54 protein-coding genes and 1 tRNA gene (1 of these 55 cut by a window edge) are annotated in these 56,563 nt (G+C 71.5%); 36 read left to right on the top strand and 19 right to left on the bottom strand.

What is annotated here, in order from left to right:
* From ABD120_RS33365 to ABD120_RS33280, 18 genes are all read left to right on the top strand, one after another.
* On the top strand, positions 1–81 hold the 3' portion of the coding sequence (locus tag ABD120_RS33365; protein ID WP_343954257.1) for a hypothetical protein. Its footprint begins 102 nt before the window's first position; 81 of the gene's 183 nt are visible here — the last part of the coding sequence; its start codon lies beyond the left edge, outside the window; it ends in the stop codon at positions 79–81.
* Positions 78–638 carry a hypothetical protein gene (locus tag ABD120_RS33360; protein ID WP_343954256.1) on the top strand — a complete coding sequence of 187 codons (561 nt, stop codon included), beginning with the start codon at positions 78–80 and terminating at the stop codon, positions 636–638. Before ABD120_RS33365 ends, ABD120_RS33360 begins: the two co-directional genes overlap by 4 nt.
* 3 nt (positions 639–641) lie before the next feature.
* Entirely contained in the window at positions 642–896 is a 255-nt protein-coding gene (locus ABD120_RS33355) for a hypothetical protein (RefSeq protein ID WP_343954255.1), read from the top strand.
* Positions 896–1,141: a hypothetical protein gene (locus ABD120_RS33350; protein WP_343954254.1), complete on the top strand. Its 246-nt coding sequence runs from the start codon at positions 896–898 to the stop codon at positions 1,139–1,141. The genes ABD120_RS33355 and ABD120_RS33350 overlap by 1 nt, the downstream gene beginning before the upstream one ends.
* A gap of 389 nt (positions 1,142–1,530) precedes the next feature.
* Entirely contained in the window at positions 1,531–2,694 is a 1,164-nt protein-coding gene (locus ABD120_RS33345) for a hypothetical protein (RefSeq protein ID WP_343954253.1), read from the top strand.
* On the top strand, positions 2,691–3,155 hold the full coding sequence (locus ABD120_RS33340; protein WP_343954252.1) for a hypothetical protein: 465 nt from the start codon (positions 2,691–2,693) through the stop codon (positions 3,153–3,155). The genes ABD120_RS33345 and ABD120_RS33340 overlap by 4 nt, the downstream gene beginning before the upstream one ends.
* The gene (locus ABD120_RS33335; RefSeq protein ID WP_343954251.1) at positions 3,152–3,541 is read left to right on the top strand and encodes a hypothetical protein; all 390 of its coding nucleotides are present in this window, start codon (positions 3,152–3,154) and stop codon (positions 3,539–3,541) included. The genes ABD120_RS33340 and ABD120_RS33335 overlap by 4 nt, the downstream gene beginning before the upstream one ends.
* Positions 3,542–3,548: 7 nt before the next feature.
* Positions 3,549–5,609 (top strand): ATP-binding protein, encoded by a 2,061-nt coding sequence (locus ABD120_RS33330; RefSeq protein WP_343954250.1) that lies wholly within the window; start codon positions 3,549–3,551, stop codon positions 5,607–5,609.
* Between the two features lie 324 nt (positions 5,610–5,933).
* Complete coding sequence (locus ABD120_RS33325; protein ID WP_343954249.1) at positions 5,934–6,230, top strand: hypothetical protein; 297 nt, start codon at positions 5,934–5,936, stop codon at positions 6,228–6,230.
* A 48-nt stretch (positions 6,231–6,278) separates the two neighbouring features.
* Positions 6,279–6,896: a hypothetical protein gene (locus tag ABD120_RS33320; RefSeq protein ID WP_343954248.1), complete on the top strand. Its 618-nt coding sequence runs from the start codon at positions 6,279–6,281 to the stop codon at positions 6,894–6,896.
* A gap of 47 nt (positions 6,897–6,943) precedes the next feature.
* On the top strand, positions 6,944–7,225 hold the full coding sequence (locus ABD120_RS33315) for a hypothetical protein (protein WP_343954247.1): 282 nt from the start codon (positions 6,944–6,946) through the stop codon (positions 7,223–7,225).
* Positions 7,226–7,265: 40 nt separating this feature from the next.
* Positions 7,266–7,748 carry a hypothetical protein gene (locus ABD120_RS33310; RefSeq protein ID WP_343954246.1) on the top strand — a complete coding sequence of 161 codons (483 nt, stop codon included), beginning with the start codon at positions 7,266–7,268 and terminating at the stop codon, positions 7,746–7,748.
* Positions 7,749–8,095: 347 nt separating this feature from the next.
* Positions 8,096–8,806: a hypothetical protein gene (locus ABD120_RS33305; RefSeq protein WP_343954245.1), complete on the top strand. Its 711-nt coding sequence runs from the start codon at positions 8,096–8,098 to the stop codon at positions 8,804–8,806.
* Positions 8,803–9,924 carry a DNA cytosine methyltransferase gene (locus ABD120_RS33300; RefSeq protein WP_343954243.1) on the top strand — a complete coding sequence of 374 codons (1,122 nt, stop codon included), beginning with the start codon at positions 8,803–8,805 and terminating at the stop codon, positions 9,922–9,924. Before ABD120_RS33305 ends, ABD120_RS33300 begins: the two co-directional genes overlap by 4 nt.
* Positions 9,921–10,841, top strand: a complete 921-nt coding sequence (locus tag ABD120_RS33295; RefSeq protein WP_343954241.1) for a bifunctional DNA primase/polymerase — start codon at positions 9,921–9,923, stop codon at positions 10,839–10,841. Before ABD120_RS33300 ends, ABD120_RS33295 begins: the two co-directional genes overlap by 4 nt.
* On the top strand, positions 10,838–12,412 hold the full coding sequence (locus ABD120_RS33290; protein WP_343954240.1) for a hypothetical protein: 1,575 nt from the start codon (positions 10,838–10,840) through the stop codon (positions 12,410–12,412). The genes ABD120_RS33295 and ABD120_RS33290 overlap by 4 nt, the downstream gene beginning before the upstream one ends.
* Before the next feature lie 315 nt (positions 12,413–12,727).
* On the top strand, positions 12,728–12,985 hold the full coding sequence (locus ABD120_RS33285; RefSeq protein ID WP_343954239.1) for a helix-turn-helix domain-containing protein: 258 nt from the start codon (positions 12,728–12,730) through the stop codon (positions 12,983–12,985).
* Positions 12,986–14,365, top strand: coding sequence for a tyrosine-type recombinase/integrase (locus tag ABD120_RS33280; protein WP_343954238.1), 1,380 nt, complete (start codon positions 12,986–12,988; stop codon positions 14,363–14,365). It abuts the gene before it with no gap.
* 196 nt (positions 14,366–14,561) lie between these two features.
* On the opposite strand, the gene ABD120_RS33275 is transcribed toward ABD120_RS33280, so the two are convergent.
* Positions 14,562–14,633, bottom strand: a tRNA-Arg gene (locus tag ABD120_RS33275).
* A 115-nt stretch (positions 14,634–14,748) separates the two neighbouring features.
* Here ABD120_RS33275 and ABD120_RS33270 point away from each other — a divergent pair.
* Positions 14,749–15,138: a response regulator transcription factor gene (locus ABD120_RS33270; protein WP_343954237.1), complete on the top strand. Its 390-nt coding sequence runs from the start codon at positions 14,749–14,751 to the stop codon at positions 15,136–15,138.
* 24 nt (positions 15,139–15,162) lie between these two features.
* Here ABD120_RS33270 and ABD120_RS33265 read toward each other — a convergent pair whose 3' ends face one another.
* A complete protein-coding gene (locus ABD120_RS33265) occupies positions 15,163–17,907 on the bottom strand; it encodes an ATP-binding protein (protein ID WP_343954236.1) in 2,745 nt (914 codons plus the stop codon).
* 148 nt (positions 17,908–18,055) lie between these two features.
* Here ABD120_RS33265 and ABD120_RS33260 point away from each other — a divergent pair, with 148 nt between their 5' ends.
* Positions 18,056–18,475, top strand: coding sequence for a nuclear transport factor 2 family protein (locus tag ABD120_RS33260; RefSeq protein ID WP_343954235.1), 420 nt, complete (start codon positions 18,056–18,058; stop codon positions 18,473–18,475).
* On the opposite strand, the gene ABD120_RS33255 is transcribed toward ABD120_RS33260, so the two are convergent.
* Positions 18,476–19,051, bottom strand: coding sequence for a helix-turn-helix domain-containing protein (locus ABD120_RS33255; RefSeq protein ID WP_343954234.1), 576 nt, complete (start codon positions 19,049–19,051; stop codon positions 18,476–18,478).
* Positions 19,052–19,141: 90 nt separating this feature from the next.
* Between ABD120_RS33255 and ABD120_RS33250 the strand changes: the two genes are divergently transcribed.
* Positions 19,142–20,338 (top strand): MFS transporter, encoded by a 1,197-nt coding sequence (locus ABD120_RS33250; RefSeq protein ID WP_343954233.1) that lies wholly within the window; start codon positions 19,142–19,144, stop codon positions 20,336–20,338.
* Positions 20,339–20,515: 177 nt separating this feature from the next.
* On the opposite strand, the gene ABD120_RS33245 is transcribed toward ABD120_RS33250, so the two are convergent.
* Both ABD120_RS33245 and ABD120_RS33240 read right to left on the bottom strand, forming a co-directional pair.
* Positions 20,516–21,856 carry an MFS transporter gene (locus ABD120_RS33245; protein WP_343954232.1) on the bottom strand — a complete coding sequence of 447 codons (1,341 nt, stop codon included), beginning with the start codon at positions 21,854–21,856 and terminating at the stop codon, positions 20,516–20,518.
* Between the two features lie 143 nt (positions 21,857–21,999).
* A complete protein-coding gene (locus tag ABD120_RS33240; protein WP_343954231.1) occupies positions 22,000–22,758 on the bottom strand; it encodes an SDR family NAD(P)-dependent oxidoreductase in 759 nt (252 codons plus the stop codon).
* A 70-nt stretch (positions 22,759–22,828) separates the two neighbouring features.
* Here ABD120_RS33240 and ABD120_RS33235 point away from each other — a divergent pair, with 70 nt between their 5' ends.
* Positions 22,829–23,290, top strand: coding sequence for a MarR family winged helix-turn-helix transcriptional regulator (locus tag ABD120_RS33235; protein ID WP_343954230.1), 462 nt, complete (start codon positions 22,829–22,831; stop codon positions 23,288–23,290).
* On the opposite strand, the gene ABD120_RS33230 is transcribed toward ABD120_RS33235, so the two are convergent.
* From ABD120_RS33230 to ABD120_RS33205, 6 genes are all read right to left on the bottom strand, one after another.
* On the bottom strand, positions 23,291–24,487 hold the full coding sequence (locus tag ABD120_RS33230; RefSeq protein WP_343954229.1) for a hypothetical protein: 1,197 nt from the start codon (positions 24,485–24,487) through the stop codon (positions 23,291–23,293).
* A 9-nt stretch (positions 24,488–24,496) separates the two neighbouring features.
* Positions 24,497–24,877: a RidA family protein gene (locus ABD120_RS33225; protein WP_343954228.1), complete on the bottom strand. Its 381-nt coding sequence runs from the start codon at positions 24,875–24,877 to the stop codon at positions 24,497–24,499.
* A 10-nt stretch (positions 24,878–24,887) separates the two neighbouring features.
* A complete protein-coding gene (locus ABD120_RS33220) occupies positions 24,888–25,946 on the bottom strand; it encodes an alanine racemase (protein WP_343954227.1) in 1,059 nt (352 codons plus the stop codon).
* A gap of 148 nt (positions 25,947–26,094) precedes the next feature.
* Positions 26,095–27,627 (bottom strand): N-acyl-D-amino-acid deacylase family protein, encoded by a 1,533-nt coding sequence (locus ABD120_RS33215; RefSeq protein ID WP_343954226.1) that lies wholly within the window; start codon positions 27,625–27,627, stop codon positions 26,095–26,097.
* Positions 27,628–27,658: 31 nt separating this feature from the next.
* Positions 27,659–30,580, bottom strand: a complete 2,922-nt coding sequence (locus ABD120_RS33210; protein WP_343954224.1) for a DUF4153 domain-containing protein — start codon at positions 30,578–30,580, stop codon at positions 27,659–27,661.
* The gene (locus ABD120_RS33205) at positions 30,577–31,251 is read right to left on the bottom strand and encodes a response regulator transcription factor (protein ID WP_343954223.1); all 675 of its coding nucleotides are present in this window, start codon (positions 31,249–31,251) and stop codon (positions 30,577–30,579) included. Before ABD120_RS33205 ends, ABD120_RS33210 begins: the two co-directional genes overlap by 4 nt.
* Positions 31,252–31,324: 73 nt before the next feature.
* Between ABD120_RS33205 and ABD120_RS33200 the strand changes: the two genes are divergently transcribed.
* The 3 genes from ABD120_RS33200 (at position 31,325) to ABD120_RS33190 (ending at position 34,817) form a co-directional block, all read left to right on the top strand.
* Entirely contained in the window at positions 31,325–32,167 is an 843-nt protein-coding gene (locus tag ABD120_RS33200) for an arylamine N-acetyltransferase family protein (protein ID WP_343954222.1), read from the top strand.
* Positions 32,168–32,351: 184 nt separating this feature from the next.
* Positions 32,352–34,520, top strand: a complete 2,169-nt coding sequence (locus ABD120_RS33195; protein WP_343954221.1) for a protein kinase domain-containing protein — start codon at positions 32,352–32,354, stop codon at positions 34,518–34,520.
* A gap of 105 nt (positions 34,521–34,625) precedes the next feature.
* Positions 34,626–34,817 carry a hypothetical protein gene (locus ABD120_RS33190; RefSeq protein ID WP_343954220.1) on the top strand — a complete coding sequence of 64 codons (192 nt, stop codon included), beginning with the start codon at positions 34,626–34,628 and terminating at the stop codon, positions 34,815–34,817.
* Positions 34,818–34,822: 5 nt separating this feature from the next.
* Here ABD120_RS33190 and ABD120_RS33185 read toward each other — a convergent pair whose 3' ends face one another.
* Together ABD120_RS33185 and ABD120_RS33180 are read right to left on the bottom strand one after the other, a co-directional pair.
* A complete protein-coding gene (locus ABD120_RS33185; RefSeq protein ID WP_343954219.1) occupies positions 34,823–35,143 on the bottom strand; it encodes a DUF3817 domain-containing protein in 321 nt (106 codons plus the stop codon).
* A gap of 8 nt (positions 35,144–35,151) precedes the next feature.
* A complete protein-coding gene (locus tag ABD120_RS33180; protein ID WP_343954218.1) occupies positions 35,152–35,934 on the bottom strand; it encodes an SURF1 family protein in 783 nt (260 codons plus the stop codon).
* Positions 35,935–36,030: 96 nt separating this feature from the next.
* Between ABD120_RS33180 and ABD120_RS33175 the strand changes: the two genes are divergently transcribed.
* A complete protein-coding gene (locus tag ABD120_RS33175) occupies positions 36,031–36,198 on the top strand; it encodes a hypothetical protein (protein WP_343954217.1) in 168 nt (55 codons plus the stop codon).
* A gap of 178 nt (positions 36,199–36,376) precedes the next feature.
* On the top strand, positions 36,377–37,831 hold the full coding sequence (locus ABD120_RS33170) for a flavin-containing monooxygenase (RefSeq protein ID WP_343954216.1): 1,455 nt from the start codon (positions 36,377–36,379) through the stop codon (positions 37,829–37,831).
* Positions 37,832–37,846: 15 nt separating this feature from the next.
* Here the strand turns inward: ABD120_RS33170 and ABD120_RS33165 are convergent, their stop codons facing one another.
* Positions 37,847–39,694, bottom strand: a complete 1,848-nt coding sequence (locus ABD120_RS33165) for a gamma-glutamyltransferase family protein (RefSeq protein WP_343954215.1) — start codon at positions 39,692–39,694, stop codon at positions 37,847–37,849.
* A gap of 95 nt (positions 39,695–39,789) precedes the next feature.
* Here ABD120_RS33165 and ABD120_RS33160 point away from each other — a divergent pair, with 95 nt between their 5' ends.
* From ABD120_RS33160 to ABD120_RS33150, 3 genes are all read left to right on the top strand, one after another.
* Complete coding sequence (locus tag ABD120_RS33160; protein WP_343954214.1) at positions 39,790–40,893, top strand: sensor histidine kinase; 1,104 nt, start codon at positions 39,790–39,792, stop codon at positions 40,891–40,893.
* Positions 40,890–41,537, top strand: a complete 648-nt coding sequence (locus ABD120_RS33155) for a response regulator (protein ID WP_343954213.1) — start codon at positions 40,890–40,892, stop codon at positions 41,535–41,537. The genes ABD120_RS33160 and ABD120_RS33155 overlap by 4 nt, the downstream gene beginning before the upstream one ends.
* Before the next feature lie 111 nt (positions 41,538–41,648).
* Entirely contained in the window at positions 41,649–43,037 is a 1,389-nt protein-coding gene (locus ABD120_RS33150) for a tetratricopeptide repeat protein (protein ID WP_343954212.1), read from the top strand.
* A 12-nt stretch (positions 43,038–43,049) separates the two neighbouring features.
* On the opposite strand, the gene ABD120_RS33145 is transcribed toward ABD120_RS33150, so the two are convergent.
* Positions 43,050–44,282 (bottom strand): serine hydrolase domain-containing protein, encoded by a 1,233-nt coding sequence (locus ABD120_RS33145; RefSeq protein ID WP_343954211.1) that lies wholly within the window; start codon positions 44,280–44,282, stop codon positions 43,050–43,052.
* Positions 44,283–44,330: 48 nt separating this feature from the next.
* Positions 44,331–44,690, bottom strand: coding sequence for a DUF1048 domain-containing protein (locus ABD120_RS33140; RefSeq protein ID WP_343954210.1), 360 nt, complete (start codon positions 44,688–44,690; stop codon positions 44,331–44,333).
* Positions 44,691–44,965: 275 nt separating this feature from the next.
* Between ABD120_RS33140 and ABD120_RS33135 the strand changes: the two genes are divergently transcribed.
* Positions 44,966–45,694, top strand: a complete 729-nt coding sequence (locus ABD120_RS33135; protein ID WP_343954209.1) for a GbsR/MarR family transcriptional regulator — start codon at positions 44,966–44,968, stop codon at positions 45,692–45,694.
* Between the two features lie 193 nt (positions 45,695–45,887).
* Here the strand turns inward: ABD120_RS33135 and ald are convergent, their stop codons facing one another.
* Positions 45,888–47,006 carry an alanine dehydrogenase gene (ald, locus tag ABD120_RS33130; RefSeq protein WP_343954208.1) on the bottom strand — a complete coding sequence of 373 codons (1,119 nt, stop codon included), beginning with the start codon at positions 47,004–47,006 and terminating at the stop codon, positions 45,888–45,890.
* A 28-nt stretch (positions 47,007–47,034) separates the two neighbouring features.
* On the bottom strand, positions 47,035–48,417 hold the full coding sequence (locus ABD120_RS33125; protein ID WP_343954207.1) for an aspartate aminotransferase family protein: 1,383 nt from the start codon (positions 48,415–48,417) through the stop codon (positions 47,035–47,037).
* Positions 48,418–48,637: 220 nt separating this feature from the next.
* On the opposite strand from ABD120_RS33125, the gene ABD120_RS33120 reads away from it, so the two are divergent.
* Entirely contained in the window at positions 48,638–49,993 is a 1,356-nt protein-coding gene (locus tag ABD120_RS33120) for a M20/M25/M40 family metallo-hydrolase (RefSeq protein WP_343954205.1), read from the top strand.
* Positions 49,994–50,023: 30 nt separating this feature from the next.
* On the opposite strand, the gene ABD120_RS33115 is transcribed toward ABD120_RS33120, so the two are convergent.
* Complete coding sequence (locus ABD120_RS33115; protein WP_343954204.1) at positions 50,024–50,968, bottom strand: LysR family transcriptional regulator; 945 nt, start codon at positions 50,966–50,968, stop codon at positions 50,024–50,026.
* A gap of 103 nt (positions 50,969–51,071) precedes the next feature.
* On the opposite strand from ABD120_RS33115, the gene dnaE reads away from it, so the two are divergent.
* The 4 genes from dnaE to ABD120_RS33095 form a co-directional block, all read left to right on the top strand.
* Positions 51,072–54,614 carry a DNA polymerase III subunit alpha gene (gene dnaE, locus ABD120_RS33110; RefSeq protein WP_343954203.1) on the top strand — a complete coding sequence of 1,181 codons (3,543 nt, stop codon included), beginning with the start codon at positions 51,072–51,074 and terminating at the stop codon, positions 54,612–54,614.
* Positions 54,611–55,054, top strand: a complete 444-nt coding sequence (locus tag ABD120_RS33105; RefSeq protein WP_343954202.1) for a DUF6300 family protein — start codon at positions 54,611–54,613, stop codon at positions 55,052–55,054. The genes dnaE and ABD120_RS33105 overlap by 4 nt, the downstream gene beginning before the upstream one ends.
* Before the next feature lie 53 nt (positions 55,055–55,107).
* The gene (locus ABD120_RS33100) at positions 55,108–55,671 is read left to right on the top strand and encodes an ATP-binding cassette domain-containing protein (RefSeq protein ID WP_343954201.1); all 564 of its coding nucleotides are present in this window, start codon (positions 55,108–55,110) and stop codon (positions 55,669–55,671) included.
* A partial coding sequence (locus ABD120_RS33095; RefSeq protein WP_343954200.1) for a YhgE/Pip domain-containing protein occupies positions 55,668–56,563 on the top strand: 896 nt, incomplete at its 3' end. The genes ABD120_RS33100 and ABD120_RS33095, both read left to right, overlap by 4 nt.

Raw genomic sequence — 56,563 nt, 5'->3', positions numbered from 1 at the left:
CGCACGTGGGCGACGTGCCCGTCGAACTGGTGCGAACGGCGCGGCTGCCCGACGTGCTGGAACCGGGGGTGCCCGCTGTGACCGCCTCCCTCCTGGCGCCCGAACGCTATCCGCACCTGCGCGGCTTCGCTGCCGGGCTCCCGTTCGACGGGGTGGGTGTCGAGTTCCTGCCGTCGCTGCCGACCCGTCGTCACGGTCTGTCCCGTCTGGTGCTGCGCCCCGGGTTGTTCGATGACCAGGCGGTCGAGTTCTTCGCGCATGGTTACTGCTGGCTTCTCGGCGCGGCCCTGCGTGAGGCGACCGGCTGGCCATACGGCCTGGTGGAGCGACGCTGCTCGGACGGGTGGGAGTGGACGCACGTGGGCGTCATCACCCCGGGCGGACGGTTCCTCGACGTCATGGGAGAACGCGACGTTGACGGCGTCGTCGCCTTCCTGCGGCTCGGCTACGACCTGCCCACCCGCATCCGCGCCGGCGGTCACGCCGACTTGCGGGAGGCGATGCGCATGCCCGCCGACACCGCTCCCGACTGGTGGGTGTCCATGCTCGGCACCCCTCTTCTGCTGGACGTCGTGCGATGGTTCGCGGCGACGCTCCTGTCCCGGCTCCCCGAACCCGTCCGCCTGGAGGTGGCCTGACCCATGCCTGCCCGCTACCACTCCGTGACCGCGCCGTCGCCGGTCAACAAGTCCGGCAAGGCGACGATCACCGCCCGCGCCGGCGGCGCGTACGAGATGTACCTGTGCGTCGGCTCCCAGCGCATCCCCCTCACCCTCGTCGAGGCGTGGGCGGCGTGGGTCGCGCTCGGCAACGCCCTGACCACCGGCGGCCCGGTCCCCGGCTGGGCCGCATCCCAGATCACCCACCCCGACACACCCCCTGCGAAGGAGTCCTGATGTCCAGCTACAGCACCCTCACCGTCCACAAGCCGCGTGCGTCGGAAATGTCCCTCATGGACACGACGCTCCCGAAGTCCCACGCCCTGTACCTGGAGCTGAACGGCACAGTCTGGGTCGCGCTGAACTCGCGCGGCAGCGATCTGGCCGCCGAAATCGAGGCGATGGAGCGGCTGGCCGACCTCGCCACCGAGGCCGCCGCCCGCCTGCGCGCGCTGTCCCAGTCTCCGGCGGAGGCCGCGTGATGGGCGCCGTCGTCACCAGGACCTGCTGACGCACGTGCTGAACGAGTGCATCGACGAGCGGTGGCGCGGCAACTGCGTCGTGCTGCACTACTCGGTTCATCCGGCGACGGTCGCGTGAAGGCCGCCGCCCGCCGCCGCTTCACCTGCTGGACGCAGGGCTGACGTTGCGGGTCCTCGCCCGGCCACAGGTCGGGCGGGGTGCCCGGGGCGCCCGCCCCACACCCGTCAAGGCCCCAGGGCCATCCGACCAAGAACGCGCCCTGGGGCTCCCCCACCAAGGAGGAGCTTCCACCATGCCGTACTTCACCCACCGTGGCCAGTGCTCCGACTGCGACGGCACCGGCAGCAAGTAGCCCCCGACCCGAACCCGAGGAAGAGAGGAAGACACCATGCCGGATCACGACGGGGCGATGACGACCGCGATCGGTGACCCCTCCGGCGCTCCCGCGCACGTGGATCACGTGCTGGCGGAGATCGAGCGGCGTCTGACGCTCGACACGGCCCCGCCCCTCCCCGCGCCCGCCGACCCCCCGGACGACAGCCGCGCCGACGTCGAACCCACCACCGGCGGCGCCGACCGAGACAACAGCACCGATGACGCCCCCGCCGGGCACGGCACCGCGGTCGCGGTTGTGGAGCCGCCCGGTGCGGACGGCCCCCTGGTGGGCGGCGAGACCAAGCGGGTGCACCGCCTGCGCGCGGAAGTGGCCGAAGCCCGGCTCCTGGCCGACCTGCAAGACGACGACACGCCGCTGCTGATCGACACCCCCAGGGTGCGCAGACAGCGGCAGCGGGCTCGTGAGGCGGCCCGGCTGCACCGGCTCTCCCAGGACCCCGACGCGCTCGCCCACAGCGCCGCCAAAGCCCGGCGGCGGGTGAACATCGGCCTGAGCGTGGGGTTGGTGCTGGCGCTCGGCTGGTCCACCGCCGGTGTCCAGACGTTCGCCGCCGAGGGCGCCGAGACGTGGTCGCCCGAGTGGGTGTTCGCCTGGTTCGTCGAGCCGTTCCTGTCGATCACGCTGCTGAGCATCGTCGGCGCCAAGGCGTACTTCGCCACCCGCGGTCAGCCCGCCCACGACCGTGTGCTGACCCGGATCGAGTACGTGTTCCTGGCGCTCACCCTGTCCATGAACGCCTTCCCCCACCTGCCGTGGACTCTGCCCGCGGGGGAGAAGTTCACCGTCCCCCGGCTGGTGCTGCACCTGATCGGCCCGATCGTCGCCTACCTGGTGGTGACCGCGTGGCCGCGCCTGCTGGAACGATTCGCGACGCTCGACCACGGGCACGTCGGCGAAGATCCGGTAACCCCCCTTGCCGTCGCAGGGTACAGCGGGAACACCGAACCGCAGCAAGATCATGGCAAGCCCTTCGGAGGCATCCGCAACGGCCTGCCGGAGAACTCCCACCGGCAGCGGCTGCACGAACTCATCACCTCCGGGACGCTGCCGCCGCAACCGTCCGCCCGTGTGATCCAGAGGGCTCTCGGCTGCCGCACCGAGACCGCGTCCCGGCTGCGCAACGAGCTACGCGACACCAACCGGAGCGCGGCATGAGCACGCGGATTCCCGGCGGCGATGGCGATTGTCCTGCCGCCGCGCGCTTGAACCCGGGCGTCGTCTACGCCATCACCGACGCGCCCGCCCGTACGGCACCCTCGCACCCGCACCCGCCTGCACGGATGCGGGTGCGGCTGGCCGGTCGCGCGCTGATCGCTGTGGCCGTTTTGCTCGTCCTGCGGCTGATCCTGCCGGACGGCGCGTACGGCGGGCTGCGCTGGCTGGCCGTACCGGCGCTGGCGGGCTGGACCTTGTGGCCCGTCCTGACCGGCGTACGGCGGGTGCTGACGCTGCTGCTCGGCGCGGCCGACGCGTTGATCGCCGCCGCGCTCGGCACCCGCCGCCTGGTCTACCTGGCCGCCCTGCTCCGCCACATCGCCGCTCAGGCACAGACCATCCGCCCCGCCCGGCCCGCCCGGCCCACTGACGCCCCCTCGACCGAGAAGGATCTCCCATGAGCACCGATGCCAAGCCTGGCCGCAGCCGGATCCCCGAGCTGTCGTCGATCCCGTTCGGCGGTCCGTCCGCGATCACCCAGTACGCGCAGGTCGGCCGTCACCTGTCCCGCGACCTCGCCGAAGAGTTCGCTCTCGGCGCCGACGAGCTGTACGCCGTCCTCATCCGCTCCTTCAAGGGCCACCCCGTCCTGTCGCTGCTGGGCGCGCCGGACGTGCGGATGCGCGCCCGCCGCGTCGTCAAGCGGCTGCAGCGGGCCGCCGAACTGCAGAAGGGCGCCGGGGTCGAGCTGGTGAAGTTCCACGCGCAGTTCCGCAAGGAGTTCGTCGAGGTGCTGCCCAAGGCCAACCCGGAGAAGCGGCGCGGCGAATTCAACTGGAAGGACTGATCGACCGATGCGCCGTTCCGCCTCCACCCCGCCCGCGGCTCTGCCCGTGGTGGCCGACCCCTCGTCCTCCTGGGAACAGATGGCCACCCGCGAGGTGTCCAAAGCCCTCCTGTACTTCCCGCCCTGGCTGGTCGCCGCCCTGCTGTTCGGGCTCGGCGCCGCCTTCCACTTCACCCTGTCCAGCGACGACCCGCCGACGGTCGCGTGGACCACCGCGCTCATCGTCACCTGCGTCATCGCGCTGACCGCGCTGACCTGGCGGCAGTCACACGCCCGCAGCGTGCTGGGCAGGGCGCACACCACGCTGACCACGCTGGCCGCCGGGCTGTGGGTGTGCGCGGCCACCATCAACGGCCCCGCCACCACCGTCACCGGCCGCCTCATCCTCATCGGCGGCGTCGCGTTCGCCCTGTCGTTCAACATCCGCACCGTCATCCGCGCCAAACAACTCGACGTCGGCACCATGGCCGCCGACCCGCTCAGCTTCCTGTTCGGCAAAGGAGCCGAGAAAGCCGGACTGAACGGGGTGCAGGCGCACACCGTCCAGGCCACCGCCCACAAAGTCGTCGGCGCGGTCGACCTCGACGAAGGCCGCATGGTCCACGACGACCTGCAGAAGAAGGTCGCCTACATCGAATCCGGCATCGGCCTTCCCCCCGGCTCGATCACCACCGCCCTCGACCCCGACGACGCCTCCCGCGCGTCGGTCACGATCTCCGACCCGCGCGTCATGAAGCAGCCGATCCTGTGGCCCGGCCCTTCCCGGCTCGGCGCCAGCATCGCCGAACCCCTGCGGATGGGGCTGTGGCAGGACCTCGACGAGGTCGCCTATACCATCGTCGGCCACCACCTGCAGATCATGGGCATGACCGGCGCCGGCAAGTCCATCGGCGGCGCCTGGAACACGCTCGCCGAGGTCGTCTCCCGCCACGACGTGGCCGTGTTCGCCATCGACATCACCAAGGGCGAACAGTCCCTCGGACCGCTCAAGGCCGCGTTGCACCGGTTCGAGACCACCAAGCAGGGCGCCCGCGCCCTGGTGAAGGAGATGGCCGAGCACGTCAAAGCCCGCACCGACCTACTCGCCTCCAAAGGGCTGCAGAAGTGGGCCGAGGGCTGCGGCCTCACCTACTGGGTGCTGTGGCTGGAGGAGTTCCCCGACATCTTCGACGCCCTCACCGACAAGGAACAGGAACAGTTCCTGTCCCTGCTCAAAGCCATCCGCTCCGCGGGCGGCACCGTCGTGCTGTCCCTGCAGCGCAGCGACTACACCCAGATGCCCACCCTCGCCCGCGGCCAGCTCGCCAAGATGTGCTTCGGCGTCGACTCCGCCGCCGACGCCTCCTTCGGCCTGTCCGATGCGCAGGAAGACGCCGGATGCCGCCCCGAACTCTGGGCCGCGAAACAGCCCGGCATGGCCTACCTGGATGCCCCTTCCATCCCCGACGACCGGATCGTGATGCCGATGCGCACCTACGCCTGGGGCCTGACCGCCACCGGCACGTTCGACGACGCCACCGCCAACGCGCAGATGCGCGCCCACGCCGCCGCGTTCCCCGCCGTGCACAAACAGCTCGACCCCATGACCGCCGCCCTGTCACGCCTGTCCGCCTCCGCACTCGCCGACCCGGCCCCGCTGCCCGCCCTCGACCCCACCCGCCACGACCACGACGAACTCGACAACGGCGATGAGGATGAGGAGGTGCGCGGCGTCGCCGCCGAGTACCTGACCACCGACGACCCCGACCCCACCGTGCAAGCCGGACTCGACGACGACATCCCCGACATCGACGAAGCCGGACCGCCGCCGCTGGTCTTCGAGCCTCCCGCCCAGAAGATGACCCCCGAAGAGCGCGGCGCCGCCCTCATGAAGCGGCTGCAGGAGCTGTGGGACGGCGGGGCACGCGACGCCGGAACCGGCGACTTCAAGATCCTCTGGGAGACCACCGACATCTCCCGCGCCTGGTTCCAGAAGCAGATGAAGCGCCTGTCCGAAGCTGGAGTCATCGGCGTCTACGACGACGACCGCCAGCGCTACCTGATGGAGCAGCGGCCCGAACTCCCCTGACGGCTCCTCGATCCCGTGGCCCCGCCGTGGCCCCCCGACGGGGGCCACGGGAGGGGGCTGGGGGAGAGAGTTACAGGTCAGAACAGGGGCCACACCCCGTGGCCCCCCACCGTGGCCCCTCGTGGCCCCTGTGTGGCCCCCTCGCGTGGCCCCCCGTGGCCCCACCCCCGAGCGAGCGTGGCCCCTCTCGTGGCCCCCCACTTTCAAGATCAAAAACTTTCGCGCGCGCATCCCACGCGCAGCCGCACACGCGAGCACCCTCCACACCGCCGACAGCCGATCCGACGCTGCCCGCACACCGACCCGACCCGAGAAGGGACCGCCATGCCCGCCCACCTCACCCTCACTACCGCCCTCGACCGCACCACCGCCGGGGCCGACGCCCTCGCCGCGTTCGCCACCGCCGCGCTCACCGTCACCGCCCTGGCCGCCCTCCTGTTCGGCGCGGTCGCCCTCTACCGGTGGAGCCTGCGCCGCCACCCCTACACCGACTGCCGCATGTGCAAGGGCACCGGACGCCGCCGCTCCCGCCTGTTCGCCCACTCCGTCGGCCACTGCCCCGACTGCTCCGGTACCGGCCTCAAGCCGCGTCTCGGCGCCCGCCTCCTCAACGTCCGCTGACCCTCCCCGCTCACCTCGCACCGTCCCCGTTCTCGACGAAGGAGCCCCATGTCCCACCCCGACACCCCCGCCCACACGACCGACACGAACTCGCCCCCGCCCTACGTCGGCTGGTTCGACCACTACAGCGCCGGGTGGCAGGCCGTACTCGTCCACCACCGCGACGGCAAACCGGTCGCAATCCGGCTCGGCGACGAGCTGCCCCACGAGCGTGTCGTCCGCATCTGCGAGACCATCGCCGCCGCCGGCGGCATCGACCTCGCGGGCGAGCTGGACAAGAAGACCTTCCTCCCCGCCGTCACCACGGCCGCCGCCGACGTTCCCGATCTTCTGCTGGGCGACCACATCGACCCCCTGGACCCCGCCAGTGTCGCCTACCTGACGGAAATCACCGGCCGGTCGATCCCCGACAGCTCCCCGGCGCAGACCATCGTGGCCGTGTTCCGCGCCGCACGCGACGAGATGAACCGCCGCCGCGGGTCGCACACGCCGCTGTACATCGAGGTCGGCGAGGACGTCCACCGGCTGATGACGCAAGACACCGCCGACGCGCGAGAGGCGCAGCGACTGTGCGCCGATGTGTACCAGCACGGATGGATGGTCGGCGTGATGCCGATCGACATGACCGCCCCTCCCCACGAGGCCGACCACGAGTGCCCCTTCTAACGCCGGACCGGCGAACGTCTGCCAACCCCTGCCCCGAAGGAGACCACATGCCCCAGGTACGCGTCATAGGCGACGACCCCGACCACGTCGATCAGGTCGTCACCCTGATCCTCGCCCTGATCAACGCCTCACCCCACCTCATCGCGGGCGACCCCACCCGCCTGCGCCACCGGGGCGGCGGCGGACGCGTCGTCTTCGACGTCACCGTCACCGACCGGCGCACCACCCCCGAACCGGCCCCCACACGTGTCCATGCCGAACGCGTCGACAACCTGCCCACACCACGCTCGCGGCGTACCCCGCCGCGCCGGGCGCTGCCGCCCGCCTGACCACCCGGGCAAGCCCCCGCCACCCAGCGAAGGAGCCACGATGAACACATGGTTCGCGGCGGCCACCGCCGCCGCCGTCCTGCTCACCACCCCCGCCGGATGCGCCACCGGTGACCGCCGCAGCGACACCACCCACCCCCGAGGCATCGAGGGCTGCGACCACACCCTCGCCAAGACCACCGCCGTGCAGATCGCCGACGAAGCCCCCAAAGTCCGCGTCAGCTTGCGCGTCACCTGCACCGAACCGGTCGTGACCACCCTGCTCACCCACATCCGGCTCGAACACAACACGGCACGCGCCGGCGGAACCTGGCTGGAAGCGGGAACCGAGATGTTCAACCACCCGCCCGGCCTGGCGCAGACGTACACGATGCTGCACACCCCGTGCGTCTCCGGCCGCTACCGGATCACGGCCCGCATGGACGGCACCTTCGTCAACGGCGAACGCTTCCACGCCACCGAGAACAACGGCCGATCCGGCACCCACGTCAACTGCGAGAAACCCGCCCGCGTCGGCGGCTAACGCCCCCACCAGCGGCGCGAACGCGACCGGACGGCGAAACGGGCAGCGCCGTCCGGATCGCCCCCGAACCGGCACCGGATCCGGACCCGCCCCGGGGGCACCACACCCAGCGCCCAATGAGAAGCCGCCTCCGACGCGGCCCGCGTGATGTTCACCGTGCTGTAGGCGGGCGAACGGCCCAGATCGGGATCCTCACCCGGCCACACCCCCCACCCATCCCGCCACCACGCCACGGTCCATACCCGCTCGACAGCCACGCCCCGATCGTACGCCGCACGGGCATCGCCCACACCCGCCGCTTCGACACCGGGGCGTCTGACGCCCATCACCCACCCAAGGAGACACCGATGACCACCCCGACCACCACCGCCCGCCCCGAGATCACCGCCGACATGACGGGCCGCGAACTGCGCGCCTGGCTCGGCGCCGTCCTCCCGCACGCCAGCACCGACACCAGCGTGCCGTTCATGGCCGTGGTGACCATCGAGGCCGCCCCCGACAGAACGCTGTACGCGCTGGCCACCGACCGCTACACCCTCGCCGTCTCCTGCCGCCCACTCCCCGACCCCGGCACCGGCACCGCGCCCGCACCGCTCACCCTCACCGTGGCCGCCCGCGCCCTCCACACCGTCATCCGCCAGATCAAGCCCCGCGACACCGTGCGGCTCACCCTCACCGACGACGGCCTGACCCTCGAACAACTCGGCGACCCGCACCTGTCCTACCGCCTGCCCGCCTCCGACTACGAGCCGCTCCTGCCCAACTGGCGCACCTGGCTCACCAAGCAAGCCAGCCAGACGCCCGGCCCCGTCCTGACCGACCCCCGAGGCGTTGCCCTGAGCCCCGGCTTCCTGGCCCGGTTCAAGACCGCCGCACGCGACGGGCTGCCGCTGGAGATGCGCCCCGCCGGACGGCACCTGGTCGTCATCACCTGCGGCACCCACTTCCTCGGCTTCATCGCCGCCGCCGACCTCACCGGCCCCCGCAAGACCTGCGGTGACCCGCTGGCCGACTGGCTGCCTGACCTGGCCGCCGTCGCCAGCGGGGCGGCGGCGTGACCTCGCCCACCGTGGGCAGCGTGTGCACCGGGTACGGCGGTCTCGATCTCGCGGTCGCCGCCGTGCTCGGCGCCCGCCCCGTCTGGGTCGCCGACCCCGACCCGGGCGCCGCCCGCATCCTCGCCCACTACTGGCCGGACGTGCCCAACCTCGGTGACATCACCGTCCTCGACTGGGAGCGCGTCCCGCGCGTGGACGTCTTGACCGCAGGCTTCCCCTGCCAAGACCTGTCATACGCCGGACGCGGCGCCGGGATCAAGGAAGGAACCCGCAGTGGCCTTTGGCTCACCATCGCCCGAGCCGTCCGTGTACTACGACCTCGACTCGTCGTGCTGGAGAACGTTTCAGCCGTCGTTACTCGACGACCGGGGCTCGACGTTGTCCTCGCCGACCTTGCCGCGCTCGGGTGCGATGCGGCGTGGACGTGTCTACGCGCGTCCGACGTCGGCGCCCCGCACCGGCGCGAACGCTGGTTCTGCCTCGCCTGGCCTGCCGACTCCGGCCGCCCGCGACTGGAAAGGGCACGGCTACCCCGGGCAGCTCCCGAACACGGTGGCACTGCTGCTGCCAACGCCGACGACCTCGGAAGGCACCGGGATTGGCCACGCCGCCCGGGGCGGAATGAATCTGCGGCACACGATCTCCCTGCTGCCCACCCCGCGGGCGACGGACGGGACCAAGGGCGGCCCCGGCCAGCGCGGCTCCTCGGGGGATCTGATGCTGCCGTCCGCGGTGAGGACCCTGCTGCCGACCCCGACCACCGCCGACAGCGAACGGACCAGCACGACCTACCCGAGGGGCAACCCCACGCTGACCGGCGCCGTGTCTTCGACTGGGGACCGTACGGTCCCGCCGTCGCCCGCTGGGAGGCGATCACCGGCCGCCCCGCACCCCGGCCAACTGACGATCGAGGACGCCTCGCCCCCCGCTTCGTCGAATGGCTGATGGGACTGGAGCACGGGTGGGTGACCGACGTCCCCGGCCTGACCCGCACCCAGCAGCTCCACAAACTCGGCAACGGCGTCGTACCTCTCCAAGCTGTCGTCGGCCTGCACACCCTCATGCCCGTCTACGCCCGCGCCACCGCCACGCCCTGCCCGGAGGACATCGCCTCATGACCACGACCACACCCGCCCAGCTCCGATACGCCCTGGCCGCCGCCGCCCGAGGATGGGCGGTGTTCCCGCTCGTCCCCGGCGACAAGACCCCGCTACCGGGATCGAGCTGGACGCGGATGGCCACCACCGACACCGACGTGATCCGCCGTATCTGGGCGCGCCGCCCCTACAACATCGGCATCGCGTGCGGCCCCTCCCGCCTGCTCGTCATCGACCTCGACACCCCCAAACCCGAGATGGAGGGGCTACGCCCCCCGCCCCCCTGGGACCTGCCGGGAGTGACCGACGGCGCGGACGTGCTCGCCCTCATCTGCGTCCGCGCCGGGCAGCCCCTGCCGTTCGAGACGTTCACCGTCCGCACCAGGCGCGGCGGCCAGCACCTCTACTACACCCCACCGCACGACCTCGCCCTGGGCAACACCAAAGGCGGCACCAAGGACGGTCTCGGCTGGCTCATCGACACCCGCGGCGTCGGCGGGTACGTGGTCGGACCCGGCAGCCACGTCGCCCTCCCGGACGGCACCGGCTCCTACACGGTGCTGCACGACACCAGCCCCGCCCCGCTGCCCGCATGGCTGGCCGAACGGCTCCGCCCCGCACCATCCCCGCCACCGTCGCCGCGCCCGACCCAGGTGCCGGTGCGGACCGACCACCACAGCGCCTACGTCGAGGCAGCCGTCCGCGCCTGCCTCGACCGCGTCACCTCCGCCGGCGACGGCAACCGCAACACCACCCTCTGGGGAGCCTCCTGCGCCCTCGGCCAGCTCATCGCCGGAGGCGCCCTCGACGCGGACGCGACCGAAGCCCTGCTGCTGGACGCCGCCCACCAGGTCGGCTATCCCACCGCGCCCGCCCGCGCCACCATCCGCAGCGGGTTCCGGCGCGGCGCAGGACGGCCACGGAAGGTCCCCGCATGACAGCCCGTCCACCACACGTCCAGGTGGGATCCGGCCCCGAGACCATCCGCGTCCTCAAACGCGAACTCGCCGCCCGGCTGCTGCCCGACACCTACGTCTCCGCAGGCGCCCTCGTCCACATGGAAACCGTGTCCGGTGGCCACACCAGCCCCGCCGCCGACGAGGACTCGCCGCTGCCCGTCACCGCCAGCCCCGTCACCCCGGCCACCCTCGCCGGGCTGCTCGCCGAGCACGTCTACGTGTACCGGCAACGCGCCCGCAAAACCCCCGACGGCAGCGTCGAAACCTTCGAAGAGGAGGTCACCCCGCCGCGCGACATCCTGTCATCTGTCCTCGCCGGCAAGACCTGGCCCGGCGTCCCCGCCCTGCGCGGCGTCATCGGCGCCCCCGTACTACGCCGGGACGGCACCCTGCTGCAGGCACCCGGCTACGACCCCGCCACCGGCCTGTACCTGGCGTCGAAGGTCGCGCTGCCGCACGTCCCCGACCAGCCCACCCCCCAACAGGTGGCCGACGCCCGCGACTTCCTTCTCGGCCGGTTCCTCCGAGACTTCCCATGGGCGGGGGCAGCCGACCGCGCCAACTACCTCGCTCTGCTCGCCACCCCGATCCTGCAGCGCTTCACCCGCTCCCTGACGCCGTTCGCGCTGATCGACGCCACCATGCCCGCCTCGGGCAAGTCCATCCTGACCGGCGGCCCCGGCATGCTCTACGGCCAGCGCCTCATGCCCTGGGCCGACAGTGAAGAGGAACTACGCAAGTCGATCACCGCCGTCCTGGCCGAACCCGTCGGCGTCGTCATCTGGGACAACCTCCCCGAAGGAACCGTCATCGACTCCGCCACCCTCGCCCTCCTGGTCACCGCCGGGGTGTGGTCGGACCGCCAGTTGGGCGCCTCCCGCAACATCGCCACCGTCAACGACCGGCTCTGGATGGCCACAGGCAACAACCTCCAGGTGGGCGGCGACATGGCCTCCCGCACCGTCCGCGTCCACCTCGACCCGAACATGCCCCGGCCGGACCAGCGGGACCAGACCAGGTTCGGCATCCCGCACCTCGACCAGTGGATCACCCACCCCGCCAATCAGATGACCGTCTTGTGGCATCTGCTCATCCTGGTTCTCGACTGGACCCGCCAGGGTGCCCCCCGTGCGCCTGGCCTGTCGATGCGGCAGTTCACCCCCTGGACCCAGGCCCTCGGCGGGTTCCTCGACCACCACGCGATCCCGGGCTTCTTGGCCAACGCCGCCGACGTCCGCGACATCGACGAGGACGAGAGCAGGTGGAGGGCGTTCCTCGCCTGCTGGCACACCCTGCACCGCGACGAGCGCATGACCGCCGCCGACCTGCGCCGCAGCGGCACCCCCGACCGCGTCGGCGACACCGAACACGACCCCTGGGACGGCGCGTTCATCACCACCGCCACAGGCCGGCTGCCCAACGCCATGGCGCTCGGACGCCTGCTCACCGGCCAGATCGGGCGCTGGCGCGGCGAGCACGTCATCCGCGTCGGCAAGAACGACCGAGGCGACCGCAACGTGTTCTGGGTCGAACACCACACCACCACCTGACGATACGACCCGGCCGAAACTACGTCGGTGCTCGAACCACGCTGAAACAGCTCCGCATCTCCGCATCTCCGCAAACAGGCCATCCACCAGGACAGACGGTTGCGGACATAGAAAATCTTGGGTTCGGTCCAAGTCCGCATCTCCGCAGAACTGCGGAGATGAACCCCTGGTTGCGGAGATGGAGTCACTCCAGAATTTTCTATCTCCGCAACCGTTTCCCCAGGTCAAACATGATCGTGCGGAGATGCGGACATGCGGAGCTGTTTCAGCCCTCCACACCAGAGAGCCACGCCAGACGACACAGGAGAACCACGAATGCGCCAGACCGAAAACTCCCGATCGCGAGTCCAGAAGAGCAAGGACACGAAGACCACGAGCGCCGAACGCCGTACGACCTGGATGAGTGTCCGTGACGTCCTGACCGAACTCGACATCAAGCGGCGCACCTGGCAACGGTGGCGCGCCCTCGGGAGAACGCCGGAGTGCTCCCGCCTTCCCAACGGGGAGCTTCGGATCAAGCGGTGCGACTTCGACACCTGGATGGAATCCCTGAACACGAGAAGGGCGAGCTGATTGAAGAGCTACAAGGTCCGCATCTGGAAGATCTCCACCAAGAAGACGGGCCACCGTCCTCACATGGTCCGATGGGTGGTCGACGAGAAGGTGTTCACCGAACTCTTCACCACCTGGGAGCTTGCCGACAGCTACCGATCGGACCTGAAGAGGGCCGCTCAGCGCGGGGAGGCGTTCGACACCGAGACCGGGCTTCCCGCCACCATGGCGTACTCACAGAACACCGTGAGCTGGTACAACCATGCATGCGGCTACGTGAACACACGGTGGGCCAAGGTCTCCGGACGGCAACGGATCTCGATTGCCGAAACGCTAGCCGCGGTAACGCCTGTACTCATTCAGGAACAGCGCGGCGCGCCTGACCCTTCGGTGTTGCGGGCCGCTCTGTATCGGTGGGCCTTCAACAAGCACAACCGAGACGCGGCCAAGCCCGACGACATCGACGCAGCCCTCAAGTGGATTGCCAAGACATCCCTGCCCGTCGTCGAGATCAAGGAGTATGACCGCATCACGGCCGCTCTCGACGCCTGCGCGAGCAAGCTCGACGGCACTCCCGCCTCCCCCAGCTACTACAGCCGCCGCCGCAGGGTGCTCTACAACGTGCTCCGCCACGCCGTATCCAAGAAGCGGCTCGACAAGAACCCGCTCAACGACGAACTCGACTGGACCGCGCCCGAGACCGAGGTGTGCGAAGAGATCGACCCCGCCACCGTCGCCTCGCCCGCCCAAGTTCAGGAACTGCTCACCGCTGTCAGCTACTCCGGATGGCGACGCGGCCCCCGACTCGTGGCATTCTTCGCCTGCATGTACTACGCGATGATGCGCCCCAGTGAAGTCATCGCTCTTCTTGAGACCGACTGCACCCTTCCCAAGACGGGATGGGGGAAGCTCATGCTCGGGGGCTCCACACCCCCGGTGGGCACCGAATGGACAGACGCCGGAACAGTCCACGAAGAACGCGGGCTCAAAGGGCGGCCCCGAAGGGCCAAGCGCCCCATACCGATCCCGCCCGAGCTGGTCTCGATACTCCGCGAGCACATCGCGAGTTATGGCGTTGGGCCGGACGGGCGGCTGTTCCGCACTGAACGCGGGGGCATCATCCAGAAATCCGGCTACGTTCGCACGTGGAAGGGCGCTCGCGTGCTCGCCCTCACGCCCGAACAGGCAGCCTCCCGACTGGCGCGCCGACCGTACGATCTGCGGCACGCCGGCGTCTCCCTCAGGCTCAACGCCGGTGTGCCCGCGACCCAGGTCGCGCAATGGGCGGGTCACAGCGTCGAGGTCCTGCTGAAAATCTACGCCAAGTGCATCGACGGACAGGACGACGTCTGGCACGACGCGGTCACTCGGGCGCTGGGCAGCGAGGAAGACACCAACTAGCCACAGCGCGAAGCAGGGGCCAGTCATACGACTGGCCCCTGCCGCGTCCGACAGCGAAGCGATCCAAGATCAGTACGCCAGTGGTACGTGATCATGGGCATTCGCTTGCCCCCAGTGGCACACGCTGACACAGGCCAAAAACAAAAGGACCCGCGTTTCCGCAGGTCCAAGCACGTTTAGCGAGGTAGATCGTGAGTGCCCCCTGTAGGATTCGAACCTACGCACCCGGCTCCGGAGGCCGGTGCTCTATCCCCTGAGCTAAGGGGGCTCAACGGTTCACAAGGCTACCAGTACTCAGCCACCACTACGCACCAACAAAATCCGGGGCCCCACATCCCGTGAAAACCCCACGCGGACCGCCTCGACCGGTTAGCTTCGTGGCCGTGGCAGTGGCTAGGGGCAAAGTTCTGGTCGTGGACGACGACGAGGTCATTCGGCAGCTCATCGCGGTCAATCTGACCCTGGAGGGGTTTCAGGTGGAGACCGCCACAGACGGCGAGGACTGTCTGGACCGCGTGATCGAGGTGATGCCGGACGTGGTGACGCTGGACGTCATGATGCCGTGCCTGGACGGGTGGGTCACAGCCGAGCGCCTCCGCTCGGACGAGGCCACCAACCACATCAAAATCGTACTGATCACGGCGCGGGCCCAGGAGGACGACCGGCGGCGCGGGAGGTCGATCGGCGTGGACGCCTACCTGACGAAGCCGTTCGACCCGTCCGAGCTGATCAGCGTGGTTAAGCGGCTCGCCGAGACCGCGCAGGCCAACTGACGGCGATTGACCCACCGACTGACCTCAGGCCAGCAGACCTCGGGTTCTGGCGGTGCCGGCGGCCTGGGTGCGGGTGGTGGCCTGGAGTTTGCCGAGGATGTTGGAGACGTGCACACTCACCGTCTTCTGCGCGATGAACAGCCGTTCGGCGATCTCGCGATTGGTCAGGCCGTCGGCGACGAGGCGGAGCACCTCCAGTTCGCGGGCGGTGAGCGCGCCGCCGTCGGGTGACCGTACCGCGGCGAAGCGGGCTCTTCGCCCGAACTCTTCGAGCAGCCGCAGCAGCGGCGCGGCACGCAGGTCGGCGGCCGATTTGCGGGCCTGTGACCAGGTCTTCTGGGCGGCGTCGCGGTCGCCGGTGGCGAGTTGGGCCTCGGCGAGGCGCAGGCGGGCGCGGGCGGTCTCGTAGACGAAGCCGTAGTCGAACGCGGCCACGACCGACTCCCACAGTGGTACGTCGAAACGTCCGCTGTTGCGATGCCATTCGGCTTCCGCGCGCAGGGCCCAGGCGCGTCCTTCGAGCCCGAGTGTACGGCGCCGCCCGTCGGGGCCGGTGACGGCGGCGTAGCGGGTGCGGGCGACGAGGTCGTCGGCGCCGTCGGTGCGTCCGAGGTCGGTGAGCGCGCTCAGCGCCATGGCGCAGATGCGTAGATTGCCGGGGTCTGTGCGATCGAGGTCGGCGAGAACGGCCTCCAGGTGGGCGAGGGCGAGCGCGGGTTCGCCCTTCATGAGGGCGTCCTCGGCGGCCATGCCGCGCGACATGTACGACACGAGTTCGCTGGACCAGAAAGGCCGCAGCCAGTCCAGCCGGGACTCGACGGCGGGCAGACCCCTGGCCACCTCGATGAACAACGCGAACGACGACAGGACCGCTTCGGGCACGGTGCCGACGCGGGCGCCGAACGCCTGGGCGACCTGTTCGGCGGCGTCCCACTCGCCGGTCACGTAGTGGAGGAGGAAGCGGAGGAATCGCAGGTCTGTGCCGTACGTGCTCCATTTGAGCCCGATGCGCTCGGCGAGCGCGATGCCCTCCTCCGTGAGGTCCGCGGCGAGTTCGAGCCGACCGTGTTCGTAGGCGAGGCGGGCGCGGTTGAAGCGGGCGCGCAGGTCCATGGCGAGGTCGCCGGAGGTGTGCTCGGTGGCCTGTTCGAGCAGCGACGCGGCGGCGTCCACGTCGCCGGCGTGCTCGGCGAGGATGGACAGGCTGAGCAGCGCGCCGACCTCGGCGTCGAGGGCGCCGGCGGACCGCGCGACGTCGAGGGCGCGGCGGGCGATCGACCCGACCTCGGAGTGCCGGCTGCTGGCGTAGTAGGTGCGGGTGGAGGTGGCGAGGGCGCGGGCGAGTTCGGTGGGTGTCTCCGCGGCGGCGGCGGCCGCGTCGCCGGCCTCGATGGCGGCGCTCTGGCTGTCGAGTTCGACGAGGTAGTAGGCGAGCCGTTCGCTGACTCTGGAGGTCTGCGGCAGCGCGCGGAGCTGGGCGACGGCGCGGTGGTTGTCGCCGCTGTCGGCGGCGGCCACGGCGCTGCGCAGGCCGATCTCGGTGCGGGACTCACCGACCAGTTCCTCGGCGCCCGCGACCTGGTCCCACAGGCTGAGCACCTGGTCGTAGTGGCTGTGGGCCTCGGCAGGGGCGCCGACCTTCTCGGCCTGGCGTCCGGCCTGGGCGGAGGCGGCGAGGGCGCCGACGAGGTCGTGTCCCGCGAGGTAGTGGTGGGCGAGTTCGGCGGGCGAGGTGAGCTGTTTGGCGACGGCGGCGTGGAGCCGGGTGCGTTCGCCGGGGAGCAGGTCGGTGTAGACGGCCTCCTGAAGGAGGGCGTGGCGGAAGGTGTAGCCGATGCCGTCGACGCGGAACAGCCCGCGCGAGACGATCTCGCGAACGGCCTCCTCGAAGTCGCCGAGCGGCAGGTCGGACAGTTCGCGCAGCGTACGGTCCTCGACGCGGCGGCCCGCGACGGCGGCGACGCGGATCACCCGCTGGCCGGGTTCCGACAGCAGCTCGACGCGGGACATGAGCAGGCTGGCGAGCCCGTCGGGCAGGCTCTCGCCCTCGGCGAGGGCGGCGTACAGTTCCTCGGCGTAGAAGGGGTTGCCGTCGGCGCGGGTGACGATCTCGGTGAGGGCTTGCCCCCCGAGATCCCCCAACGTCGCGACATAGTCGGAAATATCGCCTGAGGGCAGCGGGCCGAGTTCCACCCCGGTCACCGTCGGCAGCCGCTTCAACTCCGCCAGCACCGACCGCAGCGGATGACGGCGGTGCAGGTCGTCGGTGCGGTAGGTGCCGACGACGCAGACGCGCTCGGTCTGCACCATCCGGCTCAGGAAGACGAGCAGGTCACGGGTGGAACGGTCGGCCCAGTGCAGGTCCTCGATCACGAACAGCACCGGCTGCACCTCGGCCAGCAACCCCAGCAGCGAGCCGAACAGCCGCTGCTGCGTCAGCCCGGCCGACGGCGAGCCCTCGCCACCGGTGACCAACTGCCCCAGAACGGGCCGTTCGGCCAGCGCGTCGCGTACCACCTCTTCGGCGCCGCGCAGGGCGTCGGCGAGGGGGAGATACGGCAGCGAGTCGCCCAGTTCCGCACATTGGCCGACAAGCACCTGGAACCCGTGTTCACGCGCGTACGCCGCCAACTCTCCCGTGAGGCGCGTCTTGCCGATGCCGGCGTCGCCCCCCACCAGCGCGACGCCGGCGGTGCCGGCGTCGGCGGCTTCGAGCACGCGGACGAGTTTTTCCAGCTCAGCGGCCCGTCCGATCAAGGTTCCCTGCACGCTGCCCACTATGCCACGGAGTCTCTTACGGCAAGGCCCTCCTGACGCCGGTCCCGGCCTCTCCCCTGTCCGGGCCGCACGTCGTGACGACGTTCCATTACCTTCGAGGTAATCGACGGCGGTCCCCCTCCCCCGGCAGGCTGGGTCCATGACGAGAGGAACGCGCGAAGTCGCCGAAGAACTGCTGGCCCGCATCGCGAAGGGCGATCACGAACACACGGCCGCGTTGTTCGCCGAGCCCGTCGACTGGGCGCTGACCTGGCCGAAGGAGGGCCACCCCGCGGCGCCGTGGATCCGCGACCGGTCCAGTCTGGCCGACGTCGCCGACCACTTCCGGGGGCTGGCGGATCACCACGTGGCGGAGCGGAACGACTCGGTCGTGTCCCGGATCGTGGTGGACGGCTCGGATGCCGTCATCCTCGGCGAGCTCCGGCAGACCGCACGGAGCACCGGCATCGCCTTCACCTCCCCGTTCGCCCTGTATCTGGTCGTCGAGAACGGGCTGATCACCAAGTGGGTCGTCTACGAGGACAGTCTCACGGTCGCGCGGGCGCACGCGGGGAGCTAGTCAGCGCCGCCGGGTGCGGAGGTGGATGCGTTCGCCCTGCTTGCCGAACAGGCTCAGGATCTCGACGCTGCCGCGCCCGGTGGCGCCGAACCAGTGCGGGATCTGACAGTCGAACTCGGCCGCCTCTCCGGCGCCCATGACGAAGTCGTGCTCGCCCAGTCGCACGCGCAGCCGTCCGCGCAGGACGTAGAGCCACTCGTAACCTGTGTGGGTCCGCAGGTGGGGCTGCTCGTCGTGCGCCGGGATCGTCATCTTGTACGCGCGTGGCTCCCCCTGCTCGCGGGAGAGCGGGATCAGGATGCGGCCGTCCCGCTGGGTGGGGCGCTGGGGGACGCGCGGGTCGAGGATCCGAGGGGCGGAGACGATCTCGTCCAGGGAGATGCCGAGGGTGGCGATGATCGGGAGGAGGAGTTCGAGGCTGGGCTTGCGCTGAGCCGACTCCAGGCGCGACAGGGTGCTGACCGAGATGCCGGTGGCGCGGGCGAGTTCGGCCAGGCTGACGCCCTTCTTCTCGCGCGCGCGGCGCAGGCGGGGGGCGATCTGCTCGATCACGGCGCCGACACTGGGCTCGTCCATGGGGGCAGTCAATCAAGGCGTCCCGGAATCGGCAACGATGTTTGTCGTTTCAGGTCAGGTCTCCCGATCCTCTCGGTGGAGGTGATCTGAATGATCCCAGAAACCGAACCCGTCCCCCGCCCCACCGGCTCCCGCCGGCTGCCCGTCGGCGTGTACGTCCTGAGCTTCAGCCTGTTCGCCATGGGAACCGCCGAGTTCCTGCTGGCCGGCGTGTTGCCGGCGGTCGCCGCCGACCTGGACGTCACGCTCTCCTCCGCCGGGTTCCTGATCACCGCGTTCGCGCTGGGTGTCGTGGTCGGCGGGCCGCCGTTCGCCGTGCTCAGCCTGCGATGGCCACGCCGTACGGCGCTGCTGGCGACCCAGGTGGTGTTCGCTCTCAGCATCGTGGCCGGGCTGCTCGGCGGCTACGAGGTACTGTTGCTGACCAGGGTGATCTCCGGGGTCGCCTACGCCGGGTTCTTCGCGGTCGCGTCCGTGACCGCGATCGGCCTGGTGACGCCGGACCGGAACGCCCGCGCGTCCGGGGTCGTGGTCAGCGGGCTCAGTGTGGCCATGGTCGTCGGCGGCCCCGCAGGCACACTGCTCAGCCATTTCGTGGACTGGCGTGGCGGCTTCTGGGCCGTGGTGGTCCTGACGGTCGCCGGGGCGGTCGGATGCGTGCTGAGACTGCCCGCCGACTCCGGTACCGGCCGCTCCGTCGAGCCGGCCGTCTCGCGGGAGTTCGCCGCGATGCGCCGTCCGGCGCTCTGGGGCATCTACGCGATCACGATCCTGACCACTGCGGCGTACATGATCACGTTCAACTTCCTGGCGGCCCTGCTCGCCGACGTCACCGCCGTCCCCGGGGTGTGGATCCCGGCGATCCTCGCACTGTTCGGGATCGGGGCGTTCGTCGGGCTGTCCGTGGGTGGCCGCGTCTCCGACCGGCGGCCGCACCTGGCCCTTCTCGCGGGTACGTCGGCGATCGTCATCCTGTCGGTGGTGATGGTGGCCGCGATCCAGCAGGTGTGGGCGGTGGTGCCCGCCGTCTTCCTGATCGGTGTCGCCGCGTTCGTCCCGAACCCCGCCCTGTACGGACGGGTCTTCACCATCGCGTCGGACGCGCCGACGCTCGCCGGCGCCACCACCGTCTCGGCGTTCCAGCTGGGTATCAGCATCACCCCCGTGCTGGCGGCCGTCTCACTCACCCAGGGCGCGCCGCTCGTCTCGGTCGGCTGGATCGGGACCGCTCTCGCCGCGGCCGCCGTACCGCTGATCCTGCTGGATCGCGCCCGCTCCAGCCGCTGAGGTCCCCGCCACTCGAAAGACACCAAGGCCAGAGGGTACGGTCGGGCCCGCTACGCCGCCTTTCGCCGGGTCGTCAGGTCAGGGCGTTGAGCGGGTCGTCGCGCCGGGCCTGCTGGGTGGGCCGCCGGACTCGCCGAGATCGCAGCAGATGGGGTCCCCACCGCCTCGGGTGGCCGCCTAACGCGTGGTGGCCGGTTCGGTCGTAGGCGGTTCGGTGGCGGGTGGTTCGGTGGCGGGCGGGGTGTCGAGGGGGTGGGCGAGTTCGTCGGCGGGCATGCGGGCGGCCAGGATCGCGATGATGGCGATCGGCAGCGGCAGGAGTCCGGCGATGACGAAGGTCGGTGTCAGACCGACGGTCTCGCTCACCGGGCCGGCGAGGGCCATCGACACCGGCATGAACACCAGGGAGACGAAGAAGTCGAGGCTGGAGACCCGTCCGAGCAGCGCGGGCGGCACCCGGCGCTGGAGCAGCGTGCCCCAGATGACGGTCGGCGCGCTGAACAGCACCCCGACCACGAAGGCGGCGGCCGCGATCAGCCACAGGCTGTCGGCCACGCCGATGAGGACGAAGGGGAGGCAGGCGATGCCCCACATGGCGTTCATCGCGGTGAGGTAGCGGCGGGGCAACCTGCGTGCGGCCATGGCCAGCGAGGCGACCGCGCCGCCGATGCCGAAGGCCGCCATCACGATGGCGTGGCCGGTGGGGCCGCCGCCCACGCCGTCCTTGATCACGAAGGGGATCAGGACCTCCATCGGGCCGATCACCAGGAGGATCAGCAACGAGGCGAACACCAGGGTGGCGAGCAGCCACGGGGTGCGGACCATGTAGACGAAGCCCTCGCGCAGGTCGGCCAGCATCCCCCGGACCGGGTGGCGTCCCTCGTCCGCGCCCGGGTCGCGGCGTAGCGCCACCGGCTTCATCGCGATGAGGAACGCGGCGGCGACCAACTGGGCGACGGCCATGGCGGCGAGCGCGACGCCGGGGGAGGAGAAGTCGACGATGAGGCTGGCGATGGCGGGTCCCGCCGCCTGGAGGACGACGGGGCGCAGCGTGCCCTCGACGCCGTTGGCGGCGAGCAGGTGATCGGCGGGGACGATCACGGGCAGCATCGCGGAGTAGGCGGGGTAGTAGAAGCCGGCGCCGACGCCTCGGACGAAGGCGGCGGCCGCGAGGTGCCAGATGTCGATCAGGCCGGTCAGCGCGAGGACGGCGACCGCGATGGAGACCGTGGCGAGGACGGCCTCGGTGACGAGCAGGATCTTCCGCTGAGGTATGCGGTCGGCGACCACCCCGCCCACCAGCACGGTGAGAAGCATGCCGACGGCCGAACCGGTGGCGACGATAGACAGTTCGGCGGCCTTGCCGTCGAGCTCGATCACCTGCCAGACCATGGCGATCAGCCAGAGCCCCTCGCCCAGCATCGAGGCGGTGAGCGAGCCCGCGAGCAGGCGATACTGGCCTGACTGGAACGGTCTGAGCGGACCGCGTAGCCAGGGCGCGACGGTTGGTTCGGTCATGCCCCTCCCCCATTCGTGAAACTCGAACCTTAGACCCCGCTACCGACGAAAAGGCATCGGTTTTCGGGCCATCGAATCGGATTGATCACGTATTGGCAGTTTCATTGAGGTGGGGGTGGTCATGCGGCCGAGGCGTCGGGGTGTCAGCGGGTGAGTTGGCGGCCGCCCGCCACGGACAGGATCTCGCCGTTGGCGTGGCCGTTGGCGGCCGAGCCGAGGTAGACGACGGCGGAGGCGACGTCCTGCGGCGTGCAGATGCGCCCGGTGGGCGTCTGGGCGGATTCGGAGTCGACGGCCGCCTGCCCGAGTCCGGGGGTGGTGAGGGCGCGTTCGGTGAGCGTGAAGCCGGGGCGGACGACGTTCGTGAGCACCCCGTGCCGGGCCTCCCGCACGGCGAGGACCTTGGCGGCGGCCTCCAGCGCCCCCTTGGCGGCCCCGTAGGCGACCCCGGCCGGGATGGGCTGGTCGACGACGTCGCTGGAGACGAGGACGACCCGGCCCCAGCCGCTGCCGCGCATGGCGGGCAGGACGGCGTCCACGAGGGTGAGGGTTCCGGCGGCGTTGGCGGTGAGGTGGTCGGTGAGGCGGTCCCAGGTGTCGGGGGCACGCTCGGGCCAGGCGACGGCGTTGGCCACCAGCACGGAGATCTCGCCGAGTTCCGCTGCGACCGCCCGGGGCGCGGCCTCGGCGGTGGCGGGGTCGCGCAGATCGGTCCGTACGGCCATGGCGCTCCCGCCCCCGGCGTCGATGTCGGCGACGAGGGCGTGCGCCCGCTTCTCCTCGCGGTGCCAGCCGACGGCCACGCGGGCGCCCTCGGCGGCGAACGCGGTGGCGATGGCCCGGCCGATGTCGCCGGAGGCGCCGGTGACGAGGACGACCTTGCCGTGAAGTCCGAGGTCCATTCCCACTCCTAATGCTTAGCCGACTATTTATTAGCCGACTATATATCAGTGATGTCGATAGGGTGGCCATGTGGACGCCGACGAGGCCATGCGCGTGAACCGGGCGCTGAACAAGATGAGCAAGCTCTACCGCGAGGCCAAGGCCCGCAAGCTCGCGGCGCTCGGCCTGCATCCCGGCCAGGACGTCCTGTTGTGGCTGCTGGCCCAGCAGCCGGAAGGCATGACGGTCTCCGAACTCGCCGCCCGCGTCGGCATCGAGCCGCCGACCGCCACCCGGAGCCTGGCCAGGCTGGAGAGCGGGGGCTGGTTCCGGCGCGAGCCGGTCCCCACCGACCGCAGACAGGTGCGCGTCGTGATCACCGAGGCGGGCCACGCGCTGCTGCCCGCCATCGAGCGGGCCTGGATCGAACTCGCCGAGGAGACGATGGGCGAGGCGGGCGAGGACGAACTGGAGATCGCCCTCAGCACCCTGGAGACGGCCAACGACCGGCTCCGCCTGATCGTCGGCGAGGGACCGCTCGCGGACGAGTGATCAGACGGTCTCGCGCAGCGCCGAGGTGATGCGCTCCAGCACCGGGTGCGGCACCAGGCCGTAGGCGTAGAAATCGACCGCCTGCGCGCCCGCCGCCTTCGCGGCGCGGGTCTTGGCCACCAGGCGGTCGGTGGAGTCGCTGTCGGGATGGCCGGGCCGCAGCACCGCGCGCACCTCGCGGTCCTTGCCGACCGAACGCAGGTAGGCGCCGACGTCGTCGGCCACCCTGGCGGCGTCGCGGGCGTAGGCGAGCACGCCGAAGGCGGGCACCAGGTCGCCGAGCGCCACCAGGTCGACGCCGAGTTGCCAGGCGTCGTGCGCCGCGAGACCGGGGGTGGGCAGGCCGTCGCGGTAGCCCTTGACCGAGCCGGTGTAGTCGACGAACACCAGCCGCGAACCCTCCTCAGCGACCGCTGTCGCCACCTCGGAGACCAGGGTGGTGACGGTCTCCGAGCGGGCCCGCGCGTAGGCGACCACGTCGGGGCCCGCGTACGCAGTGAGCGCCGCCCTGGTCACCTCGCCCTGGGCGGCCGGGTCGCCGTCGAGGACGCCGCCGACGATGCGGGCGCACTCGTCGCGGGCCACCTCGGCGTTGACGCCGAGATCGGTGGCGCGGCGCATGCAGTGGTCGCAGAAGCACAGGCCGAACAGGTAGTGGTCCATCGGCCCGAGTGGCACGAAGGAGCGCTGGGGCCGCAGCGAGCGGAAGTGGAGCGACTCCGCCACCACCCGGGAGACGCCGAGCCTGGCCACCGACCTGGCCAGCGCCACGGCGTACTCGCGCACGTCGGGGTGAGCCGGGCACAGGGCGGTGAGCGAGCCCCTGTCGCCGAAGCAGTCGCGGACGGTGACGTCGGGGTGGCGGCTGCCGAGCGTGTGGTTGCGCAGGAAGACCGTCCAGCCGTGGAGCTGCAGGCCCCGGCTCTCGCAGGCCGCGCCCAGCCCGTCGAGGGCGTCGGTGAAGCCGGGCACGGGCGCCAGCCGGAGCCCGGCGAACAGCTCGGACGGCGGCACGAAGTGTGCGCCGTCCTGGCGCAACGTCAGACGGGACAGCCCGTGCGGCGTGACGTCGAGGGAGCCGTGGTGCACGGCGCCGACGGTGACCGAGGACACGCCGTAGCCGGCGATCCGGTCGAGCACCTTGTCGGCGCCCTCGCCACGCAGGTCCTCGGCGAAGACGTACATGGAACTGTCCACAGGCCGACTTTACGCGCTCTTGTGGGCGACGAAGTCGATCTCCACCAGGATGTTCATGAGGTCGGAGCCCACGGTGGTGCGAACCGGGTACGGCTCGTTGAAGTACGACTTGTACACCTCGTTGTAGGCGGCGAAGTCGCCCTTGAGGTCCTGAAGGTGCACGGTGGCCTTGACCACGTCGTCGAAGCCGAGGCCGTGGGCGGCCAGGATCGCGCCCAGGTTCTGCATCGTCCGGTGGGTCTGCGCGGCCACGTCGTCGCCGACGATCTCGCCGGTCACGGGGTCGAGCGGGCCCGCGCCCGAGGTGTAGACGAAGTCGCCGACCACGAGCCCCTGGGAGTAGGCCCCGACGGGCGCGGCGCCTTCGGTGGTCCTGATCTCTTTCTTCACGACGTCTCCCTTAGAAGTGTGTGGTTATCGTGCCAACCTGCCGGTAGCCGGAGTCGACCACCGGAAGCGTGCGCCATTTGTCGAAGGCCGTGCAGGGGTGGGAGATGCCGAAGGCCAGCACGTCGCCGGGGCGCAGCCCGTCGGCACGGACGACCGTGTGCTGGTCCTGCATCGCCACCACGGTGACGCCCTCGCGCCTGGGGATGGGCAGCCCCTCGTCATAGGGGGCGTCGCGCTTGCCCATGCCGACGACGGCGAGACCGGGCTCGGGCGTGGACAGCACGTGCGCCCAGATCTCGAAGGCGGGCCGCAGTTCGCCCTCGACGCGGTTGAACGGGGTGCGCTCGCGGTAGTAGCCGTCGTCGTGGCTGACGTAGGCGCCGCTGCGGAGCACGACGGTGGCCTTGACCGTGGCCAGTTCGCGGCCGATGACGTCGAACCACTGGCTGCCGCCGACGCTCAGCAGCGGGTCGCGCAGCCGCAGGTGCTCGGCCACCTCACGCAGCCCGCCGAGGTAGTCGCGGACCTGCTCGGCGGACTTCAGCGAGCCCTCGTACCCGGACACGCCCGCGAGGGCGACGCCGTCGGACTTCTCGACGTAGGCGGCCAGGTCGAGGGTCTCGGCGACGCTGCGGCAGCCGCCGCGCCCGCCCGCGTGGCCGAGTTCGACCAGGACGCGGAAGCCGCGTTCGGGGGCGTGGGCGCGCAGGATGTCCACCCCTGCCGGGGAGTCGGCGAAGCACAGGAACTCGAAGTCGGGGTCGCGGGTCAGCTCGGCGGCCAGCCGGTCGAGCCCGACGGGGTCGACGATCTGGTTGGCGAGCAGGACCCGGCGGGCGCCGAACGAGCGCACCGTGCGGGCCTGGGTGACGGTGGCGACCGTGAGGCCCCACGCGCCCGCTTCGAGCTGCATCGCCGCGATCTCGGGTGACATGTGCGTCTTCGCGTGCGGCGCCAGGCGCAGGCCGTGGGCCTGCGCGAACGCCGCCATGGTGGCGACGTTGTGCTGGAGCGCGTCGCGGTGGACGACCATCACCGGAAACTCGGACTCTGCGAGAATCCCCTGCACACCGCCCCCTTTCATCCGGCCCTGACCCTATCTGTACTCCCCCCTGTCACGGCACAGCCACCCCACCCCCACCCGCCGCCGCGAGCGCGCCCCCTTCCAGGGTGACGCTCCCCGGCCGCGCGGCCGGCCCGCCGCGACGCCGTACCGGTCAGCGGGGGCGCAGCGCCCGGCCCGGAACCGTACCGGTGAGCTTGCCCCCGGCCAGCGCCTGGACACCGGAGACGAACACGTCGTCCACCCCGGTGGCCAGGGCGCGCGGAGCGGCGTAGGTGGCCTCGTCCGTGACGGTCATCGGGTCGATGACGACCAGGTCGGCGGCGTATCCGGCGCGCACCAGCCCCCGGTCGGCGAGCCCGAAGCGGCGGGCCGGGTGCGAGGCCAGGTGCACGACGGCCTCCTGCCAGGTCCAGTCGCCGAGTTCGCGCACGTGGCGGCCGAGGAAGCGGGCGAAGGCGCCCCAGCCGCGCGGGTGCGGGTGGCCGCCGACGTAGATGCCGTCCGAGCCGCCCGTGTGCGAGGGGTGGCGCAGGATCCGCCGTACGGACTCCTCCCCTTCCGGGCCCTCGTCGGGGCGCGCGGTGACGCACCCGGCCTCCAGGCGGGTGTCGATGAGCAGTCGCTTGCAGAAGTCGGCGGGCGCCATTCCGGCGCGCTCGGCGGCCTGGACGATCGTGAGGCCCTCGGCCCAGGCGGCGCCGGGCGCGTGCGAGACCGTGAGCCGGGGCCAGGAGTCGGACAGGGAGTCCCACCAGTGGTCGAGTTCGGGCGCGGCGAGCATCTCGATGGCCCGGTCCACCTCGGCGGCGGGAACGGACGGCGGCAGCACGACCATGGCGAGGATGGTGCTGCCGCGCAGGTACGGGTAGGTGTCGAAGGTCAGGTCGAGCCCGGCCGTCAGCGCGTTCTCGACCAGCGGCAGCAGCACCGGGGCGGGGCCGTGCAGGTGGGAGACGTGGACGGCGGCGCCGGAGCGTTCGGCGATCTCGCGCACCTCGGCCATGCCGACGGCGGCGTTGACGCCGTAGGCGCGCATGTGGGTGACGTACGGCAGCCCGCCCAGCGGTGCGCACAGCGCGGCCAGTTCGGCGGCGTCCGCGTAGCGGCCGGGAAGGTACTCCAGGCCGCTCGACAGGCCGACGGCGCCGTCGGACAGGCCGCGCTCGACCCGGGTGCGCATCGCCGCCAGTTCCTCGCGGGTGGGCCGCGAGGAGGCCGGGCCCATCACGTCGTACCTGATGGTCCCGTGCGGCAGCAGGTAGGCGGTGTTGAGGGCGACGGCCCGGTCGTAGCCGTCGAGCAGCCCGGCCACGGTCAGCGGCCCCTCGGCGGGGAGCCTGCCGTTGACGGCGGTGAAGTAGCGGGTGGCGTAGGCGACGGTGGAGGCGGAGCCGGGGGCGAAGGACAGGCCGTCCTGCCCGAGCACGAACGTGGTCACGCCCTGCCGCAGCGCGGCCAGTTGCACGGCGGGGTCGAAGACGGCCGCGTCGCCGTGCGCGTGACAGTCGACGAAGCCCGGTGCGACGAATCTCCCGGTCGCGTCCAGCTCCTGCTCGGCCTGGGCGCCGTCGAGACGGCCGACCGCGGCGACCCGGTCGCCCTCGATCGCCACGTCGGCCGGGTACGGCGGTGCGCCGGTGCCGTCGAGTACCCGGCCGCCGCGGATGATCACATCGAATGCCACGCAAGGATTAAACCCGATTTATGCCCGATGCTCACCGATGGGCCGGACACGCGCCCGGTTCCACCCGGTTCGCCCGCAGCAGTTCCCTCGCCTCGGCGCGTGCGAGATTCCACCCGTTCCACGGGTCCGGGCGCTCCAGGTCGGTGTTGTCCGCGACGGCGGCCAGCACGCAGCGCCGCCGGTCGTCGGGCAGGCGCACCAGCGCGGGTACGGCGTCTGCCCCCAGCCTGGACAGGTAGTGGGTGTCGAGCTGGGACTCCGCCACCCGCAGCTCCGGGTCGACCGTCACGAACACGCCGACGGCGAGGCCGGTCACGAGCACGGCGGTCCTCGGCAGCCAGCCCGCCGAGCGGCCCGCCAGCCGGATCGCGCCCGCGAGCAGCACCAGCAGGAAGATCGCGCCCAGCCACCACACCGTCGCCTGCACCGAGATACGCAGCCGCGACTGGCCGTACACCGCCGTGTACAGGTCCATCCGGTGCAGCACGGACACCAGCACGACCAGGGTCAGCGCGCAGAGCGTGCCGAGCAGCCCGGCCAGCACCAGGCGCTCCCGGCGGGCGGTGCGGAGCATGCCGCCGCAGACCGCGACGATGCCGAGCACGAACACGCTCACCACGACGAGCTGGAAGAAGCCCTCCCTGGCGTACTGCGCGTAGGTCAGGCCGGAGGTGTCGCGCACGGTCGCGCCGCCGCCGAACAGGAACCTGATCTGGATCGCCACGAAGGCGGCGAACAGCAGGTTCACCGAGACCAGCGGCACCAGCCAGACCGCCCGGTGCACCGCGAAGGCGGCGTCGGGGCCGACCGGGTCCACGATCGGGCGCAGCGCGGTCAGCGCCAGCGCCGCCAGCAGGGCGCCGAAGGCCGCGAACAGCGTGATCCGCAACGGTAGCGAGCCCAGCCAGTCCGGCGGGGTGATGACGCGGTCGGCGTACCCGGCGAAGACCGCGTCGGCGGAGGCGAACAGCACGCCGAACAGCACGAGCAGGACGGCCGCGATGGCGGCGCCGACCAGCGTCGGCATCAGCCTGCCCCCGGCGGCCAGCCGCCTGACGGGCTTCGACAGGAACCACGGGACCGGCCCGACGGCGAAGACCGGCGACAGCCCGCCCCGCAGCACGCCGAGCCATCCGGCTCCGGCGCCGGACACGGCCAGCGCCACCAGCGCCGCGCCCGCGCCCACCGCCAGGGCGACCAGCCAGTCGGCGTCCCTGGTGACGGCGGCCGTGATGAGCCAGTAGCCGGTCAGGCCGAACGCCGCCGTCCACGGGGTCAGCCTGCGGCGCAGCGCGGGCCACAGGGCCGCACCCACGACGACCGCGACCAGGAGCACGCCGAGCCCGCCGCCGGAGCCCGGCAGCACCACCGCCGCCACCAGGCCCGCGACCGCGACGGCGGGCAGCAGCCACTGCGGCGGCTCGGGGAGCTCCGGCCTGGGGAACAGCGAGGGCGGGTGGTAGGAGGGGGGCTGGGCGCCTTCGGACTCCCGCGTGTACGGCGGCACGTGGCGGGGCCCGGCGGCAAGAGAGAGGCCGATCGCGCTGCCGGTGGCGGTCGCGAGCACCACCGTCGCCAGGGCGACCGTCGCGGAGACGTACAGGCCGATGAAGACGGCGGCGGCGCCGCCCGCCAGGAATCCCGTCGTGAGGCCGGTCACCGTGCCGACGAGCAACCTGCTGAGCCCGGTCTTCCGCCTCGGCGACCGTACGGGCACCAGGGCTCCCGGCGCCCCGGCCGGACGCGAGCCGAGTGCTCCGGGCGGTCCTGGCGGTCCGGGGACCTGCCCCGCGCCCTCGGCCTGCCCAGGTCCCAGAGGCCCGGCCGGTGCGGTCACCGGAACCTCCGCCCGGCCCGGCCCTCGGTCTGCCGCCGGTACGGCGTCCATGAAACGTCCCTTCTCATGTACGGGGAACGGCCGCTCAGCCGGTACGGTCGCCCGTCGTTCCGGCGTGCCCCGCGTCACGACCCGGTCCGGCAGTTCGACGACCATGCGGCACCCCGGACCGTCGCCGACGGTGACCGAGCCGCCGTGGAGTTCCACGATCTCCTTCACGATGGCCAGCCCGAGCCCCGCTCCCCCGGCGTCGGCCGTGCGTCCGGCGTCCAGGCGGGAGAAGCGCTCGAACACCCGGGCGCGAGCCTCGGTGGGGATCCCCGGCCCGTGGTCGGCGACGGTCACCCGCACCCCGGATCCGCCGGCAGCCGCCGTGACGGAGACCGGTGCGCCGGGCGGGCTGTGCCGTACGGCGTTGTCGAGCAGGTTGGCCAGGACCTGCGCCAGCAGATCGGGGTCGGCGCGCACCACCAGGTCGGCGGGCACGTCGGCGGACAGGCGGACGTCCTCGCGGGCCAGCCCCGCCTCCAGTACGGCCTGCTCGGCCAGCGCCGCCAGTTCGACCGGCTCCGCCTCGATGAGCCGTGCGCCCGAGTCGAGCCGCGACAGGTCGAGCAACTGGGTGACCAGGCGGCCGAGGCGCTCGGTCTGGGCCAGGGCGGTGCGCATGGTGCCGGGATCGGCGGCGGAGACGCCGTCCACGACGTTCTCCAGGACCGCCCGCAGGCCGGTGATGGGGGTGCGGAGCTCGTGGCTGACGTTCGCGATCAGCTCGCGGCGTATGCGGTCCACCTCGCCGAGTTCGCCCGCCATCGCGTTGAAGGCGCGGGCCAGCTCGCCGACCTCGTCGCGCGAGGTGGACCGGACCCGGAGGTGGTAGCGGCCCTTGGCGATGGTCTGGGCGGCGGAGGCCATCTCGCGCAGCGGCTTGGTCATTCCCCTGGCCAGGACCTGCACCATGATCAGGGCGAGGACGACGGCCACGGCGATGCGGAGCTCGCTGGTCAGGCCACTGCCGAGACCGACCTCGTTGACGACGAAGGCCACCCCGACCGCGAGCACGATGACCAGGCCGAGCTTGACCTTGATCCGGCCGAGGAAGTCGAGGGGCCTCATGGGCGTACCAGGGCGTATCCGACTCCGTGGACGGTCCGCACGACGTCGGGGCCGAGTTTGCGCCGCAGGGCCCGCACGTGGCTGTCGACGGTACGGGTGGCGGCGGCCTCGGTGAAGCCCCACACGTCCGACAGGAGCCGGTCGCGCTCGAAGACCTGTCCGGGGCGTTCGGCGAGGCGGTGCAGCAGGTCGAACTCGGTCCTGGTGAGCTGCGTCTCCCTGCCCGCGACGAACACCCGGCGGGCGGCCGGGTCGATCTCCACGTCGCCGACGCGGATGACGGTGTCCTCCGTGGCGAGGCGCGCGGCGCGTTCGACGCGGCGCAGCAGCGCGTGGACGCGGGCGACGAGTTCGCGCATGCTGAACGGCTTGGCGAGGTAGTCGTCCGCGCCCACCCCGAGTCCGACCAGCATGTCGGTCTCCTCACCGAGCGCGGTCAGCATGAGCACGGGCACCGGGCGGGCCGCCTGCATCCTGCGGCAGACCTCCAGCCCGTCGAGGCCGGGCAGCAGCCTGTCGAGGACGACGAGGTCGGGCTCCGACCCGCCGTAGGCGGTCAGCGCGCTCTCCCCGTCGGCGGCCACCCGCACGTCGAATCCTTCGGCCGTCAGGCGGTCCCGTACGGCGAGGGCGATCGTGTCGTCGTCTTCCACTACCAGGACGCGTTTCACGGGGCCGAGCCTAGAGAAGGGATGTGCAGACGGTACTCGGCGAAATGTAGGAAAAACGTGCAGACTACGACGGGTGGATGTCACTGCTTATCTCGCTCGTCTGGGACGTACGGATCTGGCCGGGGCGCCGCCGGACCTGGACACTCTGATCGAACTGCACCGGGCGCACGTCGAGCGGGTGCCGTACGAGGTGCTGGAGATCTGGCTGCGGCGGCCGACGTCGCTGGACCCGCTGGTGTCGGCCGCGCGGATCCTCTCGGGCAGGGGCGGTTACTGCTATCACCTGAACGGGGCGTTCTCCACGCTGGCGGAGGCGTTCGGGTTCGAGGTGGTCAAGCACGCGGGGGGTGTGCAGGGGCACGGCGACGAGCCCGAGGTGACCGACAGCCATCTGGCGCTGACCGTGCGGCTGCCGGACGGGGAGTGGCTGGTGGACCTCGGGCTCGGGGACGCGCTGCACGAGCCGATCCCGCTGGAGGAGGGGACCTATCGGCAGGGGCCGTTCGTGTTCGGCCTGCGACGGTCGGAGGTGGCGCCGGGCGGGTGGCGGTTCGAGCATGACCCCGCCGGGTCGTTCGTGGGAATGGATTTCGAGCCCACCCCCACCACTATGTCTCGATTTATCGCGAAACATCATGAGCTAAGCACTGAATCGCATTTCACGCGGGTCGCGGTGGTTCAGCGGCGCGACGCGACCGGGGTGGACCTCCTGCGCGGGCTCGTGTTCGATCGCGTCGGGGACCGTACGCACCGGGTGACGCTGGCCAGTCGGCAGGACTACGTCGACACGCTCGCCGACGTCTTCGGCCTCCACCTCGCGCCGGAGGACCGGCCCGTCCTCTGGGAGCGGGTCCGGGCGGCGCACGAGAACTGGCTCGCCGCCCAGGCCGCCAGGACGGCGGAGGCGTCCCTCTGAGCCTTCGTCCCCGCACGGAATCAGCGGCGGGGTCAGGCGTTGTGAGAGATCGTCCGTACGTCCCGGATGACGTGCGGGGACGTGCTCATCACATGTCACACGGCATGTTCCATCGCGAGTCTGAGAGCCGCATGGCACTGGTCGGAGATATCCGGCTATCGTGCGTTTCGGACTAGGAGAGAGCATGAAGCTGGCCGGGCGCTATCGGCTGCTCAACCCCCTGGGCACAGGGGCAGTACGACTGGCGTTCGACGAGGCTGACCACCGCGACGTCGTGGTCAGAGATCTGAGAGCACCGCTGACGGCCGAGGCCCCGCGCGCTCTCGGACTGCGGCACGTGTCGATCGTCCCGCTGCTCGATCTCGTGGAGGAATGGGGGCGGTCGTGGCTGGTGTCGGAGTTCGTCTCCGGCACCTCCCTGGAGCGCACGGTGGACGGCCGCCGCCCGCTGCCCGACGTACAGGCCGCCCGGATCGGCATCTGCCTGCTGGAGGCGCTGACCGCCGCGCACGCCGCCGGGATCGTCCACGGTGTCCTGAACCCCGGCAAGGTGCTCCTCACCTCGACCGGCCGCGTGCTCCTCACCGGGTTCGGACTCCCCCACGCCGGCATGGGCCCCTCGGCGGACCTGTGGTCCCTGGCGGCCACCCTGCACTTCGCCGTCGAGGGCCGCCCGCCCGGCGCCTCCCCGGCATCCGGTCCCGACGCCCTCCGCTCCCTGATCCGCGCGATGCTCGCCCCGGCCGGCCCACCGCCGCTAAACGCCATCACCGAAACCCTGTCCACTCTCGCCCTGCACGCCCCCACCCCCACCTCCAGCCAGCCCTTCGCCTCTCACCCGACACCCGCCCAACCCCCTACCTCCAGCCAGCCCTTCACCCCGCACCCGGCACCCGCCCAGCCCCCCACTTCGAGCCAGCCCTTCGCGGCCCACTCGTCACCCGTCCGACCCCCCGGCCCCCGACCTTCCGCTCCCGACCCGACGCCACCGCCCTCACCTATCGCCTCACCTCTGGCCTCGCCACTGGACACCCCGCCGCACGGCATCCCGCGCCCGCCGTCGCTCGCCTCGGCTCCGCACGGCTCCGCGCCTGTCCGTGCACCGTCTGCGACGGCGCCGCAGGCAGCGCCCCAGCCTGCCGCCGTGCCTCGCCCGGTGACACCCGTTTCGAGCGGCTCGCCCGCGCCACCCAGGTTCAAGCCTCCGTACACTCCAGCAGCGGGCACGCCTTCGCCGGTCCCTGACCTCGCCCCTGACGTCGCCCCCGCCTTGCCCGAGCCGGAGACCTCACCCAGGCTGCCCGACCCGACCGCCCCTCCGTCGCTTCCCCTGCCCGGGACTCGGCCGCCCCTGGCCGCCCCACACCCGATGTCGCCCGAGACGACCTCCGCCGTGCCTGCGCACGGGACCGCGCCCGCCGCCTGGCCGCCGCCCGTGATCTCGGCCGAGACCGCACCCCGGCTCACCGCGCCGCCGCACTTCGGCGTCCCGCCCGCTGAGGTCCGCGCGGCCCAGGACCCGGCCGCCTTCCTGACGACCCCGGCCGCCGAGACCACCGCGCCCGCGATCGTCGGTGTCACGGACGCGGCCCCGCCGGATGCGCCCGCCGTCGACGAACCCGCGTCCGCTGTTCCGCCGATCGTCGGAGCACCGGCCCCCGCCTACCCACCGGCCACGCCCGCACCACAGCACCCGCCCGTCGCCACGGGACCACACCACTCCCCTGCCGGGCCGATGCCCACGCACCATCCCCCCACCTCGGCCGGATCCCTCGGCCCCGCCGTCGTCCCCCCCGACGCCACAGACAGGGAGCGCGCGTCGCTGCGCCACTCGGCGGGCGCGGGTCTGCGGAAGATCCTGGGCCGCCGCCACCGCCCGGAGCCCCAGCTCCAGGAGCCCGCCGTACCCGCCGAAGGTCCCACCGACCGCGCGCTCGACCAGGTGATCGGCGCCACGGGACCGCTGCCTCCCGCCCAGGTGGCCGCGATCGGCCTGGCCGTACTCGATCAGCTGACCGCCCTGCACGCGCGGGGCGAGCACCACGGCGACATCCGTCCCGGCAGCATTCTGCTGGCCCCGACCGGCCGGGCGATCCTGGCGCCGCCGCTCATGCCGAACGGCATCAGCGCCTACACGGCCCCCGAGGGCGCGACGGGCCCGTGGGCGGATCTGTGGTCGCTCGGCGCCACGCTGTTCGCCGCCGTCGAGGGCCTGCCGCCCGCCCCCGGCGCGCCGCTGACCCGGGCGGGGACGCTGGCGAGCGTGCTGTACGCGCTGCTTTCCGGCGATCCGGCCGACCGTCCGACACCCTGGCTCCTCCGGCGCGACCTGGAGATCATCGCCGGAGGTTGAACAAGACATATCGCGATTGGAACCAGCCCCGGCCCCCCAAACGTTGTACGGAAGACGCACAATGATGGAGAGGCGGGGCGAGCGCTCCGCGTTCGGAGGAAGAGGATGTCGCCAGTCCAGAAGTATGCTGTCGGCGCGGGCGTCGCCGTGCTGTTCTCATGGATCTTCTTGCCCGGTTGGCTCACGCTGCTGGTCGTCCTCGGCGCGGTCGCGGCCCCCGTGGTCGGCTACCTCATGCTCGACCCGTCGCAGCGCGAGCGCCTGAAGAGGTCCCGTCGGCGCGGTATCGGCGGCTGACCGGCTCAGGCGGGGGCTTCGGCCCTCGCCAGCTGGTCCGCCACCCGCACGGTGACCCGCCGCTCGACGTAGAAGGAGAGCAACGGCACCGTGCCGCCCAGCATGATCCCCAGCATGTACGGCCAGCTCCACCGCGCCTTCATACCGAGGTTCATGACGGCGACCAGGTACACCATGTAGAGGAATCCGTGCACCTGCGCGATGACCAGGCTGGGCCACCAGGTCACGCGGACGATGTAGTTGAGCACCATGCCGATGCAGAGCACGATGAGCATGACGCCCACGGCGTAGGCCAGGGCCCTGAAGGGCTTGAGTGCCGACTCCACAGTTCTCCCTAACTTTCCAGAGCCATCTCGGGCGTTCGCCCGGCGCGTGCCCGGTCGGCCCGTACGGCGTCGCGGACGAAGTGGAACCACATGAACCCCGCGAACACCGCGAAGATCCACCAGTTGGCCGCGTAGGCCAGGTTCCGCCACGTGAGGGTACCCCCCACGATGGGCGGCGCGACCTCGACGGCCTTGAGCTGCCCGGAGGCGGGCTGCGCCACGACGAACCCGGCGCGCAGCCGTTCGCCCTTCCACAGGTTGAGCAGTTCGCCGGTGGAGACCGTCTGGACCTGCCCGGCGGGCACGCCCTCGGCACGCCGCTGCACGCTGTCGGTGCCCTGCGGCGGGCGCAGCCGTCCGGACAGCGCGACCTTCCCGGCGGGTACGGCGACGCCCGGATCGTCGGCCTTCTCGACCCATCCGCGCACGACCGGCATGAGGCTGCCGTCGGCGAGCCGGAGCGGCGTGAGCACCCAGAAGCCGTCGTCGCGGGCGACGTTGCCGCCCGGGGCCTCCACGGTGGGCTTGCGGTCGGCGACGAGCAGCTGGCGCTCGGCGACGTAGACGCCCTCGGCGTCGACGCGGCGGGCGACGGCGGCGTTGGTGAGTCCGGACCCGACTCCGGCCAGTGTGTCGACGGCGACGGGCGCCGGGTCGGCGGCGGCGTGGGGCCGTCCGGAGTCCTGGAAGATGCCGAGCTGCCAGCGTCCGAGCAGGATGAAGGCGACGATGACCCCGATGGTGAGCAGGTGCAGACCGAGGAGGCGCGGGGAGGCCAGGGTCCGGAACATGCCTCAAAGCTATCCGTCCACAGGAGTGGTCCTTTCATCAGCCCGGTACTAGCAAAAGGTGCAATCGGCGCAAGGGTTCCAGCTAAAGTGCTGGGCATGGCTGAGCAGCATCCCGATCCAGCAGGCAGCACACAGCAGTTTCGCGCGTTCGCGCACCAGAACGAGCAGGAGGCCCCGCCGAAACGGTCGAACGTCCTGCCGATCGTCGCGATCGTGGTCGCGCTCGCGGTCGTCGCGGTGGCGGCGTACCTGCTTCTGAAGTGACCTGATCCAGCCCGCCCAGTCCTCGTGAGCGCCGTCGGCCCGCCCTCGGCGCTTTTCGTGTGCCCGGAGGCACTGGACCCTGTGGAGATCGGCAACTACATTGGACTGCGTGTCCAATAGTCGCGGGGCATCGAGATCAGGCCGGACCGGGTCCGCTTCTCCTGGGAGAGAAGGGCCGGTGCGCAGCAGGCCGGGGATCGTCATCATCGGTGCGGGTTTCGCCGGGATCTGCATGGCGATCAAGCTCAAGGAGGCGGGGTACCACGACTTCGTCGTCCTGGAGAAGGCCCCCGACCTGGGCGGGACGTGGCGGGACAACACCTATCCGGGGTGCGCGTGCGACGTGCCGTCGCACATGTACTCGTACTCGTTCGACCTCAATCCGGGCTGGTCGCGGATGTTCTCGCCGCAGGAGGAGATCCGGGCGTACCTGCGGGGATGCGTGGAACGGCACGGCCTCGCCGAGCACCTGTCGTACGGCCGGGAGGTGGTGGGGCTGGAGTACGACGACGACGCGCGGGAGTGGGCGGTCACGCTGGAGGACGGCGAGACGCTGCGGACGTTCGCGGTGGTCTCGGGAATCGGCGCCCTCCATATCCCCAAATTTCCGGATATCGCGGGGCGGGAGGTGTTCGCCGGGCCCGCCTTCCACTCCAGCGCCTGGGATCACTCCGCGGACCTGACGGGCAAGAGCGTGGCGGTCATCGGGACCGGGGCGTCGGCCGTCCAGTTCGTGCCCCGCATCGCCCGCGAAGCCGGGCGGATCCTGCTCTTCCAGCGCACTCCCCCATGGATCCACCCCAAGCCCGACTTCGCCGTCTCGGACCGCGCCCGCCGCCTGCTCGCCCTGCCCGGAGCGGCCCGGACGGTGCGCAACGCCCTCTACTGGGCGCTGGAGAGCAGGGGGCTCGGGTTCGCCGTGGACCCGCGCCTGATGAAGGGGCACGAGGCGGTCGCGCGCAGGCACCTCGCGCGCCAGGTCCCCGACCCGGAGCTGCGGGCGCGGCTGACGCCCGACTACACGATCGGGTGCAAGCGCATCCTGGTGTCCAGCGACTACTATCCGGCCCTGACCAGGCCGAACGTGACGCTGATCACCGAGGCCGCCCGCGAGATCAGGACGCGCTCGGTCGTCGACGCATCGGGGGTGGAGCGCGAGGTGGACGTCCTCGTGTACGGGACCGGGTTCAAGGTCACGGACGGATTGCAGGAGCAGCGGATCATCGGGCGGGGCGGACTGAAGATCCAGGACGCGTGGCGGGACGGGATCGAGACCTACTACGGCATCGCCACGGCCGGGTTCCCGAACCTGTTCTTCCTGCTCGGGCCGAACACCGGGCTCGGGCACAACTCGGTCGTCTTCATGATCGAGTCGCAGGTCCGCTATGTGGTGAAATGCCTGCGGCTGCTGTCGCGCACGCAGGCCCGCGCGCTGGACGTCCGGCCGGAGGTGCAGCGCGCGTTCAACGCCCGCCTGCAACGGCGCCTGCGGTCGCTGGTGTGGAACTCGGGATGCGCGTCCTGGTACCTGGACGAGCAGGGCGCCAACCGCACGCTGTGGCCCGGCTTCACGACGGAGTACTGGGCCCGCACACGACGGGTGGATCCCCGCTCGTTCGATCTCATCTACTGACACCTACCCGGGGTGTCAGTGGGCCGGGTGGACGACCAGGGCGCTGCCGCCGCCCCGGCGGGTGGGTTCGGCGACGGTCTGCAGGCGGCCTCGGCCCAGGAACTCCAGGGCGGTGGCGGCGCCGATCTCCGGGTTGAGCACCAGGTTGTGGCCTCTGGCGCGCAGTTCGGGGCCATAGGTGTCGAGGAACGCCTGCTCTGCCTGGGTCTGGGCGGTGTTGCGCTGGGTCGCGCGGGGAGCCGCCAGCGCCTTCGGCAGATCCATCCCGAACTGGTACCGGTTGAGCAGGATCTGCAGGACCGTCGTGATGATCGTGGACCCGCCCGGCGTGCCCACCGCCAGCACCGGCCTGCCGTCGGACAGGACGATCGTGGGCGCCATCGACGAGCGCGGCCGCTTGCCCGGACCGGGCAGGTTCGGGTCGCCGGGCGCGGGCCCGAGCGTGAAGTCGGTCAACTCGTTGTTGAGCAGGACGCCCCGGCCCGGCACCACGATGCCGTTGCCGCCGGTGGACTCGATGGTGAGGTTGTAGGCGACGACGTTGCCCCAGCGGTCGGCGACGACCAGGTGCGTGGTCTCCGGGCCCTCGGGGGCCGGTTCCGCCTCAGGTGACGTGCCAGGAGAGGGACAGGCGGTGTAGTCGCCGTCGGGTGAGCCGGGCGCGGCCGGGCCGGGCATGGCGCGCGGGCCGATCAGGCAGGCGCGTTCCTTGGCGAAGCCGGTGGACAGCAGTTCGGCCAGCGGCACGCCGGGTACGTCGCCGACGTACCGGCCCCGGTCGGCGAAGGCCAGCCGGGACGCCTCCAGGTACTCGTGGAGCCCGGGGGACGGCAGCGCGGACAGGATGTTGAGCGCCTCCCCGACGGTGGAGCCGCCGGAGGACGGGGGCGCCATGCCGTACACGCGCAGGCCCTTGTAGTCGACGCCGGTGGGCTCGCGGGGCACGGTCCGGTAGGCGCGCAGGTCGGACAGTTCCATCAGCCCGGGACGGACCACCCGGGTGGCGCCGGGGGTGACGGGCGGCTTCTTGACGGTGGCGACGATGTCGCGGCCGAGTTGCCCGCCGTAGAGCCAGCCGGGGCCGTACTTGGACAGTTTGCGGTAGGTGTCGGCCAGTTCCGGGTTGCGGAAGGTCGAGCCGACGGGCGGGGGCGCCCCGCCGGGCAGGTACAGCTTGGCGGTGGAGAGCAGGTCCTTGAATCGGGCGGCGTTGGCGGCGGTCTGGTCGTGGAAGGTCTGGTCGACGACGAAGCCCCTGGTCGCGACGTCGATCGCGGGCTTGAGCGCCTGCCGCAGGCTGGTGGTGCCGAAGCGGCGCAGCGCCTCGTCCCACTGGGCCACCGCGCCGGGCACTCCGGCGGACAGGCCGCTGGTGACGGCCTGGTCGAACGGGATGCCCTCGAAGGAGGTCGCGGTCATGGCCCGGGGCGCGGTCTCGCGGCCGTCGAGGGTGAAGACCTTCCGCCGCCCGGCGTCGTAGTAGAGGAGGAAGCCGCCGCCCGCGAGCCCTGCGGAGTACGGCTCGGTGACGCCGAGGACGGCGCCCGCCGCGACCGCCGCGTCGACGGCGTTGCCGCCCTTGCGCAGGACGGCCAGCGCCGCCTTGCTGGCGTCGAGGTCCACGGTGGCGACGCCGCCGCCGTACCCCTCGGCGACGGGAACCTTGCGCTCGCCTCCGTCCGGCCCGCCCTGCGCGGGCCCGGCTCCATAGGGAAGCCCGCCGGCGGCCGAGCCTGCGGACGGCGGTCCGGTCTGTGGCGAGGATCCGGCCAGTGCGGACGGCGGCGCGGGCGGGGACGCGGCGGCCGGCGCGCTCGCGACGGTGGCGAGCAGAGCGGCAAGGGGAACGATCACTCGGCGCATGTCCTCCACCATGACCCAGCTACGCCCCCCGTGGTAGGGCCCCCTGCCACCACCAGGTGATGTACCCCGCCCCGCAGGTGGCCTAGCGTGGGAACGTGAAAAAGCGGGTCAAACACGTCGAATTGACGCTAGCCCTGCTCGCTGTGCAGCTCGTCCTCGGTCAGGGCGCCTCGGTGGGCCAGCGAGGCCAGCGCGAGCCCGTCGACGCGTACGGCAACGCGCTCCTGGCCGTGGGCCCGCTCCTGATCCTCGCCCGCCGGCGCTGGCCGATCGCGGCGACGGCGGGCACGGCGGCCGCGACCGCCCTCTACCTGCTCGGCGGCTACGCCTACGGCCCGCCGTTCATCAGCATGGCGCTGATGCTGGGCTGGCTGGTGATCGACGGCAGGCGCTGGGCCGCCTGGGCGATGGCCGCGGTCATGCTGGCCTTCTTCGAGGTGTACGCCTGGCTGGCGGGCAACCAGAGCTGGTTCCACGTGGTGGCGATCAGCACCTTCATGGCGCTGCTGATGGTCGCCGCCGAGCTGGTACGGATCGTCAGGGAACGCAGGGCGACGACGGCGCGGGCCGAGGAGGAGGAGCACCGGCGGCAGGCCAGCGAGGAACGGCTGACCATGGCGCGGGAGCTGCACGACGTACTGGCGCACAACATCTCGCTCATCCACGTGCAGGCCGCGACGGCGCTGCACCTCATCGACGACCAACCGGAGCAGGCCCGCACGGCGCTCGCGACGATCAAGGCCGCCTCCAAGGAGGTGCTGGGCGAGATGCGCTCGGTGCTGAACGTGCTGCGCGACGGTGCCCCCCGCACCCCCACGGCCGGCCTCGGCCACCTGGACGACCTGGTCGCCCGCTCCGGGCTGAACGTGGTGCTGAAACGGCTCGGCACCCGCCCGCTGCCCCCGCAGGTGGAGCGGGCGGCCTACCGGATCGTGCAGGAGTCGCTCACGAACGTGGCGCGGCACGCGCCGGACGCGAGCGTGGTCGCCAGGCTGGAGTACCGCGAGGACGAGCTGATGATCCGGGTCACCGACACCGGTTCGTCCACGCCGGGCGTGCTGGCCGAGCTCGGCGGCGGCAACGGCATCCCCGGCATGCGCGAGCGCGCGACGGCGCTGGGCGGCGTGCTCAGCGCGGGACCACACGGATCCGGGTTCCAGGTGACGGCCCGGCTTCCCCTTCCGGAGGAAAGATCATGATCAAGGTGTTGCTCGCCGACGACCAGGCACTGGTGCGCGCGGGCTTCAAGGCCCTGCTGGACGCCCAGCCCGACATGGGCGTGGTGGCCGAGGCGGGCGACGGGGCCGAGGCGGTCAGCCTGGCGCGCACGGTCGAGCCGGACGTGGTGCTGATGGACATCCGGATGCCGGGCACCGACGGCCTGACCGCCACCCGCGCGATGCCGCCCGGCCCGAAGATCATCATCTTGACGACGTTCGAGCTGGACGAGTACGTCTTCGAGGCGCTGCGCGGCGGCGCCAGCGGCTTCCTCGTCAAGGACACCGAGCCGGAGGAGCTGATCCAGGCGGTGCGGGTGGTGGCGGCCGGCGAGGCACTGCTGTCACCGAGCGTGACCAGGCGGCTGATCAGCGAGTACGCCACCAGGGCCAAGGAGCCGGTGGCGCCGGGCGGGCTCGACCAGCTCACCGACCGCGAGCGCGAGGTGCTGGCGCTGGTCGGCACCGGCCTGACCAACGACGAGATCGCCGCGAAACTGATCATGTCGCCTGCGACGGCCAAGACGCACGTGAGCCGGGCGATGATGAAGCTGCGCGCCCGCGACCGGGCGCAGCTCGTGGTGATCGCCTACGAGTCCGGTCTGGTGAAGCCCGGGTGGCTGTGAGCCGAGCAGGAACTCCAGGTCAGGCGGTATACGGGATTCTTGCGGTTCTCATAGCAGCCGCGTCCGCGATTACGTTCCGCGACCGCTCGGTCACATGTCAATCTGGATTCCATGGCGTGGTGGCAAGGTGAAGTGGCGCAGGCGCCCGTTCCAGCGCCGCGCACGGGCGACGAGCCCGAGCTGCTCGCGGCGGCCCAGTCGGGTGATCCGCTGGCCGCGCACCGGCTGGGCCGGATGTACGCCCACCGAGGCGACCGCTCCGCCGCCCGGCACTGGTGGGAGCGGGCCGCGTCGGCGGGCAACGTCGACAGCGCGTACAACCTCGGGGTGTGGCACGAGAAGCACGGCAGCCTGGAGGAGGCCGTCTCGTGGTACGAGCTGGCGGCGGGCACCGGCGACGGCGAGGCCGCGCTCAACCTCGCGACGCTGCTGCTGGAGCAGCGCGGCGACGTCGTCTCGGCGCGCGGCTGGTTCGAGCGGGCGGCGGTGGCGGGCTCACGTCCGGCCGCCCGCAGGCTGGCGCTGCTCTGCGAGGACTCCGGCGAGGAACTGACCGCCCGCGACTGGCACCGCAGGGCCGCGGCCGACGGCGACCTCGCCTCCGCGCACGACCTGGGCCTGCTCGCGTACTCGACGGGCGAGGAGGAAGAGGCCGTCCGCTGGTGGGAGTACGCCTCCAGGGGCGGCCACGCCGAGTCCGCCTACCATCTGGGCCTGCTGCTGCAGGCCAGCCGCGATCCGGAGGGCGCGGAGGCGTACTACCGGCTGGCCGCCAAGAGCGACCACCCGGGCGCGGCCTCGCACCTCGGCGGCATCTCGCTGTCGCGCAGGGACCTGCGCACCGCCCGCGCCTGGTACGAGCGCGCCGCCCAGGCAGGACGGCTCGACGACCAGCGCATGGCCGGGTTCGTGTGCGTCGAACTGGCCGACTCGCAGGCGGCGGGCCACTGGTTCGGGCGGGCGGCGGCCAGCGGCGACGCCGAGTCGGCCTTCAACTTCGGGCTGCTGCTCATCGCCGAGTTCGGCGACCTCGCCGGCGGCCAGCACTGGTTCAGGCAGGCCGCCCTGGCGGGCCACCACCGGGCGGCGGTGGAGCTGAGCGGACTGCTGTCGGCCGCCGGCCGCGAGCGTGAGGCCGAGCAGTGGATCTCCGATCCGCCCCCGCCGACGTGGGACCGGCTGGCCGAGCCGGAGCTGCGCGCCCGCGCCGAACTGGCCGCCTCCGCCACCGGGCGACGCGGCGGCGTGGCCCTTGAGGTGGCCGGCCTGGTCGAGATCCTGGGCACGTGGGACCTGGTGACCCGGCCGCTGCGCGACCACGCGGACGTGGTGGTGTGGCTGGTCGAGCGCAGCCGCCTGCACGCCAGCGCGCTCGACCACCTGGCCTCGGTACGGACCACGCTGCTGCGCCCCGGTTCGTCGCCGTGGCCGGGCCCGTCGGAGATCTCCCACGTGCTCACCACGGCCCGCGAACTACGCCAGCGGCTAGGGGTGCACTGACGGTTCACCGGATCAGTTCTCGACGGCCTGGTAGAGCGTGGTCCAGAAGTCGTGGATGGCCCGCGCGGAATCCGGGGTGGACATGCCGGTCTGGGTGAGCAGGATGCCGACGAGCCCGTTGGCCGGGTCGGCGTAGGTCGTGGTGCCGGCTCCGCCGTCCCAGCCGAACTGGCCGATGGGGGCGTAGTCGTCGCGGTAGGTGCGTACCGCCATCCCGAAACCCCAGCCGCCGTGCTGGGCCAGGCCGTACCCGAAATGGGCGGCGTCGCGGGCGAAGGTCTCTCTGGCGGCGCGCTGCGCGGGAGGGAGGCGGTTGGTGGTCATCAGTTCGACGGCGGCCCTGGACAGGATCCGCCGGTTACCGTGCGTCCCGCCGTTGAGCAGCATCCGGAAGTAGGCGTGGTAGTCGTCGGCGGTGGAGTCGAGTCCGCCGCCGCCGGACGGGAACGCCGGGGGCTTGCTGTGGTGGCCCCCTTCCGCCTCGTCCTCCACGTTGAACGCTCCGGTCTCCCCGTCGGGGGCGTATAGGGGCGGCAGGCGGTCGATCTTGTCGGCGGGCACGTGGAAGCCGGTGTCCTTCATGCCCAGCGGCTCGAAGATCCGCTCGCGCAGGAACTCCTCGAACGGCTGGCCGGAGACCCTGGCCACCAGCACGCCGAGCACGTCGTCGCCGACGTTGTACACCCACCGCTCGCCGGGCTGGTACATCAGCGGAAGGGTGCCCAGGCGGCGCATCCACTCATCGGGGTCGGGCGCGGGCAGCAGCCAGCCGTCCTCCTGGCCGTAGACCCCCCGTTCGAAGAACGCGCCCGTGATCGGGGCGGTCCGCGCGGTCATGTCCAGGCCGAGCCCGAACGTGCAGGTCAGGATGTCCCGTACGGTGATCGGCCGCTTGGCCGGCACGGTGTCGTCCAGCGGGCCGTCGGGGCGCTTCAGCACCTGCCGGTCGGCGAGTTCGGGCAGCCACTGCTCCACCGAGTCCTCCAGCCGCATCCGGCACTCGTCCAGCAGCACCATCGCGGCCGACGCCACGACCGGCTTGGTCGTGGAGGCCATCCGGAAGATCGTGTCCCGGCGCATCGGCGGGCCGCCCTCGTGGCGCATGGTCCCCATCGTCTCCACGTGGGTCTCCCCGCCCCGGCTGACCAGGGCGACGAGTCCGGGGATCTTCCCCGACTCGACATGCCGCGCCAGCACCTCGCGCAGTCTGTTCAGTCCGGTCTCGGTGAATCCGCTGGTCATCATGAGTCTCCTTTGTCTGAGTTCGATCTTGTGAAGGCCGGCGTCCGCGGCCTATTCGCCGGCGGCGCGCTCGATGGCGCCGGCGAGCCTCTTGCGTGCTCGGGCGGGGACGTAGCCGCCCTCCGTGTGGTCCCGGACGAACGCCTCGGCGAACTTCACCGGGTCCTGGCCGACGACCTCGCGGATCGGCGTTCCGTTCGCCTCGGCCTGCTCGAACAGGCCGACGAGGTCCTCGAACCGCTCCGCGTCGCTGTCGCCGTCGGTCGGCACGAAGTGCATCAGGTACCGCTCGATCTCCTCGACCGCCGTGCGGTGGTTCGGCGGGAGCTGCCCCACCCGCGCCTTGTACCGGCGCCACCGCACCTTGGGACCGATCACCTTGGCGAGCACGCCCTTCTCGGTGTCGAACATGACCGTCTGCCTCCTTCGCAGAAATCTCCGGGATTCGCCGAGACATATTCATGCATCGCCGAACATTTGTGACAGTACATTGCATTCACATTCTGGTCAACATCAATGAAGCGCTCATCATGCCTGTTCATAGGATAATCAAGCGCGCCATTGCAATGAATATGATACTGAATGCAATTTATGATCATGATTGATATTGCAATGAACTTCGAGTGAATGCATACTGGGCGAGGGCGCGGGCGCCGCGCACACCGGCAGATGGGAGACGAGCACCGATGCCCGGAGACAGGCTCACCGACGAGGACCGCCGGCACATCGCCGCAGGGCTGGCAGAGGGGCTCGGATACACGGAGATCGGCCGGCGTCTCGGGCGCCCCGCCTCCACGATCATGCGGGAGGTCACCCGCAACGGCGGACCCGGCGCGTACGGAGCACAGCGGGCACAGGAGGACACCGAGCGGCGCGCGCGCCGCCACCGGCAGGCCAGGTCCCCGGCACCGCCGATAGGCGACAGCAGCCACGGACGCGACCCTCAGGCGGTCCAGAACCTCACGGAATCCTTCGCCGCACTCCTTGAGCAGCAGGGGATGCCCCGCATGGCGGCCAAGGTGCTGGCCTGCCTGTACGTCACAGACGCCGGCACCCTGACCGCCGCCGACCTGGTCGAGCGGCTTCGCGTCAGCCCCGCGTCGATCTCACAGACCGTCGCCTTCCTCGAACAGCAGGGACTGCTCAAACGGGAGCGGACTCCCGGCGGGCGCCGCGAACGCTATGTCGTCGACGACGGGCTCTGGGTGCGCTCCACCTTCGCGGCGGTGCAGATGAACGACGTCCTGGCCACCGCGTCGCAGCGCGCGGTGGAGATCCTCGGAGCCACGACCCCGGCCGGCGCCCGCTTCGGCGTCGCCGCCGAGTTCCTGGACCTCGTGGGCACGACTCTCAGACAGGTCATGGAGCAGTGGCAGAAGGACCACCCCGACCTGAACGACCGGCCCCGGGCCTGAGGCCGAGAAGTGACGGCCGTCAACGCGGCCCCGGGCCATGGGGCGAGCCTCACCACGGCCTGAGCGAACGTCATGTGGCGGCTTCGCCGTGACCGGCGAAGCCCGAAAAGGAAGCGAGGCCCCGCATGAGCGGGGCCTCGTGATCAGCGGCGCCCAGGTGACAGGCGACGCTCTGTGATCGGCGACGCTTCGGTCAGGCCGCCGCGAGGACGTCGGCGACCGGCACGGACGGGAGGCCGAGCGCCGCGCCCACCGGCGCGTTCGTGAGCAGGCCCGCGTGCGTGTTGAGGCCCGGCGCCAGCGTCGCGTCGGCGCGCAGCGCCGCCTGCCAGCCCAGGTCGGCGAGCTTCACCGCGTACGGCAGCGTCGCGTTGGTCAGCGCGTACGTCGAGGTGTTCGCCACCGAGCCCGGCATGTTCGCCACGCAGTAGAACACCGACCCGTGCACCGGGTACGTCGGCTCGGCGTGCGTCGTCGGGCGCGAGTCCTCGAAGCAGCCGCCCTGGTCGATCGCGATGTCCACCAGCACCGAGCCCGGCTTCATCCGCGCCACCAGTTCGTTGGACACCAGCGTCGGCGCCTTCGCGCCCGGGATCAGCACCGCGCCGATCACCAGGTCCGCCTGGAGCACCTCACGCTCGATCGAGTACGACGTGGATACCAGCGTCTTCAGCCGTCCCTGGTAGATGGCGTCGATGAAGCGCAGCCGGTCCACGTTGGTGTCGAGCACGGTCACCTCGGCGCCCATGCCGACGGCGATCTGCGCGGCGTTGAGGCCGGACACCCCGGCGCCGATGACGACGACCTTGGCCGGCGCCACCCCGGGCACCCCGCCGGGCAGCACACCGCGCCCGCCGTTGAAGCGCATCAGGTTGTAGGCGCCCACCTGCGGCGCGAGCCGGCCGGCGACCTCCGACATCGGGGCGAGCAGCGGCAGTGCCGTACCGGCCTGCACGGTCTCGTAGGCGATGGCGGTGACCTTGTTGTCGAGCAGCGCCTGCGCGCACTCGCGCCCGGCGGCGAGGTGCAGGTAGGTGAACAGGACCTGCCCCTCGCGCATGCGGTGGTACTCCTGCGCGATCGGCTCCTTCACCTTGAGCACCATGTCGGCCTCGCCCCAGACGGCGTCGGCGGTGTCGAGGATCTTCGCGCCCGCGCCGAGGAACTCCTCGTCGGTGATGGACGAGCCGAGCCCGGCGCCGCGCTCGACGAACACCTCGTGTCCGTGCCGGGTCAGCTCGTGCACGCCCGCGGGCGTGGCTGCGACGCGGTATTCGTGGTTCTTGACCTCGGCGGGGACGCCGATCTTCATGGCTGGGGTTCCTTTCCGGGTGGGGGTGCTAGAGGAGTTTCCACGCCTCGGTGAGGACGGAGCGCAGGATCGACTCGATCTCGTCGAACTCCTTCTGCCCGGCGATCAGCGGCGGCGCGAGCTGGATGACGGGGTCGCCCCGGTCGTCGGCGCGGCAGTACAGGCCGGCGTCGAACAGCGCCTTGGACAGGAACCCGCGCAGCAGCCGCTCGGACTCCTCGGCGCTGAAGGTCTCCTTGGTGACCTTGTCCTTGACGAGTTCGATGCCCCAGAAGTAGCCGGAGCCCCGGACGTCGCCGACGATCGGCAGGTCTTCGAGCCGCCGCAGCGTGTCGCGGAAGACCGGCTCGTTGCGGGTGACGTGGCCGAGCAGGTCCTCGCGCTCGAAGATGTCGAGGTTGGCGAGCGCGACCGCCGAGGAGACGGGGTGGCCGCCGAAGGTGTACCCGTGGGCGAACATGCTGTCGCCGCTCTTGAACGGCTCGAACAGCCGCTCGTGCGCGATCATGGCGCCGATCGGCGAGTAGCCGCTGGTCATGCCCTTGGCGCAGGTGATGATGTCGGGGACGTAGTCGAACTTCTGCCCGCCGAACATGGTGCCGAGGCGGCCGAAGGCGCAGATGACCTCGTCGGAGACGAGCAGCACGTCGTACTCGTCGCAGATCTCGCGCAGCCGCTGGAAGTAGCCGGGCTGCGGCGTGAAGCAGCCGCCGGCGTTCTGGACCGGCTCGGCGAAGACGGCGGCCACGGTGTCGGGGCCCTCCATCTCGATGGCGCGGGCGACGCGGTCGGCGGCCCAGCGCCCGTACTCCTCCGGCGACATGCCGGACACACCGGTGATCTCGTCGGCGCGGTAGTGGTTGGTGTTCGGCACCCGCACCGAGCCGGGCACCAGCGGCTCGAACATCTGCTTGAAGGCGGGGATACCGGTGATCGCCAGGGCGCCCTGCGGCGTGCCGTGGTAGGCGATCTGGCGGCTGATGACCTTGTGCTTGAGCGGCTTGCCGATCATCTTGTAGTACTGCTTGGCGAGCTTCCACGCGGTCTCGACCGCCTCGCCGCCGCCGGTGGTGAAGAAGACCCGGTTGAGCTCGCCGGGGGTGTGCTCGGCCAGCCGGGCGGCCAGTTCGGCGGCCTTCGGGTGGGAGTAGGACCACAGGGGGAAGAAGGCCAGCTCACGAGCCTGCTTGGCGGCGGCTTCGGCGAGTTCGGTCCGGCCGTGCCCGGCCTGGACGACGAAGAGACCCGCCAGCCCGTCGAGGTAGCGCTTGCCATGGACGTCGTAGATGTAGGACCCCTCACCGCGGACGATGGTCGGGATCTCTGCCTGCTGGTAGGCGCTGTGCCTGGTGAAGTGCAACCACAGGTGGTCTTGCGCGGCCTTGAGGATGTCGGTTTCCGGCTGCGTCATGGTTATCGTCCCTCGTGTCTGAGCTGACCACAGTCTGCCCGTTCACCTGGGGATTGCCAAGTGAAAGCGTCGCATCAATATGCAAGAAAACCGAGATCCGCAAATCCGGTATGTAACAGCAACGAAATCCGCAGGTAGATTGGCACGGCTGGTTTCCACCCTGTGGAACCTTCTGTGATCCAATGAGACGAACCATCAGAACGACTCGGGGACAGTTCACGTGACACCAGACCAGATCGAGAGCGCCGTCGCGGCCGCGATGCCGCAGGCAGTCGAGGACCTCAAACGCCTCGTCTCCATTCCCTCCGTGGCTTTCCCCGGGCACCCGGAGGAGCCGGTGCGCGTGGCCGCCTCCGTCACCGAGGAGCTGCTGCGCTCGGCGGGCCTGTCCCACGTGCAGCAGATCGCGGTCGAGGGCAGTTTCCCCGCCGTCTACGGCGAGGCCCCCGGCCCGCCCGGCGCCCCGACCGTCCTGCTCTACGCGCACTACGACGTCCAGCCCGCCGGTGACCCGGCCGCGTGGCGCACCCCGCCGTTCGAGCCGACCCTCATCGACGGCCAGCTGTACGGCAGGGGCGCCGCCGACGACAAGTCCGGCATCATCTCCCACGTGACCGCGCTGCGCGTCTTCCAGGGCCGTTTCCCGGTGCACATCAAGGTCATCATCGAGGGCCAGGAGGAGTACGCGGGCGAGCGCCTGGAGGCGTTCGTCGAGCGCAACCCCGACCTGTTGCGCGCCGACGCGATCGTGGTGGCCGACACCGGCAACCCCAAGGTCGGCGACCCGTCGGTGACGACCTCGCTGCGCGGCCTCGCGGCCTTCACCGTCGAGGCCCGCACGCTGAGGGAGTCGCTGCACAGCGGCTCGTTCGGCGGCGCCGCCCCCGACGCGCTGTCGGCGCTGATGCGTATGCTGACCGCGCTGCACGACGACAACGGCGACGTCCGCGTGCCCGGCCTGCCGAGGGGCGGCTTCCTCGGCCAGGGGCCGTCCGAGGCGGAGTTCCGCCAGACGGCGGGCGTGCTCGACGGGGTCTCGCTCGTGGGTTCCGGCTCGCTGGCCGACCGGCTGTGGTCGTCCTACTCGATCACGGTCACCGGCCTGGACGTGCCGACGGTCTCGGGGGCGATCAACGCGGTGCAGGCGGCGGCGCGGGCGCGGGTGACCGTACGGGTGCCGCCGTCGGCCGACCCGAGGATGGCGCTGGAGTCCGTCACGGGCTTCCTGCGGCAGGTGGCGCCGTGGGGCGTGCAGGTGTCGTTCGGCGACTTCACGGTGGGCAGCGGCTTCCAGGCCGACTCGGGCGGCAAGGCGCGCGGGGCGCTCAACCGGGCGATGGACCGGGCCTTCGGCCGGCCGCCGCGCGATGTGGGCGCGGGCGGGTCGATCCCGCTGGTCAACACCCTGCTCAAGCAGTTCCCCGCAGCCGAGATCCTGCTGTTCGGCGCCGAGGACGAGGACGCCGCGATCCACGCGCCGAACGAACGCGTCAACCTGGAGGAACTGCGCCGGGTGGCGACCACCGAGGCGCTGTTCCTGCACGAGCTGGGCCTGCCGTCGGCGCTCGGCGTCTGAACCCCGTCCGGCATCCCGGCCGGGCCGCCGTCAGGGCCGGGCGGTGAAGGCCGCCCGGTCCGGTTCCGGCAGCCACTGCCGCTCCGGGTCGTAGGGGCGCAGGCGCTCGCTCACGTGGCCGATGAGCCGGTCGAGCGCGGGGTGCCGGTTCTGGTGGTGCCAGAGCAGCCACAGCGGGTAGACGGGCACCGGGTCGACGAGCGGGATCCGCACGACGTCGCGGTGCCACGGCATCCGGGTCTGCGCGCCCACGCACGTGACCCGTCTGCCCAGGGCGACCTCCTCGACGAGATCCTCATAGCCGAAGTTCGGCCCCGAGGCGTCGATCGCGAAGCCGAAGGCGGCCGCGAGGAGTTCGTAGAACTCCGTCCACTCGCCGCCGGGCACGTTCCCCGGCATCCACACACTCGTGCCCGCCAGCCGTGCGGGCTCGACGGTTTTCCGGCCGCCGAGCGGGTGGTCGCGCCCGACGAGCAGGTGGAGGGGCTCCAGTGAGGCGGGCGCCGCGCGCAACGGCTCGTCCAGGGGGCCACTGAGCCGATTGAAGGCGGCGTCGACGCGCCCTTCGGCGAGAGCCGCGCGGGTGGCGGCCAGGCCGTCCGACGTGGTCACGTCGACCTCGGCCTCCGGAGTGCGCTCGCGGAAAGCCCTGACCAGGTCGAGCGCGTACAGCCGGGTGTCGTGCACGTCCACCCGCAGCGCCCGGCGCCGGTCGCGCAGCGCCGCGACGGCCTGCTCGGCGAGGCCGAGCAGGGCGCGGGCGTGCATGAGGAGCACCCGGCCGTCCTCGGTGGGTTCGGCCCCGGCCCTGGTACGGAAGAACAGGGTGGCGCCGAGATCGGACTCCAGCCGCGCGATGCGCTTGGAGACGGCCTGCTGGCTGAGGTCGAGCCGGATCGCCGCCTCGCTGAAGGAGCGCTCGTCCGCGACGGCGACGAACGCGCGGATCGCCGCGAGGTCCAGATCGACAACCACCGGTTGTGGGAAATGCGCGAATCGGCTGTTGGACAACCCTGCCTGCTCTCGGGTCGAATGCTCGGGTTCCGCCTGAGCCTACAACCCGCAGGAGTGGCAGCCGATGGGGTCCTTCGCGCATCTGCACGTGCACACCGAGTACAGCATGCTCGACGGGGCGGCCAAGGTCGGGCTGCTCATGGCGGAGGTGGCGCGGCTCGGGATGCCCGCCGTGGCAATGAGCGACCACGGCAACGTGCACGGGGCCTACGAGTTCCACCATGCGGCCCGCAAGGCGGGCGTGAAGCCGGTGATCGGCATCGAGGCGTACGTCGCCCCCGCCGCCCGGCACCACCGGGCGCCGGTGTTCTACAGCGACAACCTGGCGCTGCGGAAGTCGAACGACGGCACGGGCGAGGGCGGCGACGTGTCGGGGCGCGGGCTGTACACGCACATGACGATGTGGGCGGAGGACGCGCGGGGGCTGCGGAACCTGTTCCGGTTGCAGTCACGGGCCTGGCTCGAAGGACACGTCCAGAAATATCCGCGTATGGATGATGAACTGCTCGCCGAGTACGGCGCCGGCCTCATCGCCACCACCGGCTGCCCGTCCGGCGAGGTGCAGACCCGGCTGCGCCTCGGCCAGTACGACCAGGCCCTCGCGGCCGCCGCCCGCTACCGCGACCTGTTCGGCGCGGGCAACTACTTCTTGGAGCTGATGGACCACGGCCTCGCGATCGAGCGCCGCGTCCGCGAGGACCTGCTGCGCATCGGCCGGGACCTCGCCCTGCCGCCGCTGGCCACCAACGACTCCCACTACGTCACCGAGGACCAGGCGCAGGCCCACGACGCGCTGCTGTGCATCGGCACCGGCAAGCGCCTGGCCGACGCCGAGCGCTTCCGCTTCTCCGGCAGCGGCTACTACGTCAAGTCCGCCGAGGAGATGCGCGCCCTGTGGGACGGCGAGGTGCCCGGCGCCTGCGACAACACGCTGCTGATCGCCGAAAGGGTCGGCGACTACGACGAGGTCTTCGCCCACCGCGACCTGACCCCGCGCTTCCCCGTGCCGGAGGGCGAGAGCGAGTCGAGCTGGCTGCGCAAGGAGGCGCTGGCGGGCGCCCGCCGCCGCTACCGGGGCGAGCCCGCACAGGAGGTGCTCGACCGCATCGACTACGAGCTGTCGGTGATCGACACGATGGGCTTCCCCGGCTACTTCCTCGTCGTCGCCGACATCTGCCGCCACGCCCGGGCCAACGGCATCGGACTCGGCCCCGGCCGGGGCTCGGCCACCGGCTCGATGGTCGCCTACTGCACCGGCATCACCGAACTCGACCCGATCGAGCACAAGCTGATCTTCGAGCGGTTCCTGAACCCGGAACGCATCACGATGCCCGACGTCGATCTCGACTTCGACGACCGCCGCCGCGACGAGATGATCGACTACGTCACCCGCAAGTACGGCGAGGACCACGTCTGCCAGATCGTCACCTTCGGCACCATCAAGGCCAAGGCCGCCGTCAAGGACTCCTGCCGCGTGCTCGGCCTGCCGTACGCGCTGGGCGACCGCATCACCAAGGCGTTCCCCCCTGCGGAGGGCGGCAAGGAGATCCCGCTGGCCGCCATCCACGACGAGCGGCACCCGCGCCACGGCGAGGCGGCCGAGCTGCGCTCGATGTACGCCCAGGACCCCGACGTCAAGCGGGTGATCGACACCGCGACCGGGGTGGAGGGCCTGACCAGGGGCACCGGCATCCACGCGGCCGGGGTGATCCTGTCCTCCGATCCGCTGCTGGACGTGATCCCGCTGACGCGGCCGAAGGCCGACGGGCCGGTCGTCACCGGGTTCCCGTTCACGCAGGCGGAGGACATGGGCCTGCTGAAGATGGACTTCCTCGGCCTGCGCAACCTCACCGTCATCGGCGACGCCGTCGCGGGCGTCCGCGCCAACAAGGGGCTCGCGATCGACATCCTGAAGGTGCCGCTGGACGACGGCCCGACGTACGAGCTGCTGGCGCGCGGCGACACGCTCGGGGTGTTCCAGCTCGACAGCGGCGGCATGCGGGTGCTGCTGCGGCTGATGCGGCCGACCACGTTCACCGACATCGCGGCGGTGAACGCGCTGTACCGGCCCGGCCCGATGGAGATGAACGCGCACACCAACTACGCGCTGCGCAAGACCGGCAGGCAGCCGGTCGAGCCGATCCACCCGGAGCTCGGGCAGGCGCTGGAGCCGATCCTCGGCGACACCTTCCACCTGGTGGTCTTCCAGGAGCAGGTCATGGCCATCGCCCAGCAGCTCGCCGGCTACTCGCTCGGGGCCGCCGACATGCTGCGCCGGGCCATGGGCAAGAAGAAGAAGGAGGTCCTGGACGCCGAGTGGGACCGGTTCTCGACGGGTATGCGGACAGAGGGCTTCTCCGAGGAGGCGGTGAAGGCGGTCTGGGACGTACTGGTGCCGTTCAGCGGCTACGGGTTCAACAAGTCCCACACGGCCGGGTACGGCCTGATCTCCTACTGGACCGCCTATCTGAAGGCCAACCATCCGAGCGAGTACCTCGCCGCGCTGCTGACCTCGGTCGGCGACGACAAGGACAAGATGGCCGTCTACCTGTCCGACTGCCGCAGGCTCGGCATCAAGGTGCTGCCGCCGGACGTCAACGCCAGCGTGCAGGACTTCGCCGCGGTCGGCTCCGACATCCGCTTCGGGCTCGGCGCGGTGCGCAACGTCGGCGCGAACGTCGTGGACGCGATCGTCTCGGCCCGCGCCGACAAGGGCGCATTCGCCGACCTCAACGACTTCCTGGCGAAGGTGCCCGCGCTCGTGTGCAACAAGCGGGTGATCGAGTCGCTGGCCAAGAGCGGCGCCTTCGACAGTCTCGGCCACCACCGGGCCGCCCTGGTCGCGGTGCACGAGCAGGCCGTGGACGCGGTCATCGACGTCAAGCGCAACCAGGCGCACGGCCAGGACTCGCTGTTCGGCGACACCGGCGAGGAGGGCGGCTTCTCGATCGCGGTCCCCGAGGGCGAATGGGACAAGGCGACGCTGCTGGCCTTCGAGCGGGAGATGCTGGGCCTGTACGTCTCCAGCCACCCGCTGGACGGCGCGGAGCGCATCCTGGACGCGGGCCGCGACACGACGATCGCGGGCTTGCTGGCCTCGGGGCGCGAGGAGGGGATGGTCCGGATCAGCGGGATCGTCTCCGGGTTGCAGCGCAAGGTCACCAAGCAGGGCAGTCCGTGGGCGATCGTCACGCTGGAGGACCATGACGCGGCCGTCGAGTGCCTGGTCTTCCCCAAGGCGTACGCGCTGTGCGGGGAGGCGCTGGCGGAGGACCGGGTGCTGTCGGTGCGCGGGCGCGTGAACGTGCGCGACGAGACGATGTCCGTGTACGTCGAGGAGGTCGCCGTCCTCGACGTCTCCGACCTGGCCACCGAGCGCCCGGTCGTGATCGTGCTCCAGGAGGGCAATCTGACGGCGGGGGTGGTGCGGGAGCTGAAGGAGATCCTGACCGCCCACCCCGGCCGGGCCCCCGTCCACGTACGGCTGGGTCGCCGGGGCCGCAAGGACCTGCTGCTGAATCTGGAGCCCTTCCAGGTGGCGGGCGAGCCCGCGCTGTTCGGCGACCTGAAGGCGCTGCTGGGCGCCGGCGCCCTGGGGACGTCGTGAGCGGCCTGGCCTGTCCGCGCTGCGAGGACGGCGAGCTGCTGGCCGTGCTGCGGCTGCCAGGCAGAGCGGGGCCGGTGGAGGTGCCGGTGGAGGCGCCGGTGGAGGCGCCGGTGGAGGTGCCGCTGTGCTCGCACTGCGAGGCGGACGAGCCGATCGCCGTGTACTTCGCCGTCAACGGCGAGGTCCTGCCGCAGGACGCGGAGCGCTTCGCCCGGCTGCTGCGCGAGTGGGCCGAGCGGTCCCGGCCGATGCTCGACACGGACACGCTGCCCGCGCTCGACGCGAACGTTCCGGCCGCGCTCGACACAGACACTCCACCCGTGGTCGATGCCAACGTGTCGGCCGCGCTCGACATGAACACACCGGCCGCACTCGACACGGACGCGCTGGCCGCCAAGGTGGAGGCCGAGCTGGAGGCCTGGTACCGGGGCGAGCTGTGACTCGGTTATGCTCAGCTTTTGTACTGACTGGTCAGTTCGAGAGGTGAGTTGTGGTGATCGTCGCCAGGGGGCTGTCGCTCGACGGCGTTTTCCCCGAGGTGGACCTGGAGTTCGAGCGCGGCCTCGCGGTCGTCGCGGGCCCGGCGGGCAGCGGGCGCACCAGCCTGCTGCTCACCCTGACCGGGCGGATGCGGCCGAGCGGAGGCAGCCTTCTCGTCGCGGGCCACACCCGGCCCCGCGCCATCCGCAGGGCCGCCGCGCTGGCGCTGATCGACGGGGTGACCGACCTCGACCGCTCGCTGACCGTCCGCGAACACCTGCGCGAACGCCGAGGGGGACCGTACGGGGAGGTGCTCGAACGCGCGGGACTCGGCGTGGACGAGCGCACCCGCGCGGGCGAGCTCGACCGCGAGCAGCACGTCCGCCTCGGACTCGCACTCGCGCTGCTCGACCGGCCGCAGGTGATCGCCGCCGACAACGTGGACACCGGGCTGCCCGCAGGCCGGCGCGAGGCCGTCTGGGACCTGCTCGCCGCGATCGCCGCCGACGGACCGGCCGTGATCGCCTCGTGCGTGCAGGCCCCGGCCCGCCACGACGCGCTGGTGGAGCTGACGTGAAGGCCCTGCTCCGCTCCCGCCTGACCCGGGCGGCCCTCGCCGCCGTCGTCGTGCTGCCCCTGCTGTACGCCGGGCTGTACCTGTGGTCGTTCTGGGATCCGCAGGGCAACCTGGACCGGCTGCCCGTCGCCCTGGTCATGGAGGACCGCCCGGCCACCGCCGACGGCGAGCCGCTCACCGCCGGACGGGAACTGGCCGACGAACTCGTCGAGCGCCGGGTGCTCGACTGGCACCGGGTGGACGCCCGTGAGGCGGCCGACGGCGTCGGCGACGGCAGCTTCTACCTGTCGCTCACGATTCCCGGGGACTTCAGCGCGCGGCTGGCCTCGCCGTCCGACGACACGGCCGCGCCGAGCGCGGCCAGCCTCGGCGTGCGCGTGGACACCGGCCGCAGCTACATCATGGGCACGATCTCGGACGCGGTCTTCGCCGAGGTCCGCGACGCGGCCGCGCGAACCGCCGTCCGCGACTACTTCGACCGGGTGTTCGTCTCCATCGGCGACATCCACGACAAGACCGTCGAAGCCGCCGACGGCGCGGGCGAACTGCGCGACGGCACCCGCAAGGCCGGTGACGGGGTCGCCGAGCTGGGTAGCGGCCTCGGCACCGCCGAGAACGGCGCGAAGGAGCTGTCGGTCGGTCTGAACAGCGCGAACACCGCGACGGCCAAGCTCCAGCAGGGCTCGGCCAAGCTCACCCAGGGCATCGGCCAGGCCGGCCAGGCGATGAGCAGGCTCAAGGACGGGCTCGACAAGCTGGCCGCCGGCACCGGGCAACTCGCCGAGGGCTCCCGCCGGGCCGCCGAGCAGGTCCGCGCCCAGCGCGGCGCCGTCGACCGGCTCGCCGACACGTACGTGCCGGTCCTCGCCGAGTACGGGCCCAAGGTCGCGGA

The sequence above is a fragment of the Nonomuraea longicatena genome (assembly GCF_039525605.1).
Taxonomy (GTDB): domain Bacteria; phylum Actinomycetota; class Actinomycetes; order Streptosporangiales; family Streptosporangiaceae; genus Nonomuraea; species Nonomuraea longicatena.
The sequence above is the reverse complement of the archived record's forward strand: the minus strand, read 5'-3'. Positions and strand labels throughout refer to the sequence as shown.

Bases quoted from the DNA above. Each gene is read 5' to 3' on its own strand.
- ABD120_RS33145 (WP_343954211.1), bottom strand. From the start codon at position 44,282: ATGATGACCAGCGGATTCACCGAGACCGGACTGAACAGACTGCGCGAG.
- ABD120_RS33290 (WP_343954240.1), top strand. From the start codon at position 10,838: ATGACAGCCCGTCCACCACACGTCCAGGTGGGATCCGGCCCCGAGACC.
- ABD120_RS33245 (WP_343954232.1), bottom strand. From the start codon at position 21,856: ATGACCGAACCAACCGTCGCGCCCTGGCTACGCGGTCCGCTCAGACCG.
- ABD120_RS33285 (WP_343954239.1), top strand. From the start codon at position 12,728: ATGCGCCAGACCGAAAACTCCCGATCGCGAGTCCAGAAGAGCAAGGAC.
- ABD120_RS33180 (WP_343954218.1), bottom strand. From the start codon at position 35,934: ATGTTCCGGACCCTGGCCTCCCCGCGCCTCCTCGGTCTGCACCTGCTC.
- ABD120_RS33125 (WP_343954207.1), bottom strand. From the start codon at position 48,417: ATGACGCAGCCGGAAACCGACATCCTCAAGGCCGCGCAAGACCACCTG.
- ABD120_RS33175 (WP_343954217.1), top strand. From the start codon at position 36,031: ATGGCTGAGCAGCATCCCGATCCAGCAGGCAGCACACAGCAGTTTCGC.
- dnaE (WP_343954203.1), top strand. From the start codon at position 51,072: ATGGGGTCCTTCGCGCATCTGCACGTGCACACCGAGTACAGCATGCTC.
- ABD120_RS33135 (WP_343954209.1), top strand. From the start codon at position 44,966: ATGCCCGGAGACAGGCTCACCGACGAGGACCGCCGGCACATCGCCGCA.
- ABD120_RS33325 (WP_343954249.1), top strand. From the start codon at position 5,934: ATGCCCGCCCACCTCACCCTCACTACCGCCCTCGACCGCACCACCGCC.
- ABD120_RS33250 (WP_343954233.1), top strand. From the start codon at position 19,142: ATGATCCCAGAAACCGAACCCGTCCCCCGCCCCACCGGCTCCCGCCGG.
- ABD120_RS33140 (WP_343954210.1), bottom strand. From the start codon at position 44,690: ATGTTCGACACCGAGAAGGGCGTGCTCGCCAAGGTGATCGGTCCCAAG.
- ABD120_RS33350 (WP_343954254.1), top strand. From the start codon at position 896: ATGTCCAGCTACAGCACCCTCACCGTCCACAAGCCGCGTGCGTCGGAA.
- ABD120_RS33315 (WP_343954247.1), top strand. From the start codon at position 6,944: ATGCCCCAGGTACGCGTCATAGGCGACGACCCCGACCACGTCGATCAG.
- ABD120_RS33295 (WP_343954241.1), top strand. From the start codon at position 9,921: ATGACCACGACCACACCCGCCCAGCTCCGATACGCCCTGGCCGCCGCC.
- ABD120_RS33255 (WP_343954234.1), bottom strand. From the start codon at position 19,051: ATGGACGAGCCCAGTGTCGGCGCCGTGATCGAGCAGATCGCCCCCCGC.
- ABD120_RS33150 (WP_343954212.1), top strand. From the start codon at position 41,649: ATGGCGTGGTGGCAAGGTGAAGTGGCGCAGGCGCCCGTTCCAGCGCCG.
- ABD120_RS33305 (WP_343954245.1), top strand. From the start codon at position 8,096: ATGACCACCCCGACCACCACCGCCCGCCCCGAGATCACCGCCGACATG.
- ald (WP_343954208.1), bottom strand. From the start codon at position 47,006: ATGAAGATCGGCGTCCCCGCCGAGGTCAAGAACCACGAATACCGCGTC.
- ABD120_RS33165 (WP_343954215.1), bottom strand. From the start codon at position 39,694: ATGCGCCGAGTGATCGTTCCCCTTGCCGCTCTGCTCGCCACCGTCGCG.
- ABD120_RS33195 (WP_343954221.1), top strand. From the start codon at position 32,352: ATGAAGCTGGCCGGGCGCTATCGGCTGCTCAACCCCCTGGGCACAGGG.
- ABD120_RS33210 (WP_343954224.1), bottom strand. From the start codon at position 30,580: ATGAGGCCCCTCGACTTCCTCGGCCGGATCAAGGTCAAGCTCGGCCTG.
- ABD120_RS33340 (WP_343954252.1), top strand. From the start codon at position 2,691: ATGAGCACGCGGATTCCCGGCGGCGATGGCGATTGTCCTGCCGCCGCG.
- ABD120_RS33320 (WP_343954248.1), top strand. From the start codon at position 6,279: ATGTCCCACCCCGACACCCCCGCCCACACGACCGACACGAACTCGCCC.
- ABD120_RS33190 (WP_343954220.1), top strand. From the start codon at position 34,626: ATGTCGCCAGTCCAGAAGTATGCTGTCGGCGCGGGCGTCGCCGTGCTG.
- ABD120_RS33355 (WP_343954255.1), top strand. From the start codon at position 642: ATGCCTGCCCGCTACCACTCCGTGACCGCGCCGTCGCCGGTCAACAAG.
- ABD120_RS33310 (WP_343954246.1), top strand. From the start codon at position 7,266: ATGAACACATGGTTCGCGGCGGCCACCGCCGCCGCCGTCCTGCTCACC.
- ABD120_RS33345 (WP_343954253.1), top strand. From the start codon at position 1,531: ATGCCGGATCACGACGGGGCGATGACGACCGCGATCGGTGACCCCTCC.
- ABD120_RS33240 (WP_343954231.1), bottom strand. From the start codon at position 22,758: ATGGACCTCGGACTTCACGGCAAGGTCGTCCTCGTCACCGGCGCCTCC.
- ABD120_RS33335 (WP_343954251.1), top strand. From the start codon at position 3,152: ATGAGCACCGATGCCAAGCCTGGCCGCAGCCGGATCCCCGAGCTGTCG.
- ABD120_RS33330 (WP_343954250.1), top strand. From the start codon at position 3,549: ATGCGCCGTTCCGCCTCCACCCCGCCCGCGGCTCTGCCCGTGGTGGCC.
- ABD120_RS33155 (WP_343954213.1), top strand. From the start codon at position 40,890: ATGATCAAGGTGTTGCTCGCCGACGACCAGGCACTGGTGCGCGCGGGC.
- ABD120_RS33260 (WP_343954235.1), top strand. From the start codon at position 18,056: ATGACGAGAGGAACGCGCGAAGTCGCCGAAGAACTGCTGGCCCGCATC.